At 34.4% G+C, this 56,494-nt stretch carries 68 protein-coding genes and 1 riboswitch (1 of these 69 running past the window's edge); of the genes, 5 read left to right on the forward strand and 63 right to left on the reverse strand.

The annotated features are described in order from the left end of the window. Positions 1–83: 83 nt before the first annotated feature. Complete coding sequence (locus DRF65_RS08180; protein WP_115970278.1) at positions 84–899, reverse strand: purine-nucleoside phosphorylase; 816 nt, start codon at positions 897–899, stop codon at positions 84–86. Continuing rightward, positions 880–1,908 (reverse strand): tetraacyldisaccharide 4'-kinase, encoded by a 1,029-nt coding sequence (lpxK, locus tag DRF65_RS08185; RefSeq protein ID WP_115970279.1) that lies wholly within the window; start codon positions 1,906–1,908, stop codon positions 880–882. Before lpxK ends, DRF65_RS08180 begins: the two co-directional genes overlap by 20 nt. Positions 1,909–2,015: 107 nt before the next feature. Between lpxK and truA the strand changes: the two genes are divergently transcribed. The 3 genes from truA (at position 2,016) to DRF65_RS08200 (ending at position 5,052) form a co-directional block, all read left to right on the forward strand. After that, positions 2,016–2,747 carry a tRNA pseudouridine(38-40) synthase TruA gene (gene truA / locus DRF65_RS08190; protein ID WP_115970428.1) on the forward strand — a complete coding sequence of 244 codons (732 nt, stop codon included), beginning with the start codon at positions 2,016–2,018 and terminating at the stop codon, positions 2,745–2,747. 23 nt (positions 2,748–2,770) lie between these two features. Then, positions 2,771–3,124, forward strand: a complete 354-nt coding sequence (locus DRF65_RS08195) for a hypothetical protein (RefSeq protein ID WP_115970280.1) — start codon at positions 2,771–2,773, stop codon at positions 3,122–3,124. A 173-nt stretch (positions 3,125–3,297) separates the two neighbouring features. Then, positions 3,298–5,052, forward strand: a complete 1,755-nt coding sequence (locus DRF65_RS08200; protein ID WP_115970281.1) for an ABC transporter ATP-binding protein — start codon at positions 3,298–3,300, stop codon at positions 5,050–5,052. Between the two features lie 107 nt (positions 5,053–5,159). Here DRF65_RS08200 and DRF65_RS08205 read toward each other — a convergent pair whose 3' ends face one another. From DRF65_RS08205 to DRF65_RS08230, 6 genes are all read right to left on the reverse strand, one after another. Next, entirely contained in the window at positions 5,160–5,675 is a 516-nt protein-coding gene (locus DRF65_RS08205; protein ID WP_115970282.1) for a hypothetical protein, read from the reverse strand. 231 nt (positions 5,676–5,906) lie between these two features. Continuing rightward, on the reverse strand, positions 5,907–7,691 hold the full coding sequence (locus DRF65_RS08210; protein ID WP_115970283.1) for a GEVED domain-containing protein: 1,785 nt from the start codon (positions 7,689–7,691) through the stop codon (positions 5,907–5,909). Between the two features lie 59 nt (positions 7,692–7,750). Then, positions 7,751–8,365, reverse strand: coding sequence for a class I SAM-dependent methyltransferase (locus DRF65_RS08215; RefSeq protein ID WP_115970284.1), 615 nt, complete (start codon positions 8,363–8,365; stop codon positions 7,751–7,753). Continuing rightward, positions 8,362–8,955, reverse strand: a complete 594-nt coding sequence (locus DRF65_RS08220) for a hypothetical protein (RefSeq protein ID WP_115970285.1) — start codon at positions 8,953–8,955, stop codon at positions 8,362–8,364. Before DRF65_RS08220 ends, DRF65_RS08215 begins: the two co-directional genes overlap by 4 nt. Next, positions 8,945–9,415, reverse strand: a complete 471-nt coding sequence (locus DRF65_RS08225) for an RNA polymerase sigma factor (protein ID WP_115970286.1) — start codon at positions 9,413–9,415, stop codon at positions 8,945–8,947. Before DRF65_RS08225 ends, DRF65_RS08220 begins: the two co-directional genes overlap by 11 nt. After that, positions 9,415–10,266, reverse strand: coding sequence for an alpha/beta fold hydrolase (locus DRF65_RS08230; protein ID WP_115970287.1), 852 nt, complete (start codon positions 10,264–10,266; stop codon positions 9,415–9,417). Before DRF65_RS08230 ends, DRF65_RS08225 begins: the two co-directional genes overlap by 1 nt. Positions 10,267–10,700: 434 nt before the next feature. On the opposite strand from DRF65_RS08230, the gene DRF65_RS08235 reads away from it, so the two are divergent. Next, positions 10,701–10,916, forward strand: coding sequence for a hypothetical protein (locus DRF65_RS08235; RefSeq protein WP_115970288.1), 216 nt, complete (start codon positions 10,701–10,703; stop codon positions 10,914–10,916). Positions 10,917–11,058: 142 nt separating this feature from the next. On the opposite strand, the gene DRF65_RS08240 is transcribed toward DRF65_RS08235, so the two are convergent. The 5 genes from DRF65_RS08240 to DRF65_RS08260 all read right to left on the reverse strand — a co-directional run bounded on the left by DRF65_RS08240 (position 11,059) and on the right by DRF65_RS08260 (position 16,686). Then, a complete protein-coding gene (locus DRF65_RS08240) occupies positions 11,059–12,351 on the reverse strand; it encodes an MFS transporter (RefSeq protein ID WP_115970289.1) in 1,293 nt (430 codons plus the stop codon). Between the two features lie 21 nt (positions 12,352–12,372). After that, positions 12,373–13,785 (reverse strand): porin, encoded by a 1,413-nt coding sequence (locus tag DRF65_RS08245; RefSeq protein WP_115970290.1) that lies wholly within the window; start codon positions 13,783–13,785, stop codon positions 12,373–12,375. 85 nt (positions 13,786–13,870) lie between these two features. After that, positions 13,871–15,157, reverse strand: a complete 1,287-nt coding sequence (locus tag DRF65_RS08250) for a sensor histidine kinase (protein ID WP_115970291.1) — start codon at positions 15,155–15,157, stop codon at positions 13,871–13,873. Continuing rightward, positions 15,154–15,831: a response regulator transcription factor gene (locus DRF65_RS08255; protein ID WP_115970292.1), complete on the reverse strand. Its 678-nt coding sequence runs from the start codon at positions 15,829–15,831 to the stop codon at positions 15,154–15,156. The genes DRF65_RS08250 and DRF65_RS08255 overlap by 4 nt, the downstream gene beginning before the upstream one ends. A 102-nt stretch (positions 15,832–15,933) precedes the next feature. Next, on the reverse strand, positions 15,934–16,686 hold the full coding sequence (locus DRF65_RS08260) for a DUF3575 domain-containing protein (protein ID WP_228438582.1): 753 nt from the start codon (positions 16,684–16,686) through the stop codon (positions 15,934–15,936). Positions 16,687–16,871: 185 nt separating this feature from the next. Here DRF65_RS08260 and DRF65_RS08265 point away from each other — a divergent pair, with 185 nt between their 5' ends. Continuing rightward, positions 16,872–18,956 (forward strand): outer membrane beta-barrel protein, encoded by a 2,085-nt coding sequence (locus DRF65_RS08265; protein WP_115970294.1) that lies wholly within the window; start codon positions 16,872–16,874, stop codon positions 18,954–18,956. Between the two features lie 126 nt (positions 18,957–19,082). Here DRF65_RS08265 and DRF65_RS08270 read toward each other — a convergent pair whose 3' ends face one another. The 50 genes from DRF65_RS08270 to DRF65_RS08520 form a co-directional block, all read right to left on the reverse strand. After that, positions 19,083–20,081 (reverse strand): T9SS type A sorting domain-containing protein, encoded by a 999-nt coding sequence (locus tag DRF65_RS08270; protein WP_115970295.1) that lies wholly within the window; start codon positions 20,079–20,081, stop codon positions 19,083–19,085. A 191-nt stretch (positions 20,082–20,272) separates the two neighbouring features. Continuing rightward, on the reverse strand, positions 20,273–20,920 hold the full coding sequence (gene ribB / locus DRF65_RS08275; protein WP_115970296.1) for a 3,4-dihydroxy-2-butanone-4-phosphate synthase: 648 nt from the start codon (positions 20,918–20,920) through the stop codon (positions 20,273–20,275). A 92-nt stretch (positions 20,921–21,012) separates the two neighbouring features. Then, a riboswitch (FMN riboswitch) is annotated at positions 21,013–21,138 on the reverse strand. Between the two features lie 271 nt (positions 21,139–21,409). Then, positions 21,410–21,898: a GDYXXLXY domain-containing protein gene (locus DRF65_RS08280; RefSeq protein WP_115970297.1), complete on the reverse strand. Its 489-nt coding sequence runs from the start codon at positions 21,896–21,898 to the stop codon at positions 21,410–21,412. After that, a complete protein-coding gene (locus tag DRF65_RS08285; RefSeq protein ID WP_115970298.1) occupies positions 21,891–22,955 on the reverse strand; it encodes a DUF4401 domain-containing protein in 1,065 nt (354 codons plus the stop codon). Before DRF65_RS08285 ends, DRF65_RS08280 begins: the two co-directional genes overlap by 8 nt. Beyond that, positions 22,945–23,898, reverse strand: a complete 954-nt coding sequence (locus tag DRF65_RS08290; RefSeq protein ID WP_115970299.1) for a DUF2157 domain-containing protein — start codon at positions 23,896–23,898, stop codon at positions 22,945–22,947. Before DRF65_RS08290 ends, DRF65_RS08285 begins: the two co-directional genes overlap by 11 nt. Before the next feature lie 233 nt (positions 23,899–24,131). Further along, positions 24,132–24,482 carry a DUF2200 domain-containing protein gene (locus DRF65_RS08295; protein WP_115970300.1) on the reverse strand — a complete coding sequence of 117 codons (351 nt, stop codon included), beginning with the start codon at positions 24,480–24,482 and terminating at the stop codon, positions 24,132–24,134. 17 nt (positions 24,483–24,499) lie between these two features. Continuing rightward, complete coding sequence (locus DRF65_RS08300; protein WP_115970301.1) at positions 24,500–25,279, reverse strand: alpha/beta fold hydrolase; 780 nt, start codon at positions 25,277–25,279, stop codon at positions 24,500–24,502. Between the two features lie 81 nt (positions 25,280–25,360). Then, entirely contained in the window at positions 25,361–26,128 is a 768-nt protein-coding gene (gene blaCHM / locus DRF65_RS08305; RefSeq protein ID WP_115970302.1) for a CHM family subclass B1 metallo-beta-lactamase, read from the reverse strand. Between the two features lie 106 nt (positions 26,129–26,234). Then, complete coding sequence (locus DRF65_RS08310) at positions 26,235–27,074, reverse strand: hypothetical protein (protein WP_115970303.1); 840 nt, start codon at positions 27,072–27,074, stop codon at positions 26,235–26,237. A gap of 627 nt (positions 27,075–27,701) precedes the next feature. After that, positions 27,702–28,718: a DUF2268 domain-containing putative Zn-dependent protease gene (locus DRF65_RS08315; protein WP_115970304.1), complete on the reverse strand. Its 1,017-nt coding sequence runs from the start codon at positions 28,716–28,718 to the stop codon at positions 27,702–27,704. A 25-nt stretch (positions 28,719–28,743) separates the two neighbouring features. Continuing rightward, a complete protein-coding gene (locus tag DRF65_RS08320) occupies positions 28,744–29,766 on the reverse strand; it encodes a TraB/GumN family protein (RefSeq protein ID WP_115970305.1) in 1,023 nt (340 codons plus the stop codon). 80 nt (positions 29,767–29,846) lie between these two features. Next, a complete protein-coding gene (locus DRF65_RS08325; RefSeq protein WP_115970306.1) occupies positions 29,847–30,416 on the reverse strand; it encodes a hypothetical protein in 570 nt (189 codons plus the stop codon). A gap of 184 nt (positions 30,417–30,600) precedes the next feature. Next, on the reverse strand, positions 30,601–31,104 hold the full coding sequence (locus tag DRF65_RS08330) for a DinB family protein (protein ID WP_115970307.1): 504 nt from the start codon (positions 31,102–31,104) through the stop codon (positions 30,601–30,603). A 30-nt stretch (positions 31,105–31,134) separates the two neighbouring features. Next, positions 31,135–31,518 carry a 5-carboxymethyl-2-hydroxymuconate Delta-isomerase gene (locus tag DRF65_RS08335; protein WP_115970308.1) on the reverse strand — a complete coding sequence of 128 codons (384 nt, stop codon included), beginning with the start codon at positions 31,516–31,518 and terminating at the stop codon, positions 31,135–31,137. 178 nt (positions 31,519–31,696) lie between these two features. Continuing rightward, the gene (locus DRF65_RS08340; protein ID WP_115970309.1) at positions 31,697–33,307 is read right to left on the reverse strand and encodes a serine hydrolase; all 1,611 of its coding nucleotides are present in this window, start codon (positions 33,305–33,307) and stop codon (positions 31,697–31,699) included. A gap of 135 nt (positions 33,308–33,442) precedes the next feature. After that, entirely contained in the window at positions 33,443–34,108 is a 666-nt protein-coding gene (locus DRF65_RS08345; RefSeq protein WP_123947294.1) for a hypothetical protein, read from the reverse strand. 114 nt (positions 34,109–34,222) lie between these two features. Further along, the gene (locus DRF65_RS08350; protein ID WP_115970311.1) at positions 34,223–34,993 is read right to left on the reverse strand and encodes a hypothetical protein; all 771 of its coding nucleotides are present in this window, start codon (positions 34,991–34,993) and stop codon (positions 34,223–34,225) included. Positions 34,994–35,038: 45 nt separating this feature from the next. Continuing rightward, complete coding sequence (locus tag DRF65_RS08355; RefSeq protein WP_123947295.1) at positions 35,039–35,548, reverse strand: hypothetical protein; 510 nt, start codon at positions 35,546–35,548, stop codon at positions 35,039–35,041. 42 nt (positions 35,549–35,590) lie between these two features. Further along, on the reverse strand, positions 35,591–35,881 hold the full coding sequence (locus DRF65_RS08360; RefSeq protein ID WP_115970313.1) for a hypothetical protein: 291 nt from the start codon (positions 35,879–35,881) through the stop codon (positions 35,591–35,593). A 5-nt stretch (positions 35,882–35,886) separates the two neighbouring features. Further along, positions 35,887–36,666, reverse strand: coding sequence for a hypothetical protein (locus DRF65_RS08365; RefSeq protein ID WP_115970314.1), 780 nt, complete (start codon positions 36,664–36,666; stop codon positions 35,887–35,889). Positions 36,667–36,765: 99 nt separating this feature from the next. Next, entirely contained in the window at positions 36,766–37,140 is a 375-nt protein-coding gene (locus DRF65_RS08370; RefSeq protein ID WP_115970315.1) for a VOC family protein, read from the reverse strand. A 100-nt stretch (positions 37,141–37,240) separates the two neighbouring features. Then, on the reverse strand, positions 37,241–37,780 hold the full coding sequence (locus tag DRF65_RS08375; protein ID WP_115970316.1) for a dihydrofolate reductase family protein: 540 nt from the start codon (positions 37,778–37,780) through the stop codon (positions 37,241–37,243). 96 nt (positions 37,781–37,876) lie between these two features. Next, complete coding sequence (locus DRF65_RS08380; RefSeq protein WP_115970317.1) at positions 37,877–38,596, reverse strand: phosphodiester glycosidase family protein; 720 nt, start codon at positions 38,594–38,596, stop codon at positions 37,877–37,879. Between the two features lie 192 nt (positions 38,597–38,788). Further along, a complete protein-coding gene (locus DRF65_RS08390; protein WP_115970319.1) occupies positions 38,789–39,451 on the reverse strand; it encodes a hypothetical protein in 663 nt (220 codons plus the stop codon). A gap of 14 nt (positions 39,452–39,465) precedes the next feature. Beyond that, positions 39,466–40,473, reverse strand: coding sequence for a metallophosphoesterase (locus DRF65_RS08395; protein WP_115970320.1), 1,008 nt, complete (start codon positions 40,471–40,473; stop codon positions 39,466–39,468). Between the two features lie 194 nt (positions 40,474–40,667). After that, positions 40,668–41,327: a hypothetical protein gene (locus tag DRF65_RS08400; RefSeq protein ID WP_115970321.1), complete on the reverse strand. Its 660-nt coding sequence runs from the start codon at positions 41,325–41,327 to the stop codon at positions 40,668–40,670. Between the two features lie 25 nt (positions 41,328–41,352). Beyond that, entirely contained in the window at positions 41,353–41,649 is a 297-nt protein-coding gene (locus DRF65_RS08405; protein WP_115970322.1) for a hypothetical protein, read from the reverse strand. Between the two features lie 41 nt (positions 41,650–41,690). Further along, positions 41,691–42,104, reverse strand: coding sequence for a DUF1801 domain-containing protein (locus DRF65_RS08410; RefSeq protein ID WP_115970323.1), 414 nt, complete (start codon positions 42,102–42,104; stop codon positions 41,691–41,693). Between the two features lie 102 nt (positions 42,105–42,206). After that, complete coding sequence (locus DRF65_RS08415; RefSeq protein WP_115970324.1) at positions 42,207–42,422, reverse strand: hypothetical protein; 216 nt, start codon at positions 42,420–42,422, stop codon at positions 42,207–42,209. Positions 42,423–42,518: 96 nt separating this feature from the next. Then, on the reverse strand, positions 42,519–42,947 hold the full coding sequence (locus DRF65_RS08420) for a DUF1801 domain-containing protein (protein WP_115970325.1): 429 nt from the start codon (positions 42,945–42,947) through the stop codon (positions 42,519–42,521). Positions 42,948–42,982: 35 nt separating this feature from the next. After that, on the reverse strand, positions 42,983–43,546 hold the full coding sequence (locus DRF65_RS08425; protein WP_115970326.1) for a hypothetical protein: 564 nt from the start codon (positions 43,544–43,546) through the stop codon (positions 42,983–42,985). A gap of 84 nt (positions 43,547–43,630) precedes the next feature. Continuing rightward, a complete protein-coding gene (locus tag DRF65_RS08430; protein WP_115970327.1) occupies positions 43,631–44,035 on the reverse strand; it encodes an NUDIX hydrolase in 405 nt (134 codons plus the stop codon). 28 nt (positions 44,036–44,063) lie between these two features. Then, a complete protein-coding gene (locus DRF65_RS08435) occupies positions 44,064–44,396 on the reverse strand; it encodes a hypothetical protein (RefSeq protein WP_115970328.1) in 333 nt (110 codons plus the stop codon). A gap of 239 nt (positions 44,397–44,635) precedes the next feature. Next, on the reverse strand, positions 44,636–45,658 hold the full coding sequence (locus DRF65_RS08440; protein WP_115970429.1) for a serine hydrolase domain-containing protein: 1,023 nt from the start codon (positions 45,656–45,658) through the stop codon (positions 44,636–44,638). A gap of 46 nt (positions 45,659–45,704) precedes the next feature. Next, positions 45,705–46,289 carry a hypothetical protein gene (locus DRF65_RS08445; RefSeq protein WP_115970329.1) on the reverse strand — a complete coding sequence of 195 codons (585 nt, stop codon included), beginning with the start codon at positions 46,287–46,289 and terminating at the stop codon, positions 45,705–45,707. A 3-nt stretch (positions 46,290–46,292) separates the two neighbouring features. Further along, a complete protein-coding gene (locus DRF65_RS08450; RefSeq protein WP_115970330.1) occupies positions 46,293–46,802 on the reverse strand; it encodes a hypothetical protein in 510 nt (169 codons plus the stop codon). 80 nt (positions 46,803–46,882) lie between these two features. Next, positions 46,883–47,728, reverse strand: coding sequence for a ParB N-terminal domain-containing protein (locus DRF65_RS08455; RefSeq protein ID WP_115970331.1), 846 nt, complete (start codon positions 47,726–47,728; stop codon positions 46,883–46,885). A gap of 5 nt (positions 47,729–47,733) precedes the next feature. Then, positions 47,734–48,399, reverse strand: coding sequence for a hypothetical protein (locus tag DRF65_RS08460; protein WP_115970332.1), 666 nt, complete (start codon positions 48,397–48,399; stop codon positions 47,734–47,736). Positions 48,400–48,554: 155 nt separating this feature from the next. Next, positions 48,555–49,232 (reverse strand): hypothetical protein, encoded by a 678-nt coding sequence (locus DRF65_RS08465; RefSeq protein ID WP_123947296.1) that lies wholly within the window; start codon positions 49,230–49,232, stop codon positions 48,555–48,557. Between the two features lie 6 nt (positions 49,233–49,238). After that, complete coding sequence (locus tag DRF65_RS08470; protein WP_115970334.1) at positions 49,239–49,868, reverse strand: hypothetical protein; 630 nt, start codon at positions 49,866–49,868, stop codon at positions 49,239–49,241. 22 nt (positions 49,869–49,890) lie between these two features. Further along, on the reverse strand, positions 49,891–50,421 hold the full coding sequence (locus DRF65_RS08475) for a hypothetical protein (RefSeq protein ID WP_123947297.1): 531 nt from the start codon (positions 50,419–50,421) through the stop codon (positions 49,891–49,893). 39 nt (positions 50,422–50,460) lie between these two features. After that, entirely contained in the window at positions 50,461–50,916 is a 456-nt protein-coding gene (locus DRF65_RS08480; protein ID WP_115970336.1) for a hypothetical protein, read from the reverse strand. 90 nt (positions 50,917–51,006) lie between these two features. After that, positions 51,007–51,666: a DUF2461 domain-containing protein gene (locus DRF65_RS08485; RefSeq protein ID WP_115970337.1), complete on the reverse strand. Its 660-nt coding sequence runs from the start codon at positions 51,664–51,666 to the stop codon at positions 51,007–51,009. Between the two features lie 51 nt (positions 51,667–51,717). Next, on the reverse strand, positions 51,718–52,179 hold the full coding sequence (locus DRF65_RS08490) for a hypothetical protein (protein WP_115970338.1): 462 nt from the start codon (positions 52,177–52,179) through the stop codon (positions 51,718–51,720). A gap of 17 nt (positions 52,180–52,196) precedes the next feature. Further along, entirely contained in the window at positions 52,197–52,898 is a 702-nt protein-coding gene (locus DRF65_RS08495) for a hypothetical protein (protein WP_115970339.1), read from the reverse strand. A 5-nt stretch (positions 52,899–52,903) separates the two neighbouring features. Next, entirely contained in the window at positions 52,904–53,455 is a 552-nt protein-coding gene (locus tag DRF65_RS08500) for an HD domain-containing protein (protein ID WP_115970340.1), read from the reverse strand. A gap of 10 nt (positions 53,456–53,465) precedes the next feature. Next, positions 53,466–54,161 (reverse strand): hypothetical protein, encoded by a 696-nt coding sequence (locus DRF65_RS08505; RefSeq protein ID WP_115970341.1) that lies wholly within the window; start codon positions 54,159–54,161, stop codon positions 53,466–53,468. A gap of 50 nt (positions 54,162–54,211) precedes the next feature. Then, positions 54,212–54,724, reverse strand: a complete 513-nt coding sequence (locus DRF65_RS08510) for a hypothetical protein (RefSeq protein ID WP_123947298.1) — start codon at positions 54,722–54,724, stop codon at positions 54,212–54,214. Between the two features lie 126 nt (positions 54,725–54,850). Further along, complete coding sequence (locus DRF65_RS08515) at positions 54,851–55,450, reverse strand: DKNYY domain-containing protein (protein WP_115970343.1); 600 nt, start codon at positions 55,448–55,450, stop codon at positions 54,851–54,853. Between the two features lie 420 nt (positions 55,451–55,870). Continuing rightward, on the reverse strand, positions 55,871–56,494 hold the 3' portion of the coding sequence (locus DRF65_RS08520; RefSeq protein ID WP_115970344.1) for a metallophosphoesterase family protein. It continues 225 nt past the right edge of the window; only the last 624 of its 849 coding nucleotides appear in the window; its start codon lies beyond the right edge, outside the window; its stop codon occupies positions 55,871–55,873.

Below are 56,494 nucleotides of genomic sequence, written 5' to 3' on the forward strand. Positions count from 1 at the left end.
CCACGGATGCCCGAATTTTTTCATTTTATTCGTGGCTATAAATAAAGATTTTAAAATATTTTTTGAGATTGAAACAGAGGTTCCTATTGGTAATTTTTAATCAAGCCTTTCACTACGGTAATTACATTCGGCATTGCTTTATTTGCGGCATTTAAAACTTCTTCATGAGAAACAGCAAAAGCAATGTCTGGCCCGCCAAGATCAGTAATTACAGACATACAGAATGCATCCATTCCCATGTGTCTGGCAACAATTACTTCAGGAACGGTACTCATTCCTACCATATCACCACCGATGGCTTTAATCATTCCGTATTCGGCCGGAGTTTCAAAAGTAGGGCCTTGCAGGGCAACATAAATTCCCTGATGGATTTTAATATTGTTTTCTGCAGCAGCCTGTTCGGCTACCGCAATCATTTTTTTGTTGTAAGGTTCGCTCATATCCACAAATCGTGGTCCAAGCTCGTCGATATTTTTGCCACGAAGCGGATGTTCAGGCATCATATTGATGTGATCTTTTAAAATAACGATATCTGCAATACTGTAGTCAGGATTTACGCCGCCACAGGCATTGGAAAGAATAAGATTTTTAATTCCCAATAGATGAAAAACTCTGATCGGAAAAGTTACAGTTTCCATAGAATGCCCTTCATAATAATGAAAACGGCCACTCATCATCAATACTTTTTTCCCTTCCAGTATTCCATAGATAAGCTTTCCGGTATGTCCTACCACAGTAGTCTGTGGAAAATTGGGGATATCTTTGTATTCTAAAATATGGATGGGTTCTACTTCATTCTGCAGTTTACCAAGTCCGGATCCTAAAACAACAGCAAAATCAGGAGTTTCCTGAATGATCTTTCTAATGAAATCAGCTGTCTCATGAATTTTTTCTAACATAATCTAAGATGATTTGATTGAATTCTTCCTTCTTATCAATAATGACATTGATAGGCCAGTAGTAAACAATTTCTCTAAGATAATCAAAAGTTTTCAGACGAACATAATCTTTCTCTGTGGTTAATATCAGCTTATATTCTCCTAATTTTTTATACTCCGCAAGGATTTTTTTAATATCATCATCCGTAAAATTATGATGATCTCTGAATTTCAGATGGGTAACCCTTTTTGAAAATTTTGCCAGATGTTCCAGTAATGGTTTAGGATTCGCAATTCCGGTGATCAGTAAAATATCGTAATAGTTCAGGTTATTATCCGGAAGCATTTTATCTTTTCCGTATACATTTTCATCATAACCGATAGATGAAAAGAATACTTTTTGGTTATAAGAAGGTCTGATTCTTGAAATATAATACCTTTTGGTTTCCTCCGTCAGTTCATCAGGACATTTGCTGACCATAATGATATCTGCTCTCCTTGAGCCCGCTCTGGATTCTCTAAGGTCTCCGGCAGGAAGAAGATAGTCTTTAAAAAACGGATCATTAAAATCAGTCATCAGAATATTGAACCCTGCTTTGATCGCACGGTGCTGCATTGCATCATCAAGGATCAAGGCTCCAAGATCCATGTCTTCGATTACTTTTTTGGCTCCGGGAACACGTTCTTCTGAAACGGCAATGACAAAACGGTTTTTAAAACGTTCAAAAAGCTGCATCGCTTCATCCCCTACAATCTTGTAGTTGCTTTCATAATTCGTTACTTCATAGCCTTTGGTAAGCCTTCCGTAACCTCGTGAAAGAACTCCGGTTCTGTAATGTTTGGATAAATACTGGGCAAGATACATCACCATTGGTGATTTTCCGCTTCCGCCTACGGAGAGGTTTCCGACATTGATTATCGGTGTTTTAAATTTCGTTGATTTAAAAATCCCCAGATCATACATTGTGTTTCGGATACCCGTTACCATATGATAAGCAAGGGAAAAAGGATAAAGGTACCATCTTTTCATACGAATGCAAAAATAGGAATTTTCATAAGCATTGGAGTAATATTCTCAAAGAGTTTTCAACAAATATTTGTTAAATTAAAGTATTTTTGTGGAGTTATAATAATACTTTGAGATACTTTATAGAATTTTCTTACAACGGAAAGAATTATTTCGGCTATCAGATACAGCCGGACGCTATTTCCGTGCAGGAAGAACTGGAAAAAGCCCTTTCCACCATTTTAAGAGAAGAGATTAAAACTACCGGTGCCGGAAGAACGGACACAGGTGTTCATGCCAAAAAAATATTTGCTCATTTTGATACGGAGCTGGAATTGAGTGATGAACTTCCACGAAGACTGAACAGTTTTCTTCCACCGGATATTTCCATTGAAAGAATTTTTAGGGTGAAAAATGATTTTCACGCCCGTTTTGACGCTACCTACAGAACCTACGAATATTATATTTCGTTGGAAAAAAATCCGTTCACCCAGGAATCTGCCTGGCAGCACTGGAAAAGGTCTTTAGATATCGATAAAATGAATGAAGCATGTAAGATCCTTTTTGAATATGAGGATTTTACCAGTTTTGCCAAATTAAAAACCGATAATAAAACGAACATCTGCAAAATGTATATCGCAAAATGGGAACAGAATGGAGCTGAACTGAAGTTTACTGTTTCTGCCAACCGTTTTCTTAGAAATATGGTTCGTGCTATTGTGGGAACGATGGTAGAGGTCGGTACAGGAAAATTAAAACCGGAAGACCTCCGAAGAGTCATTGAAGATAAAAACCGTAATGCTGCCGGAACTTCTGCTCCTGCCCATGGATTGTATCTTGTGGATGTAGGGTACGAATTTTAAATAAAAACTAAAAAACTATAGTCATGTTATCAATTCTTATTCTTATTGGAGCTTACCGGTATTATGCACGGTTAGCAGAAAAATTCGGAAAAATGAAATGGCATCTGGGGCTTCTGGCTATAGGAGTTTACCTGGGAACTCAGATTATTTTAGGAATGTCTTACGGTGTTTATTTAGCTTCCACTGATCCAGAGGCTGTAAATAATGTAAGTTATACAGGTTTTTCTGCGGCTAATCTGGTAGGTTGGCTACTTTCTCTTCTTGCAGTATGGGGTGTTTATCTGCTTCTTGAAAGAAAATATAAGCAAGAGAATCTGCAAAAGCCCTCTATAGAAATTCAACAGATCAGTAAGGTTTCGGAAGAATCGCAGAATTAAAAACAAACCTTTCAACATACTCAATAAAAATGAGGGTAATTGCGAAAGATATTCATTCTGTAAATGATAGGTATCTTACATTTTCTATAACGATTTGCAAAAGTTGTACGGGCTGACAATTTATAAAGTCTTATTTTTGCATAGAATTTTAATTCTTTTCTTCGATTCGTATAATGAAAAAACAAGATACCTGGGGAATTGTAAAAAGGCTGTTCTTTATCGGAATGAAGTTTCGATCTTGGTTCATCCTTACTTTAGTAATTTCCGTAATACTCTCAATAGTTTCTACTTATAGACCATACCTTACCATGAATGTGGTGGATAATGACATCACAAAGCTACAGGACAAAGCTTTGATGATGAAACATATCTATATCCTTGTGGGATTGGTATTTGCCGAGACGGTTTTAAACTTTTTCCTGGTTTATTTTTCAAACTTTATCTCACAGAATGTAATCCGGGACATTAGAGAGCGATTATACTCTAAACTGATTTACTTTAAAACATCTTTTTTTGATAAAACTCCTATCGGTCAGTTGGTAACCCGTGCTGTAGGAGACGTAGAAACCATTGCAACAGTATACACGGATGGATTTCTAATGGTTTTTGGAGATATTCTGAGAATTGTATTTGTATTGATTATGATGTTCAGTACAAACGTTCATCTGAGTTATATTACCTTGGCCATTCTGCCTTTAATGGTGGTGATTACAAGATTTTTCCAGAAAAGGCTTAAAAAAGCTTTTGGTGATGAAAGAAACTGGACATCAACACAAAATTCTTTTGTACAGGAAAGGCTGGCAGGAATGCCCATTATTCAGGTATTCAACAGACAGGAATCTGAGTTTAAAAAATTTGATGATATCAATATTACGCTGAAAGGAGCATTGCTGAGAACTGTTTTCATTTTCTCATTATTCTTCCCGGTAGTAGAACTTATTTCCTCATTATTTATAGGATTTATCCTGTTTTATGGAGGATATATTACCATCAGTGCCGGAGTAGTCATTGCTTTTATACAGTATATATCCATGCTGATCCGTCCTTTAAGACAGATTGCAGACCGTTTCAATAATATCCAGAGAGGAATTGTAGGCGCCGAAAGAGTATTGGGATTAATGGATGAAGAAAATTCTATGACCAATACAGGAACAGTGAAAAAAGATCACTTTGCCGGTAAAATTGAATTCCAGAAAGTGCATTTTGCTTATGATGAAAAGCAGGAAGTATTGAAAGGTATTGATTTTAAAGTAAATCCCGGAGAAACAGTGGCCATTGTAGGAGCTACAGGAGCCGGAAAATCTACAATTATCAGCTTGATCACAAGATTGTATGATATCAATTCAGGAAATATTCTTATTGATGATGTGGATTTAAAAGATTATGAACTTTATAATCTGAGAAGCCATATTGGGGTGGTATTGCAGGATGTTTTTCTGTTCCACGGAAGTATTTTTGAAAATCTGGCGTTTGGTGATGATAGTATTACACTGGAAAAAATAAAAGCAGGTGCTAAGGAAATTGAAGTAGATCAGTTTATTGAGAAACTTCCGGGTGGTTATGACTATGTGGTAAGTGAAAGAGGCTCTTCAATCTCTTTAGGGCAAAGACAATTGCTGTCGTTCCTGAGAGCTTATCTGTCTGATCCTAAAATTTTAATTCTGGATGAAGCTACTTCTTCTATTGACCATGAAAGTGAAAAACTGATTCAGCGAGCTACGGAAAAAATTACCAAAAACAGAACCTCTATCATTATTGCCCACAGGCTTTCCACGATTGAAAAGGCGGATAAGATCATTGTGATGGAGCACGGTAAAATTGTTGAAGAAGGAAAGCATCTGGAACTTCTGGATAGAAATGGATATTATGCCACTCTTTACAAAGCACAGCTTCGACATGAAGTGGAACTTGAAGAAGAAAAGAAGTAATAAAGAAAGAAATATAGGATTTATTAAGAAATCTCTAGTTCAATATTTGAAATACATAATGGCTTAGAAAATAGTTGAGAAACTATGCTCTAAGCCATTATAATTTATTAATTAATGTCAGATAAAATCGTATAATTTGAAATGTTATTAACATTTTGAACCGCAGCCATACTGAATTTATAAGCATTGAAAATCTCCATGCTGACAATCCATCTCAAGGTATTACCCTCTCTAAAATAAAATTTTCCGGTTGTAACATCATGAATTAAACCATTATCTACAAGTAATGGACTGTCAAATCCTTTTGCGGTAAGGACTGTAGCTTCCATACGTGAATTAAAAGTATATCTGAAAGTCTTAGGTGAAGTAAACAGACCATTCCATGTCATTTCTGAAGCAACATGCCTCCAGCTTCCTCTGAAAAGAATGCAAAAGTATACATTTCCATTTTCAGTTACTTTAATAAAATCTCCGTTTTTACTGGATATGGGTTCTCTAACTCCTTTTGCCTGACTTTGAGTCGTAGATTTTGTTGGTGATGTCAATACAGTGTTTTCATTGTCATCATTAGAACAAGAAAGGGTGAGTAGTGCCAGAAATGAAGCACAAATAATTTTTTTCATAGAAATTAGTCTATTATTTATTTTAAACCTCAAAGATATATGTTTTAAATTATTTTATCACCATTTGGTGTAATATGATATCTTTATTTCTTTTTACAGCGGCATAAAGTATCAGTGTAATATTCAATAATAATATCAAAGTTTTTCGATTTTTTTATTTTCCAAAAAAAGATTCAATATTACTATTAAAAAAGAGAGCTAATTGCTCTCTTTTTTGTTTATTTCATTTAATTAAAATTGTAATTTTTTAGTCAGTACCTTTCCATCTTTTAGCACTACATTTACTGTGATGATTGTGCTCTTTTGATTGATAGGAAGTCTAAATTCAGAAGCATTGACGTCTGTTCTGTTTACCAATAGCTTTCCTGATGCATCATAGATATGTAATGAAGCAATTTTTGATTCCCCTTTTACATATACTGAATTTTCATCCTTGGTGATGAATGAGTTATTCTTTGAAGTTACATCGTTTACAGACAATGTAGCCTGTGGTACTATGGTGACGGAATAATCTTCTACTTGCCCATATTTTGGTGTATAACATGATGTAATGATAGTGCCTGCTATATCACCGATAACTCTCATTCTTAAAGGCGTATTCAATACAGCACTTGATGGTGGAGTTACGGAGGCGGTAGCAAATGAACCATTAGCTACCCCTGTCTGATTCAAAATAAGCTCTGTAGTTTCATCAAATTGGCCATCATTGTTGTAATCAATATAAGCTTTTATAAGGTGGTTGTTGCTTGTTCCCGGAGCAACAGTGATTGTGGTCGCTGTGTTGCTAGGAATTGTGGTTTTACTGGTCCCCAGGCAATAGCTTCCGGTAAAATTTTCATAGAAATTATTGATTGGCTGTTTGTAATTGTTGGAAGAATTGTTGATACTTCCAAACTTTACAGCAGTAATTCCGATGTTATAATTTCCAGGAGTGCTTATTGTTGTTGGAGTACATGCATTGGTAAGGGATACATTATTATTGGGGGTTATACTTGAAGTAACCGGAGAGTTGATTAACGATTGTCTGAACTTAAGAAGTTGTGCTGTGGCACGATCGGTTTGTCCTTGGGTAAACAAATCTCTGAAGCAAAATGTATAAGACATTACATTTCTTTCTCCACCAGCATATACAAGGCTTGTACATGGGTTGATTTGTCCGGCCTGGCAGTTTCTTGGAACAGAAGCATGATAAAGGCTTTTCATAGGTTCAGTATCACATACTAAATCTCCATTCAGGGTACAGTCGGTATTTACCGGGCAATCTCCTGTAGTAGCGTTATAGCCTTCGTGAGTGTGTCTTAACCCTAAAGCATGACCAAATTCGTGGGCTAAAGTCTGTGCATTGACTGCCGAGGCACTCGTTGCCATGAAAGAATAATCGTTACTCCCTCCTGGATAATAAGCATAACCATTTAATCCACCAGCGTTGGAAGTCAGTTTTTTCACAACATAGATATTATAATACTTGCTGGTATCCCATTGCCCCATAGCAGTGATCTCTGTTGCCAGTACTGCATTCATCGTATTGTCATCATTTACCCCGCCGCTTACGTATTTTGGAAGTCCGGAAGCATCAATTCTATTGATTCCATTGGTTGCATTGCAATTAGGATCTATCTTCGCAAAAACGAATTTTACAGGTAAAGCTGAACTTGTAGCAGCCATTCCACTAGATGGGCTACCTGCAAAAACACCATTGGTATAGTTTACCCAGGCTATAATATCTGCATCAGACTTATTATTAACATTTCCTATTGGGCTTCCGTCACCTACAACGTGTACAACGATGGGAATTTCATATATCTGGTTTTGGCCATTCTTAGCAGCCAGTTTTCCAGTTTTTATCATTTTGGATAATTCCAGATTGAAGTTTTCATCCTGGATCTTTTCGTTCGGGAACTTGGCATAATGTTTTCTCATTAATTCGTCAGTTCCACATTCTAAAAATTCTATATTCTGTGAATAAAAATTTGAAGATAAAGTTGCTGTAATAAGCAGAAATAATAGTTTTTTCAAAGTTATTTATTTAAGTGTTGTTTTTTTGTCCGCCAAAAATAAATAAAAAACTATAAAAATCAGTGCTTTTTAAAGCTGCAGAAAATAAAGTTTTGGGTAGTATCGAAAGGAGTAGTGTGATCTTCCCCAATACATTGAATCTTATCGAAATCTCCGTTAAATTTTGTAGAAAGAGATTCCTCATCATATTGCTGAATATCAAGTCCACTGCATTTAGCAGGCCCATTTTTGGAAAAAGTTCCTAAAATCAGGAAGCCATTAATACTATTATTCGCAAGGTCAATATATTTTGCAACCTGTTCTGAAGTAGTCAGGAAATGGAAGGCAGCTCTGTCATGCCAGATATCATAGGTTTCTGTAGGTTCAAAAGTGGTAATATCTGTAGCAATCCATTTAATTTTGCTTGCACTGTCACCCAGTCTTTGTTTTGCTTTTTCCAAAGCTTTGTCAGAAATATCCAATACGGTAATGTTTTCATAACCTTCTTCAAGCAGAAAATCAACAAGATTACTGTCTCCACCGCCAATGTCTATGATTTTCGCCTCTTTTCCCAATCCGAAAGAATTAATAAAATCAAGAGAAGTCTGAGGCTTTTTCTGAGTCCAGCTTACCTGATCGGGATTTTTAGTTTCGTAAACATTTTCCCAATGGTTTTTATTGTCGGAAGAATTCATATTTCCTTTAACTGATTATTTATTTCCTCAAATTTATTAATTAATCCGTCAATTTTCCCCTGTTGTTTCTTAATTGTTTTAGGTCTGATATAAAACCAGTTGAAAACAATCCACAATAGAGTAACGGCATAAGTCAGAATTGCAGAAACAGATGACATTTTTGAAGCGTATTCATACATATACAGGCATATTCCGAGAAACAGCATCATGAAGTATATATTAAGCATGGTGGTCTGCATAAATTTCTGTTTGTTCTTTATGCGATAGAGATTCTGAAGATAGTCGCTGTTGGATTGGGTGTTATCAATTTTATAAAAGATCATAAACATCCTGTTGTAAGCCAATAGAAAGATAACCATAGCCAGAATAACAAGTACGATTCCAATCTTTGTACTGATCAGTTGAGGCTGGTAACGATACCAGATAAAAGCAATACACAAGCTGGTTGCAATCAGTAAAAGGTTAGTAAGGATAAGTTTACGAAGGTTTTCATTTTTAAATTTTTTCAGAGTATTGAGAAGCTCTTCTATATTAGGTTTCTTGGAAGTCTGCTGTTTCCAGATATTTTTAAAATCAATATTAGTATCCATTGTGTTTAAATTTTTGTGTTAATTTTTCTTTGATCCTGTGGATTTTTACCCGGATGTTAGACTCCGAGAGTCCTGTAATCTGAGCTATTTCTGCCTGTTTTAGTTCTTCCAGTTCCAGAGAGATGATAATTCTGTCTGTTTCCGGAAGCTCTGAAATAAACTGATAGAGCAGCAGTATCTGAGGTTCCATAGATTCCTGTTTTTTCTCTTCCAGATTAATGGGTAAATCTGTTTTAGAAAATCTTTTTTCTTTTTCTATCTGTCGGAGGCAGTTGTTGGAAGCAATTCTGAAGATCCATGTTCCGATTCCTGATTCATTTCTGAACTTCGGAAGTTGCTGCCAAACGATGATGAATGTTTCCTGAGCAAGATCCTGAGCGAGGTCGGGATCATTTACATATCCCATGCACAAGCGGAAAATTTTTTGCCAATAGGTTTCGTAAATATCCTCAAATACCATTATTTTGCGGATAAAAAGTTATTAAGCTGATTAAAATACCATTCTTTGTCATCATACATAATGAAGTGTAATCCTTTTGTGGAATATTGAAGATTAGCATTTTTAAGATTGGAGTACTGTGCTTCAATGGATGGTTTCATAAATACAAAATAAGACTCTAAAAGAATAAGAGAGGGGCACTGTATATTTTTGATAGTTTCCCTAAGATCTGTATTAGAGAAATCACAATACATTTTTGCAAATGTTTTTCTGTCAGATTTCATACTCCAGTTAATCACAGTTTCCTGCATAGAAGTGTCAGCCAAAAGGCGTGGGATAGTCTGAGTCTGCATTTTTCGAAAGTTTTCATCGGGCATTGCTGTAAACTTACTGATGGTGGTTGAGCAGTCATTGTTTTCCTTGGATTTAAAATTAGGGTCGGAGATTGCTGCCAGGCAAGGTAACGTATCTACAATTACAATTTTACCTGCCAGCTCAGGATAATCTGAAGCAATTGCCAGAGCGAGTCCACCACCCATACTGTGTCCAATGATAATGGGCTTTTCAATTTTATTGTTCTTTATATAAGCTGCAATTCCCTTTTCCCAATCTTTGAAGCTGGCCTCAGCATTGGGTTTTGCTCCTGCAAATCCTGCCATAGTTAAAGTATAACAGGTGAAATCTTTTTCAAACTTTGCAGTTGTTTCGTTCCATACATCTCCTGAAGATGCAAATCCGGGAATCAGAATTAAAGACTGTTTTCCCTTTCCGGTTTTCTTCACCTCAAACGGGTATGTTTTTTCCTGACCAAATATATTACATACTGCTGCAAAAAATAACATGATGATAAGAAGGAATGTGAATTTTTTCATGATTTCTAAAGTTTTAAGGTTTATTTGTCTTTTAGAGACGAGAGTTTTTAAAATGTTACACTATTTTTTAGTTTTTTTTGAAAAAATATTTTTTTTCGTTGAAAAGGCTTACTGTAAAGGAAAGTGTATGTTGAATTTTTTTTTACTATCTTCTTAAGGGGGTTGCATTTTCTTAAATAAATATGATAAATATCATGATGAGTACGATGTATACGTTTGTTTCTCCGTATTCCCTCTCTGGTGGGTGATTAATTATGGTTGTGAAATGAATTGTATTTTGGCTATTTTGATAAATAAAACGAATAAATAATGGTGTAAAGGTGTTTATATTGATAAAATTTGCTAAATTTATTAAAAATTTAAGTCGCTGCCCCGGGAAGTGATGGGGTAGATCGGCAAAAATGAAATTTTAACTAAAAAATTTAAAAATATAAATGAGCAGTAGTATCCAGGATGAATTTAAAGTCTTTAAAGACGAGCTAAAAAAACTTAATATTGAAGTACAGAAAGTCGTAAAAGTAGGAAACGGAAGTATGGATTTTCATGAAGTTTTCTACAAATCACCACGATATGAAGAGGTGAAAACTGTGTATGTTCAGCGTCATAATCTGGACAGTATGATAGAAAAATTTAAACAAGCTTACCATTAAAATAAACCCGGCGCCGCAGAGAATCTGCGGCGCCGGGTTTTTATAGGTTTAATCGCGAATAAGAAACTCCAAAATATTAATGGAAAATGCTATTGAGTAGGCTGTTCTTTAATCGGCTGAGTAATCAGGAGCATTTAGAAAATTAATCTTTGTCCAGTGTTGATGTATTTTTAGTATCCTTCATCCCGATATATACTACGAGAGAAAATAAGATACAACCAGTAATATACCAGTAGAAATATTCTTCAGAACCGATCTTTTTAAACCAAAGAGCAATATATTCTGCAGTTCCTCCAAAAATGGCTACTGTAATTGCGTAAGGAAGACCTACACCCAACGCCCTGATCTCAGACGGAAAAAGTTCAGCCTTTACCACCGCATTAATGGAGGTATAGCCACTTACAATGATGAGTGCTGCCATAATAAGGAAAAAAGCACTCCACATTGAAGTTGTGGTACTAAGTGCTGTTAGAAGCGGAACCGTACATAAAGTTCCCAGAACACCAAATCCCAGAAGGAGTGGACGTCTTCCGATCCTGTCAGAGAGTCCTCCGAATACAGGTTGGAGGCATGCGAATATAAATAGAGAAACAAAAGAAATTAAGGTTGATTGCTCCTTGCTGAGATGAACGGTATTCACCAGAAATTTCTGCATATAGGTGGTATAGGTATAAAATGCCAATGTTCCTCCCAAAGTAAGACCTACAACAGTAAGTAAAGCTTTAGGATGTTTGAGAAGCTCTTTAATAGTTCCTTTTTTCTTTTCATTGAAATCTTTTTTATTTTCGAAGGCTTCCGTTTCATGAAGATTGGCTCGTAGATATAATGCTATAATGGAAAGCAGAGCTCCTATAACGAAAGGAATTCTCCAGCCCCATTCCTCCAGCTGAGCTTCTGATAATATTAGTTTTTGCAGAATCAGCTGAATTCCTAATGCAATAAGTTGTCCGCCAATCAGGGTGACATACTGAAAGCTTGAATAGAAGCCTCTTCTGTCTTCCGTTGCCATCTCACTGAGATAAGTGGCTGAAACGCCATATTCTCCACCCACACTTAGACCCTGTAATAATCTTGCAATTAAAAGTAGGATAGGAGCCAAGATACCTATAGTTTTATAAGTTGGGGTAAGGGCAATAAGAAGAGAACCAAAGGACATCAGCAGTACGGAAAGAGTCATTGCTTTTTTTCTTCCGATTTTGTCGGCTATACTTCCAAATAACCATCCTCCAATAGGACGCATAAGGAAACCGACTGCAAAAATCCCTGCAGTATTCATTAATTGAGCATTGAGATCAGAATCCGGGAAAAAGGAATTGGAGAAATAAATAGCAAAGGCAGCATAAGCATACCAGTCATACCATTCAACAAGATTTCCTATAGATCCGCCTACAATGGCTTTGATTCTCTGAGCAGTAGAAATTGGGTTAGTATTCATAAGAGTAAGATATTAATTTTTTTAAAGTACGATTTGTAGAGAAAGCAGAAACTCACCTTTTCTGTCAAAAATAGTTTTGGAGGTGATATCATATAATGGCCGGCTGCTATATTGAGCAACGATTCTTGCATTTTGACCATATAAATAGAAATTGGCGCCTATATCATAATAACTTCCGCTTTGGTTAAGAGCCTTCATATTTTTTAAGGCATAGTTGAAAAAGGGCTGAATTTTTAAGATGTTACTGAATTTTGGAATAACGAAACCTGCCTGTGAAAACCAGATATTTCCTGTTCCCATCAAAATCCTGTTATTTCCAGCTCCTTCCAGTGCCCTTTGCCCGGTAAATGTGGGATCTGGACCTCCGGGATTAAGTAGCCCACTAATCCTTAGGTAGTTGGTTCCATAATTGTAATTATAGTACACTGAATAGAGCGTGAGCCCCATTTCTTTGCTTTTATTACCTAAAGGTATTTCTGAATAAATGTCAGCTCCAAAAATATTGGCGGGATGAGATTTAAAAGTATTTTCTGAAGGTTGACTTTGTGTAGCATCTTTACTTGTGTAGAAACCAGCTCCAATATTCAGGACTTTTTTCGCTGAGAGGTTATTTCCGGATAAAAAAGAGGTGACAGTAGTCTCTTTATTGAAGAACTGATAAAAAGCATATCCCGAATAAGATAATTTTCCACTTTGATTATTATCCACTGCAGGTCCTCCAACCACAGGTTTTAAGTTCGTAGCAAAAGGTTTGTTGATGCTGAATCTGTAGTTAAGCCTGTCAAACTCTCCATGGATGAAGACTCCCAATTGTCTTGAAAACTGATCCGCAATTTCAATGGATGGGAAATTGAAAATAGGAATGTCTCCTGCAAGCATTTTGGTTGTACTGGCATTGGTAAGGCGGCTAACTCCATTCCAGGAATGAAGACCTGCTCCCAGATAAAGATTATTCTTATTGGGTTCTCCTGTGTGAAAATTATTTCTTGGGATAATAGCCAATTCATTATAGGCATCATGAAAAAAGAACGGTGCTTTCTTTCCTGCTCCATTATTACCAGTTCCGGTTCCTCCTCCTGAAATAAAATTCTGATTATTAATCCCCATTTGCAGGAAGACAGAATAATAAGGCGTCAGCTGACTTTGAATTGTTAGTCTCATTCTCCGGATTCCTGCATCATAAGTTTGTTCCTGAGGTACTCCATTGACGCTGGTGCCTGGATTATTGTCGATACTTCGAAGCCAGATTTGGCTTGAAATACCAAATCTAATCCATTGATCACCTTTAGAATTAAGCTTGATCTTAAGTTCTCCAACATCCAAAGGTATTTTCTCGGAATGATTTTCTACGGGATTTTTTTTGATACTAATTGTATCCTGGCTATAACCGTTTTGGATAACTATTACACTAAAAATAATGAAAATTTTTTTCATAGGTATTTTTGTTTGCACCTAAGCAAGACATAAATTCTGAAGAAATTCTGAAGTTTGTATGGGATTTGGAGTTTAGTTGTTTTTTTTATTGGTAATCAGTGTTTTGTTTTGGGAAATTTACTTTTATAGTATGTAAATTGTTCTCAAAATGATAAGAGATTTCTGAATTGTAAATCTCCAAAATCTTCTTCACAAGTGCCAAGCCGATCCCAATAGAGTTTTGATTGGGGTTTCCACGTCTGAATCTTTTAAACAATTCATTCGTAGGAAAAGCAGGTGCATTTCCGGTATTTGAAATCTGTAAGTAATTCTTTGTAAGGGCTACTGATATTTTGCCCTGATGTATATTGTGCCTTTTAGAATTATTGATAAGGTTATTGATAACAATGGTTGCCAGGTTGTTATCAAAATCAAGAAATATCTCTTCCTGAATTTCTTTTGTCAGTGTAAGGTTTTGAATTTCAAACAGATCTTCAAAGTAATGCAGCCTTTCCTTCAATAATTCTGAAAAATTGATGAGGTGTACATCTTTTTTTTCAAAGTGGTCCAGTTTGGCCAAAAGGATAAGGGATTGATTTATAGATGATAACCTGTCCAGTTCATCATTCATTGAAGAAAGTGTGATAAGCTGATTTTCTGAGAGTTCACTGTCCATTAATAGTTCTATTTTCCCTTTGATAGAGGCTAAAGGAGTCTGGAGTTCGTGAGAAGTATTTTCTGATAGTTCCTCAAGCAGATGATAATCTTTTTTAGAGCTTTCAGACATTTTTATGAGAAACGTGTTCAATGATTTGAATTCTTCTGTCTCGGTTTCCATTAGATTCATGGGTCGGCTGTCTCTTAAACTGAATTTTTTGATTTCATCCATTGCATGATAAAAAGGTTCAAGAATTTTTTTGGAAACCAAAAGACTGACAATAATCGTGAGAATAATTAGAAAGACCATAATCCATGCAACAACCATAATGATACTGATCAAAAAATTATTTTCAATAATTGTAGTGTACCGTACACTTGTTATAGCATATTTTTTTTGGTGAATTACGGGATATGTAATCACTGTAATCCTGTTAATATAAGACTGAATACTTTTATTCCAGATATATTTTTCTTCAATAATTTTTTCCTTAGTATTTTGGAAAGTGGAAGGAAGGATTTTTACACGGGTTTGGCGATGGTGTGCTGTAAGATAATCGTAGTTTGGATCTTGTTCTAGTTTTTTGGTTACATAGGCATTTAAATCTTCAAGCTTAAGAATAGCAGATTGCATGGTTGCTCTTTCAAAAGCAAAATAAAGAATAGCAAAACCAGTAATAAGAACAAAAAATACTAGAATGGTAAATGCTCTGGCAAAACGGAAACTTAAATTCATTGATCAATCCATTTATAACCTAATCCGTAGACGGTATGAAGATAATCCTGTCCTCCTGCATCAATAATTTTTTTGCGTAAGTTTTTTAAATGTTGGTAAACAAAGTCTATATTATCAATACTGTAGGTGTAGTCACCCCATAAGTGGCTTGCTATAGCCTGCTTAGAAAGCATTCTGTTTTGATTGTTGATAAAATAGATTAGAAGATGTAACTCTTTTTTAGTAAAATTAATTAGCTGTCCATTAATTTTACATTCCTTGGATTCCAGATCTACTGTAATTTCATTGAAAGTGAGAAGGCGATTCGTTTCAGGTGTTTTTCTTCTCAGAACAGCCTTGATTCTCGAATGAAGTTCAGGAAGAGAAAAAGGTTTGGTTATATAATCATCGGCTCCGTCATCTAAACCGGTCAGTTTTGTATCCAACGAATTTTTTGCTGAAACTATAATGACACTTGCCTTTGGGATATCATTTTTGATATGTCTTAAAATTTCCAGCCCATTGCCATCGGGCAGCATCAGATCCAGAAGAATACAGTCATATTCAAACAGTTCAATTTTTTCTAAAGCCTCTTTTGTGGTAGATGCTACTTCACAGATATAATCTTCTTTCTTGAGATAATCTATCGTATTTGCTGCAAGTTCTTTATGGTCTTCTATGATAAGGATTTTCATACCGGTGTTAGTCCAAAATAAGCAATTGTTTGGTTTAAAGATAAAAAAAAACGCTCACAAAAGAATAATTTGTGATAATTTTGAGTTTTTATTACGTTTTTTTTAAAATCTGTATCCCAAAGAAAGTCCGCTTCTGAAGCCTGCCCACGGCCCGTCCACTTTTATTTTTGCTCCATTAGCATTGGTTTCCACAGTGTATTTTACAAACGGAATATCCAGATTTTCTATTTCTTTTTTTAATTGTGACTGCATATCTGATGTAAGAACATAATCAGAAGTCATCGTAAAGTCACCTTTTCCACTTCCGTAATGAGCTCCGGCAATCCAGAAATCAAGGACCAGATTCTGGCTTCGGGTAAGGAAAAACTGAACTCCTACCATAAGTCCGCCGCTATTGCCCTTGGTATTTCCCTGTCCTTTAAGGGGGATCTGATAGGTATTCCCATCCGGTCCGTTATAATCATAGTAGAAATCAAAAGTATTGGAAGAAACATCCGAATAGCGGTAATAAGGAGCGAAATAAAATCCTTTTCCATATCCTTTCCCGATATAGAACCTTGGCTCAATGGTGAAATTGGTAGCTTTTACTCTTAGGTTTTCAAATCTTTTTTCATCCTTATCCTTCAGAAAGGCATTGATAAAAGGGACTTTACCTTCCGGCATTGTTCCGAAACCAATATTCAGGGAAAGCCATTGATTAAAAGCCCGCTCATAAGACAGGTTGATATTCCTGAATGCATAAGCGGTAACATTCGTCTTGACGATATTCATCTTTTCAGCTGAAATATTTTGATCCTCCTGTGCCTGTAATACTGAAAAAAGGAGACAGGGGATGAAGAGCATTACTTTTTTCATAATCTTATATTTTGTGATGTAAAAAAATAGCAGCAAAAAGTGGGCTGAATTTAACATAATAATTAAAATTCACAGAAAGAACACTTAATTTGTCAATGGTATTGGTATTTTTTTTATTTTAAAATTAAAGGTAATGTAATACATTTCAGGAATAGATTGTCATAAAAGTATAATCCATTTCAGACATGAGAAAAACTATATATACCATTTGCATTCTTTGTGGAACCTTCGTTTTTTCACAAGAAGTAAAAAATGATACGGTGAGTACTTCAGAGACAAAAGAGCTTCAGGAAATTATTGTAAAGGCACAACGTAAGAAGCAGTTTGCTGATAAAGCAGTGTATACTTTTGATAAAGCCGCTCTGGAAAAAGCCCGGTATGCAAAGGATTTGCTAAGTACACTTCCTGAGCTGCAGCTGGACCCGGTTTCAAATACGATTACAAGTACAAAAGGAGGTACTGCTTTATTTCTCATAAACGGAGTGGAAGCTACAGACATGCAGATCAGAAGTGTAGCGCCCAGTGAAGTGGTGAAAGTAGAATATTATGATATTCCACCGGCAAGATGGGCAACAAGAGCAGATATTGTAGTCAATATTCTGACCAGATCTACTGAAACGGGATATGTTTTTGGGGCAGAAGGATTTTCAGCAGTGAATACAGGCTTTGTAAATGCATCTGCGTATGCTAATTATACAAAAGGCAAGAATGATATAGGATTGGAATACTCTCTTAATGTAAGGGATTACAATGACAGAAGGGTAAACAGTATTTATGATTATCAGTTGGATGGTAAACATTATCGGTCTAATGAGGACAGGAAAGATCATTTTGGCTATACTTATCAGTCTGTAGCATTGCGTTATACCCGTTTGGTTCCTGATAATTATGTGTTTCAGGCAAAAATGAATATGAATATTTTCAGCAGGTTTTCAAAAGGAACCGGACAAAGTATTTTTACAACAGATAATACTATTGAAGAGCATGCAATGTTTAAAAATAATGGTTCAGATTATGTAATTCCTAAGCTGGATCTTTATTATTCTAAAAAAATAGGTCTAAAAGATGAGTTGAGCATTAATGCTGTAGTTTCCGATTATACCACCAATTCTTCAGAAACAGCTAAAGAATGGGTTACAGGAACCGGTCTTTCCGTATATGACAACGATATGATTTTAAAGGCTAAGCAGACAAGTTTTGTGGGAGAGTTGGCACATACTCATGATTTTAAAGCGGGAAAACTTTCGTCGGGATATCGTATTTCAAACTCCTCAATTTCCAATGACCTGAACAATCTTTCCGGATACACTCAATATAAGGTTACTTATCTGGAGCAATATCTTTACAGTGAATTTGCCGGGAAAATAGATAAGTTCAGCTACCGTATCGGGGTAGGGCTTACCAATATTCATAATAAAAGTGCAGAAAATACCTTTGATGAGTGGTCTTTTACTCCAAAAGTAGTGCTGGCTTATCAGCTTAAAAATAATCAGAGCATCCGGTTTACCAGCAGTTATAAACCTATAAGCCCATTGAGTAATGCACTCAGCAGTAATGTCGTTCAGCTCGCTCCCAATATTGTACAGAAAGGAAACCCTTTCCTTACATCTCAACAGAAATGGACCAATAGCCTTACGTATTCGTTGAACAACAAGTATTTTGATTTTAATGTGAATGTGTCCTATTCTTACACAGACCGGGTGATCAATCAGTATTATATTTTGGATAATACTTTTGGAGGTTATGCACTGACTTATGAAAACGGAATGTATGCTCAGCAGGTTGGAGCCTTTATTTCAGGGTCTTTTAAGCCTTTCGGGAACAATCTTTTGGTGGTAAAGGCTAATCTAGCCCCTACTTTCGAAATGGTAAAAACCAGTACCGGGGCAGTGATTAAAAATGATTATTTGGCCAACTATTTTGTACTGTCTTCGGAATATAAAAATTTCTCTGCTCAATATCAGTTCAATATCCCAACGTACAGTCTTAGTGGTGCTTTTTTGAATACTAATGAGAATCAGAATAATGTTTTTATCAGCTATAAACATAAAAACTTTACTTTTTCTACAGGAATGTACTGGATAGGAATGCCTTCCGAATATAAAACGAAAAGCTTATCTGAAAGTTTGGTGGATTATAAAGTTCATACACAGATCATGAACAACAAGTCTATGTTTGTAATAGGCCTGAGCTATGATTTTTCTAAAGGAAAAAAAACTGAGGTTCAGAAAAAACTGAATAATGATACAGCACCGGCGGCTACTTTCTAAAAATACTGGAAGCGAGATGCTGGAAAATACTAAAGGCATAAAGAGAATTATAATTATTCTTTAGGGCTTAAACCAAACAGATCAAAAAAATCTCGTTCATTAGCTTTGAACGAGATTTTTTTATTATCATTTCTTGATGAATTTTATATTCTTTTTCGTTTCAGAATTTTTACCACTTACCTCAATGAAATAAGAGGCGGGTGGAAGATCAGAGATCTGTATGTTTCCTGAATTCAGATCTGCAGTTTTGATAAGTTTTCCATCCAGACTGTAGATATTCGCTTTTGAATAGTTTTCTGTATTTCCTTTAAATCCAATAAAATCCTGTGCAGGATTAGGATAGATACTAAAGCTTTCTTTTTTATTTACTTCATGGGCTGCCAGTGTTGCGATAGTCAATGCCAGAGAACTGGTGGTGGTTTGGTTGATGCTCAGGGCAGGTACCGATAAGTTGACTGTAGTAGAACTCAGCAGTGGATATCTGTGAGAAGCATCATAGTAAGAATAAGCGGTATTGGTAACAGAACCCAGAGGGTTTAAAAAGGTGATGTCCAAAACAGAATATAAATTAAAATTCTGTATAAATTTTACCCGGAGAACATTATTATAAGTGTGACCACCCAGGATCAATGTTCCATAGGCATCGGCCTCAGTAGAAGTAGTACCCACACATATTCCGTTAATTAAAGTTGACGAAAAAGTTCCTTTGGCAGTATCATTCTGAGCAGGTCCGTAGGTAATAGGATAGGTCATATAAGTCCCATTATCCATACTCAGATTCAGAGTAACCTGAGGGTTTACAATTCCTGTGATCTCTAATTTTGTGGGGGAGGCTTTGTAAAGTATGGAGGTTGTTCCTTCAAACATTTTAATATTGGTGCCAGGGAAAGTAGTGATTTCACTTGCTGCAGGGGTTAGATAACTTACTAGCGCCGGTGCACCCAAAGTAAGACCGTTGTTTGAAAATGTAGCATTGGCTCCGGTTGCAGAATTATCCACAGTTCCGGTGATGATTTTGTTGTCCACAACATCGTTGAGGATAGGATCATGAGAAGCTTTGGTAAGCGTAATCTGCGCTGAAAGCATAGCAGAAGCTCCCAACAGAAAAAGGATAGATTTTTTCATGGCCAAATTTTTTATTAAAGTTAGCTAAAAAGATGAATCAAATTTCATTGTAATGTATTTTTAATGAAATATTTGAATAATTATATCTTTTTATTTAAAAAAAATTATTTTAACAAGAAGTAGGCTTCATATGAAATAAAAAACCGCCCATAGTATCGGGCGGCTGTTCTGTGTATTAAATATCTATAAGTTTAGTTGCTCATAACCATTTTGCGATAAGCGTAAATATCTTCAATGGTTACTACACTCATGTCTTTTTTGATGGCAAAATCTACGATTTCCGGAAGTCTTGCCATAGAACCATCTTCATTGGTGAGTTCACAAAGTACTGCATCATCACCAAGATTAGCCATTTTTACAAGATCTACACTGCCTTCTGTGTGACCACGTCTTTCAAAGACGCCATTTTTTTTGGCGATTAGTGGAAATACATGTCCTGGGCTTGCAATATGTTCCGCCTGCGCCTCTGCAGCAACTGCTGTTCTGATGGTCGTTACGCGGTCTTTAGCTGAAACTCCGGATTCCACGCCTTCTTTGGCTTCAATAGAAATGGTAAATGCAGTCTGATTTTTTGAATTATTGTTTTCCACCATCGGACGAAGGTTCAGATGTTTACTTTTCTCTTCAGAAATGCATAAGCAGACGATACCGCTGCATTCGCGGATCAGAAGTGCCATGTCCTGTTCTGTAATAGTGGAAGCGGGAAAGATGATATCACCTTCATTTTCGCGGTTTTCATCGTCTACTAAAAGAATACCTTTTCCCTGTTGTAATGTTGAAAGTGCTTTTTCTACACGTTCTTTGGAGGTTGCTCCGAATTTTTCTAATAATTTTTCCATGTTATTTTACTTTTAAAAGTTAAAATAGTCTTCGGTACATGGAAATGAAATACGATACCGCAAGAGCCCAGAAAGGATCTTACCGTACGTTTCATTTTCTTCTCCCATCCAGACTTTAACTGTCGGTTTTGGAATTTCACCAAATCAGTCCCTTCAGATGAAAGGAGTCGCGGACTGTAACCGCCGGTAGGGAATTTCACCCTGCCCCGAAGAAAACTTATACTAAGTTTTGCTGTATGTTTTAATTTAAATTTTTATTTCATTAATTATATTTAATACACAGGCTGCTAATTTCGGAAAGATTTTTGAGATAGAAAAGGCTTTGACAATAGGATTTATCAATAACTGATGGGTTGTAAATAAAAATCCATCCCAATCCAAGGATGGATTCTGTTGATTATATTTCAGGAATTCCGGAAGAGTATTGTTTATAAAGCCTCTTTTCCGGATTTATCAATTTTGTTGATTTTATTTCTTCCATTCTCTATATTATTTAATCAGTTTTAAGTTTTCGTCGTATAATCCTATCAGCAGACTGTTTCCGTCTTTGTCTGTTTTTATTCCACCATATTCGGCGGCATCGTATTTTTCTGACTGCCCTTCCTGGAAAAAGAAAGACTCGGCGCCGATATTAATTCTCCATTGATTGGGTGAGGTATACTTGATGAGGTGTTCTCCGGTTTTTAATGGAGTAGGGTCTTTTTGAAAGCGAACCTGTTCGGCAATTCCTTTTGTATCAAGTTTTACCACACAATAGCCACGTTTGGGAATCTTTTCCGCATTAATGTTATTCGCGATATCATACCGTAAGTTCATATAGTCACCCTGCATCAGTGAGCGTGGATCCACAGGTGCCAGCTTTAGTAAGATGGGTTGTCCGTTTTTTAGCAAAGTTTCTTTTTCCACTACAGAATAATTAAAGTATACCAACAACAGGACAAGGTTGAGGATGATGATAAGCCATTTGTATTTATTCATTTGCTGTCAGTTTTTTGTGAGTGAAGAAGTAAATTGCCAGAAAGCTAATTCCTGATCCGAACAGGAGTATGGATTTGATCAATAAGGTAAAACCAAGGTCGTAATAAAAACGTCCGATAAAATAGATCAGAGCAATGATGGCTAAAACCAATCCTGTTCTGTAATTGACAAAAAAGCTTAACAGAATAATCAGGATTGCTCCCGAGATGGCAGGCGTTAATAGAGTAGGCAGTAAAAATAAAACAGTAAGAGTGTAAATAATAATTTTATAAGTTGTACTGGTTACCTTTAGTGTTCCAAATAGAAGAAATACTACATAAAGGATAGCCAGCATAATCACAACAGACGGGATCCAGTCATAATAATGCTCTGTCAGGTGGAGAAAAGATGCCAGTCCTGAAAATACAAGAGTAAATATAAATGAAAAGACCATTCCTGCCCGAACCGGATCGTACAGCTTAGACAATATCTTGTTTTTGGTAATTATTTTTGCTTCCTGAAGAAACAGGAATGTTATTATTACCGTTTGAAATATAATAATTGCTGAGATCAGACTGTAAGTATCATGAGTCTGAGAAAATGCAACTATACTTCCATTGATGATCAATACTGAAATAAAGGAAAGGATATAGCTTTGAACCAGAAACAGGGTGCATAATGCAAAGACAATGAATACCATGTAGATGCTGTCTCCTTCAGTAGAAAGAGCAAGGCCAAGGAGAGCAAAACCAGTAATGAAAAAAGAAACACTTAAGGTATCTATAATTGTTTTTCCGGATATCCTGCTGATCAGCGAAGAACCTGCAATACAGATTACACCCAATATACCTGCTCCTGTGGGAGAATCAAAAACCTGAAACAAAAAAATAAAGCCCAGGAAGGTAAGACACGCCATCATTCCACCAAATATGGATAATATTTTGATAGATAATGATTGGTGATTATTGTCTTTTTCCTCATAAGCTGCCATAATAGAATCTTCATCAAAATGAATTTCCCTGTTACTCTCAGTCTGAAGATGATCCATCAGTTTTTTTATATGTTCTCTATTTGTCATTTTTCCATTTTTTTTGACGGTTCATCAGATTTTTAATAATGAGGGTGATGCTCACAACTATGAAAAAGAAAACCAATAAGAATATGGCTTCACCATCTATTATTTTGAACAGTAAAGAGCAGATAATAATGACAATACTCAATGGAATAATGGCAAAATAAAAGCTGTTTTTCGTTTTGAAACCATACCAGATTCCTGAAGCATACACAACAGTGCTGAGTGGAGCAAGAATGTATAACGATGTTTTATGAATCTCAGTAATATCCAGACAAAGTCCAAATGTCGATATACTGATAACGGCCAATGCTAAAATGTTGGTAAACCAATGGGGAACATGAATCTTTTTATAATGAGATATAAGAATTGAGCTGATTAAAATAACGGTGTTAAGGATAAACATCAGAATAAGAATACTCATGTTTTCCCAGTCTTTTGCTACCTGCTGAGAGTATAAAACAAGGGTGGTATTTATTAAAACTATATAGAGAAGCCATAAAGGGGCAAAATCTGATATGATCACCCAAAGTGTTATAAAAAGAGTCCAGGCCAGAAAAAAGTCATAAGCATCGGCACCGGTTTGATAGATCTGTCCGAATACTGCAAACAGAACTCCTACTAAGGCTGATGCTCCTGTAAGAATGATATTTCGGATGTTGCTGTTGATCTTAGGAAGTACTGCTAAACCTGTAGTGGTAATAACCAGTATTTCTGTTAATCCGATTTTTGCAAATTTAGGAAGCTCTGCCCAATTGTAAGCAAAGAAGAAAATAATTCCGGATACGGTAAGCCCTATTCCCAGACTGATCAGGAATAATTTAAGAAATTTTTGCCAGGCTTCTGTGCTGCTGTAAATGGTATCTTTAAGAACTGTTTTGATTTCTTCTTCACTCAGATTGCTGTGCCGGCTGAGGATTTGGAGATCTTCTCGTTGTATGTTTTTCATTTAAGATATGTTAAGTGCTGACAGTTTGTACTGTCCTAATATAAGTTGTTGTTCAGTTTCTGTATATTCTTATTGCTGAAGTTTATTAGGTATCGCGGGAAATATGGTCCCATTTCTGATCTATATAATTAATCGGCCAGTTGAGGAGAGCATAATGTTTTTTTATAAACAATGCTGGTTCTATGATATTGAGTTAAAAATAATACCTGATGATCAATTAAGGTTGACTAAAATCATTCCCTTAGTATCTTTTCCATTTTTTTTCCTTTGGCCAATTCATCAATCAGCTTATCAAGATATCGAATTTTCCTCATCAGTTCATCCTCTATTTCTTCTACACGATATCCGCAGATAACTCCTTTGATTAATGCAGCGTTAGGGTTCATTCTGGGAGCTTGTTTAAAAAAGGTCTTAAAATCATTTCTCTGATCCAGTTGCTCCTGAAGTCCTTGCTCATCATAACCGGTAAGCCAGTGAATGATTTCATGAACCTCAGATTTTGCGCGTCCCTTTTTCTCCGCCTTTTGAATGTAATGCGGATAAACACTGGCAAAAGCTGTGGTGAAAATTTTTGTATTCTGCATGGCCCGGGGATTCAGTATTAAACTATTTTTTTTAAAATTCCATCAAGTATAGTATTGAATTCTTCCGGCTTTTCAAGCATAGGATAATGTCCCACTTCTGTCATGGTTACATAGTTGTAATCCTTTAAATATTTGCGATTAGCATCTATATTTGTAGGAGAAGCATCCGAATTAATAGCGATTACCGGAATTTGAACCTGCTCTGCAATAGTTGTAAAATCGGTTTTGTATAAAGGTTTGAGAAGATTGATGACCATTTCCGGCTCGTTTTGAAGGAATTCTTTTTGTAACCTTTCCTTTACAGCAGCAGGTGTTTTTTCTGCAAAAAGATACTGAGGCAGGAAGTTTTCCACTGCATATTTAAAATCTGTTCTGTAATGGGAAAACATTATTTCCTCTGCCTGTTCCTCAGTAAAAGATTCATCAAGGTTCTTCAAAGTGTCTACCAGAACAAGAGCTTTTACCTGTGGAATTTTCAACGAAGCTTCAAGAACATAAGCTCCGCTCATTGAATGACCTACCAGTATAATGTTCTGTGAGTCTATGGCGTCAGCTACCGCTTTTATATCATCAGCATACCGGGAACTCGTCCAGTCATTTCTGGAAGAATCAGATTTACCGTGGCCTGCCAGATCTATTTGTATAACACGATATTTGGGTGCAAAATATTTCTGCTGATCTGCCCACCATTCAGTATTGCCGAGCCAGCCGTGGATCATGATGATTGCTGTACCTCCGTCTCCGGATTCTCTATAATGAATTTTTTGACCATCAGAAGATATTGTATATTTTTCCATGATTTTTTTTGGTGTATAAATAATGTTTAGAAACGAAGGTACAAAAAAGGCTGTGGAATTCAAGGTAAAGCTTTCTGTAGCTTACCTTTGCTGCACTTTAAATAAAGTAATTGTATAATCAAGTAATTTCTGATCTCCATATTCACCATGCCCCGGAATGACGATTTTTACATTAGGGTATTCTTTTTTTACTTTTTCAACAGTAGCAGACCAGTCTGAAACATTGGCATCACCCAAATATCCTTTACCAGCTTCCAGTTCTTTTAGCAGGCAGCCTCCAAACAATACATTTTCACTGGGAAAATATCCAACTGTATTATCTTTTGTATGACCTTCTCCTAAAAATTTTGTAATCGTTTTTTTATCACCTACTTTTAATACCAAAGAATCGCTAAAGCTGTTTTCAGGAACAGTAAAGTTATTTTCCCGCGCCAGATCAATAGTTTTGGAATAGGCATAGGAAGAGATGTGGTGGTTATGAAATGCCTGTAATCCACCCAGACTGTCATCATGAAAATGAGTAGGAATAATGGCATTAATTTTTGAATGAAGGGTTTTATTGATCCATTGAATCAGTTCTTCTGAACCTTTGTCATTTATTGGAGTATCAAATACAATAGTTTCATCAGCAGCTTTTACAATAAGGCCATTACAGGGTACGTTTCCGAAATCATTGGTCTGCTTAAAAGAGGTATGGATAAAAGAATTCTCAGAAATCTGAGTAATGATAAGCTGATCAGACTTATAAATTTCTTTTGCTTTAAAATTACTTTGCTGCTGAGTCTTACATCCTGTAAAAAGAAAGGAGCATAATAAGATGAAGAATGTATTTTTAGTAATGTTTCTCATTGATTTGGTGTTTGATGTAAAAATATAATTTTATATTAACGTAAACACGAAAATACCCCCGGAAATATGATTTTTCAGAGGGTATTGAAGTAATTGAAGTTGTTTATTATGAGGTTGGTTCCGACTTGATGTTAATAATCATTACAGCATAAGAATTTCCTGCAATGTCTTTGATTTCGCATTTGAAGTAGATGAGGTTCTTTAAAAATTTCTGTTGAAAAACTTCAATCAGAAATTCTGTTCCAATAGGCATTGCTTTGGAGGCATAGCCTTCCAGACTGTCGATTTCATAAGAGCCTTTGTTTCCTAGAAAATTGAAAATCTCTCTAAGGACACAGTTGGCGATGAAGACAAAAGGAACAATTGGGTGGTTTTCAAAATGTCCTTTACACTGATTCAGGGTAAAAGGCATGATGGATATGGTAAACTGATGCGGGTCTGCAGTATAGTTGATTTTGCCTTCTGGAAGTTTTTCATCGTAAGTTTCAATAAGAGTATCATCGAAAAAATCCTTATAAAAAACTCCAAATGCATCCTGGGATATGATATGATAATCAAGTTCAAAAGAATACAGGATCTCTCCAGATTGCTTATCTTTTGCATTAAGACATGATTTGCCTTTCCTTTTGGATTCCAGATAGCTTCCACCGGTAATCAAAAGAGTGTCAGGAATGGCTTTGTAGGATAATTTTCTGATTCTTAATTTTTCTCCGAGGAAATAAATCTTTTCTTCAGAAGAATTGTTTAGCAGTTTGTATAGGCTGCAGCTTCCTAATGAAGCAAGAGCTTTCAAGAGATTGGTGAGATTTTCATTGCTGAAATCCCAACCGGATATTTCTGTTTCTATGCTGTGATCATTAAAAATAATATGTTCCGGAATATTAATGTACGGAGCAGTTTCTCCAATATAGGGAATGATTTTTTTTTGGATGTCTGGTGTTGTCATGGAATGAGGGTATTAAATTGTTTTCATTGTTTTGTGGGTGATCTTCTTCAGCGGTGAGGTGATAATGATACTTTGGCCGTTGTGATGGATCTGTTGGCAGCTATGCTATACTATCTGATTGGGAATAAGCAGAGGGATATAATAGCTGCAGTTTTAATGATGCTCTTATTTTTTTCTTTATGTAGAGTGAGTTTGTTTTTTCATGTATATCTTTTTATAGTGATTTATTTGTTTTTTAAAATTACAAAAAAAATAATTATAAATATTTATGATTAAAATATTTGTGTCTTCTTTTGCTATTGAAAACTCATTTTTTCTGTGTTAAATAAGGAATGAGAGTATGCGTAAAAAAGTTATCCACATAAAATTATCCACATCTTTTTTACTCGCAGGAAACTTTATGTGGATAATTTATTTTGTTTAAATATTTTAATATTAGTGTTTTAACTGTTCTATTTAAATAGTGTTAAAAAGTTATCCACATTTGTGAAATAAAGATTTTCTTTTTTTTAAAAGTTATCAACATGTTTTTCCATATTCCCTGTAGGTCAGAGTTTTTCTTATTCTTTAAATGAAAAGAATAGCGATTAAAGCTGTAATTTTTGTTTATTTTTAAATTGAATATTGCTAAAGACTTTCAATATATTTTTCGTAACCACTTTTTTCAAGAAGATCACTGGCGCTTAACTGATAGACATCTTTCCATGAATCAGGGCCGTTTTTTTCAACATATTTTTCGATGATTCTGAATCCCAGCCAATAGTTCATAGATTTGGGAGCATCAGGAAAAAGCTTGAATTTATCATTTCTCAACAATGGATTGTTTCCTGATTGATCTGCAAAAGAAGGTTTTAATTTTGTGAATATTTCCTTTTCATTTTTGATATACCATGCCCAGTTTTCTTTTGTCATATTTTCCACAGCTTCATACTTTTCCATTTTGTGGTCAAAGAATACATAAGTGAAATAACAGGCAAAACCTTCGTCTATCGTTTGGCTCAGTGCATTTCCTCCATTGCTGTCAGCCTGTCTGAAATGCTCATACACCAGATGATTCAGTTCATGGGGAAGTGCTTTTTCAAGGGAATAACGAATATCTACATTTTTATGATTAAGCTCTAAAGCAAACTGCTCGGCATTACATCCACCAAAGGAAATTCCTGTAATAGGAGTAAAGAGTAAACTTATTCTGGCTTTAGGTTGATAAGGAACTAGCTTGTTGAACCTGGTCAGGGTTTCCTTAAAATGTTTTTTGAGATCAATATTTAAAATATTATTGGCCCTATTTTCAAGTTCCTGTTTATTTTTCTGGTAGAAAGTTTTATTCCAGGCCATCATGCCTTTAGGATTGTTGAAGAGATGAGCATTTTCGTCCCCAAAAATAACTCCATAGCAGCTATCCCATAATTTTTTATGCGGTAGATAGACTTTTTGAACAATTCTTATAGAATCATATTGCTGATCTTTATGAGCAAGCAGCTGATGTTTAAAAAGGTTTTTGATGACAATGCCCTCTACTTTTACACTGTCGGGAATCTTCTCTAATCTGTTATAATTAAATTTATTCTCCGTAACTGTTGTAGTCTTTCCTGTGGAGCAGGAAAGTATGGTAGATGCCGACAAAAAAAGAATAATTTTTCTCATAGAATAAATATCAGCTGTACCCTATTTATTGTAATGGGGTTAAAGCCTTTGAATTTCTTAATAATACCATATACTGGAAATAATCAAGAGTGTTTGTGTTTTCCTTTGGCGTAAAGCTTTCTCCGAACATGGTAGATTTTACAGAGATCAGTTTGTTTGAATGTTGATAAGGAGAGCTATTAGCATTCAGCTTAAACAATGTGATGGAATTGGGTTGTGTAAATTCTTTAAAATCATTGATTCCTTTTACCAGCATCAATGGACCATCTGCATTGATCCAGCCTACTTTTTGATCGTCAGGTGTCGGGAACTGTGGATTTTTCGGAAGGTACATTTCGCTGTCCAGAGTATAGCTTACAATGCTTGAAGTTTTAAAACCTGAGTTTTTAAGTCTTTCTGCAAAAGGTTTTTCATTCTTTTTTACACCATGCTGAAGCACATGATAAAATCCGAAAAGTCCGTAAAATTTCTTATGTCCGATATTTAGTTTTTTTACCGAGTTTTTAAAATTCATGATCATTGCTGAATCTCTGGAGATTTTGCGGGAATTGTCATTAAAGTCAGTATCAATTCCAATAACGGAAATTTTTAAAGAATCCTGTAACGTCTGGTTGTAGTCATACATATGATTCCATTTTTCCAATAGTTCTTTACTGGACTGCTGTGGAATTCGTTTTTGTACAGCCAATACCACTTCTTTAAGCAGGTTTTGATCCTTTGTATTGCCATGAAGGAAAAGATTCAGCTTGTGAGAATTGGTACTGTCCATTTCAGCAATGTAATATCTGACTCCGGCTTTTTGATTTAAAAATGTAAGAAGCTCCTGATCCAGTTTTTGATTGTCTGCATAACCATGAACCTCTCCTAAAAGAATAACCTGGGAATTGTAAAAGCTATCATCAAACAACTTGCCGTCTATTTTATCATTAGCTAAGACATGGTTGTTTTTCAGGTAATCGGTAAATTCAGAATCTGTACTGCCGATAAAGATTTTATTGCTAATTAATATATAAACAACGGAAATTAAAATGATAGCAAATACTGTCATAAAGAAGTATTTGAAAAATTTGAGAATTTTTTTTCATGGATTATTTTTCGCGAAAATAGCCTAAAAAATTAAAATAAGCCTTAAGAAAACTGAAATGTAAAATATTTTTCACCACAATGTAAGCACTGAAAAGCAGCTATTTCTCTCAGGTTTTCCGGACTTCCATAAGTTTTAAAATCATGATACTTACTTTTTTCTTTGACCCCTTCTTCCCAATACCTGTAATTTTCACTGATGTTATACAGGTCATCATTATTTTGTGGATAACCTGTAAATTCAGTGATGTTTTCACAACAAAGAGGCATATCAGGTTTTTGCATAAAAAATGGAATATCCGGAGTACGATTATACTGTTCTATTAATATCATTTTGAGTTCTGCTGTCCGGGTATCAGAAAGGGTAAGTGAACGCACATATTTCTCAATAATCTCTTCATACAGAAAACTGCAGGTATGCATCATAGGTTTAGATTGCAGACACTCATGACAGGCAGCATAGATGTCGTCATCAATCTTCCCGTTTTCTAAAGTAACTTGTCCCTGGTAAGGGTATAGGTCAACATTTGTTTTTTCACAGACATGGCATTCCGTATAATATTCATCCAATTTTTTAAGAGCATCATCGGAAATAAGTTCAAAAAGTTTTCCCATTTGATTTTTTAATTCAATTTACTCAAGCGGATTGATCAGTATAAAAGCTTCCATGATCTTTACCCCTATATTTTTAAACTCAGAAGACGATATAATTTCTAAAAGGTATTGGATTTTTTTCCTGATTCAGGCTAAGTTCTTGGTTGTAGAGGCCATGGTAAAAAGATTAAAAATGACAGAAGCTTTATTCTTTGTCTTTATAGATATTCCAGAAGTTGAAATCGGTCATAGGAGCATCCGTGATACCGACATTACGGCCCATTGTCACAATCTGTCCTCTATGGTAAGTTCCGTGAAGAACAACATGTTGAATGTATTCATATTTTGAAAAATCACATTGAAACCACTGAGATTCTATTTTTACATTTTTTGACAATTCCTCTTCAGATAAGGTTTCCACATAATCTACCAGCTTTTGAGAGTTACTCTTTATGTTGCTAAAAACTTCTTCTTTGCTGGTTTCAGCGGTGGTTTTGGCAAAATCGAAATCATTGTTTCCGGAAATATGGCTCCACCAGTATTCCTGGGTCTGCCAGATATGATGCAGGGTCTTTAAAATAGTGGGAAAGCTGGAAATAACTTCCTGATTAAGCTGTTCATCAGATTTTGTGGATAACCAGTCAATGTATTTATTGACTACCCAATTGTTGTACTGAACTGTTTTGGTGATTAATGTTTTTAAGCTCATGATATTAATATTTTGGTTTTAAAATGGGAATTAAAGTCCGAAATGCCTATCCCTATCATTGTTTTCAGGATTAATAAGCGCCTTATTGCTGTAGGTTGCTGCTTCAAATTCATTGATATTCACAGAGAGAAAAGAAACGTCAGGAAGTAATGCTGTCAGCCGGGTGACAATCTGTATCGAAAGATCTGCTTTTTGTTCTGTGCTGCGCCCTTCCATAATATATCCAAAGACATGCAGAAAGTTGTTCTTATTCTTTCCCAACCGATAATACTGATAAGGCTGAAGTCTTACCTTGATATCATTAGCAGCAAATAACCCTGCAGACTCGGCTACTGTAAATACAGCATCCATAATTTCATCGGAGGTTCTTTGCCAGAGGACATCCTGTGAACATTCAATGATGAAATGAGGCATACGAAATATTTTGTAATATGATTTTTGTCATGTAAAAATAAGAAAAATATGAATCCCTGTTTCAAATAAGATCCCGTTCTGATAATAAAGTTTATGTATGGCTGTAATTGTGAAAATTAAAATAAAAAAGCCCGGATAGCAGATCATCCGGGCTTTTAAAAAATATGATAACGGTTTTTTATTGAACAGATTTTTTAATATTGTACTGAGGTTTTATGGGATCAGACATATCCAGTAGAATATCATACTGACCCTCTTCTCCAATCAGGAAATCATAAGCATTAAGTGCAATAGTCTTTCCATCGTTATTTAAACCAAGATTGTAGCCCCAATCATTATCCAGTCTGAATTTTAGCTTACCCTTTTTCAGATGATAATTTTTGAGAAAATAGAGATTCGGTTTTTGAATATCTGCCTGTAAAGGGGTATCTTTTCCGTCCCATCCGCCTGGAGTTGCATCTCCGATAATTCCCCATAGATAATTATCTGTTGTCTTTGTTCCTGTTTTCACAGTTCCATCGCGAAGCTTAACCATCACAGAATTAATTTTTCCTGTTTCATCCGGTTTGAAGGTGAACGTAACATTGTCATCCAGCTGAAATGAAGTATTGCTGACAGGGAATAGTGAACATATAGGATATCCATTTTCTCTGAATAGAACCTGCCCGTCCAGAACAGTTACATAAAATTTAGTGTTTCCAGCAGAGTAAATTCCTTCCAGTTTTTTTAGTTCCTGTTGATTAATTTTTACAGCAATAGGAATCTTATAAGGCTTATGATATATTATATTTTCAATCTTCGGTACGATCATATCTGTATGTGATAATGTAGAATTTGACAGGGCGATGAAACAAATATCATCCTCCAGAATTTTGTAATATATGCTCCGGTAGCCGGGGCCACCACCACCATGCCCAACACTTTTTTTACCATTATTAATGATGACATCACTGCCCAATCCATAATGATCGTTAAGGTAAGGTGTAAACATTTTTTCAGTAGTTTCCTTTTTAATAATTGTATTGTTTTTAAAAGACTCATTGAATTTGAAAAGATCGCCAACAGTAGAATACATTGCGCCTGCTGCAAATGGATGATCTGTTTTAAAACGAAAGGCTTCGGTAGATGCATGGTCTAATAAAAAATCATATCCAAAGGCTTTGTTCTCATCTGTAACAGTATTAAAGTGAAAACCGGTATGATTCATCTGCAGAGGTTTAAGAATATAGCTTTCAATAGCCTTGTCATAATCCATTCCGGTCACTTTTTTAATGATATATCCTAGAATATAATATCCGGAGTTGGAGTAGTCCCATTTTGTATTAGATGGGAAATTCAATGGTTTTGCCGAAATATATTTGATGAATGTTTCTTCATCTACCGTATTTTCTGAGCCTGTTTCATTAGGAATTCCTGAAGTGTGGGAAAGAAGGTTCGCAATGGTGATGCTGTCTCCTTTGGGAAAATCTGGATAATATTTGGAAAGTTTGTCGTTGATCGATAATTTTCCTTCTTCTTCCAGCTTAAGAATGACTGTGGAAGTGAACATTTTTGTGGTGGAAAAGATTCTGTAAAGACTGTTGTTGGTATTTTTTTCTTTTTTAGGACCGTTTCTGTAGCCGTAACTTTTTTCGAAAATAATTTTTCCTTTTTCAGCGACAAGAACAGTGCCGCTGAATTTGCCTGCTTTATCATAAGCTTCCAGTAATTGCTCAATTTGTTTAGTTTTTTGTGAAAAAATAGGGTTGGCTGCCAAGAGTAGGAGAAGGCAGGTTAAAATAACTTTCATGTATTTTTTTAGATAAGACAATTGTCAGAGAAGTAGTATTACATTAGGTTTTGAAAAAAATGGGTTATGTGAGATCAATTTGGTATAAGTGTTTGTAGTTCAAAAGATACCTTGTTGATTATTTTTTAAGATATACTATTCTTTAATTTTGAATGTAGTTGTTTTTCGATAAGAAATGATATCGTTGATTTCAAATGCTTTTTTAGGATAGGCAAAGTTTTTTTTAATTTTGAAATAGGGAGAAGGGTAATATATTTTTTGACACAATTTATCACAGGATCCTAACGCTATTTTTATTGAATTATCTTGGTTGATATCTTTTGTTTTAAATTTTGTCTGATCATAGGCCGGCTTTATTATTCCCATCCATTTTCCATTGATTTTATAGACAGGGTCATAGATGTATTTTTTATGGACAAGATCACCGTTTTTATTTTTAAAAATATATAGAATTACATAGTCATATTGTTCAAAACCAGGACGACCATAATGATCATAGGCATTGAACTCAATGATATCTTTCGGAAGCTGATTCATCAGATTTTTCATCACAGAATATTTGCAGTGAAATGCATTGTCCATCACATAAGATTTATGTATAACAACTAATGTATCTCCTGTTTCCGGATCTACTTCTTTTGTCCTTCCTGTTTCCTGTTGCGTGTTTGGACCAAATTCTTTAACACTAATTTTTTTGCCAATGAAAATATATAAATTTTCACATTCTGTTTCTCTCATTTCCTGAGAAAAACAGAATGTTGATAAAATAATAAAAAATGGAAAAAAAATCTTTGTAAACATAGAGCGAGTTATTTTATGCGGATTTTATCATCTTTTTCTAATAAACAAAATCTTAGATAATCCGATTACCCAGCAGTGTGGAAACTTAAAAAATATATAAAAGATTAAATCCGTTTACAATTTAAGAGGTTCAAAAGGAATTTTATTTTCAAAGACTAATTTATTTTTAAATTTTTCAGCATAGGTATGCGCAAATTTTTCTTTTTCACTTTTTGGGAGACTGAAATACCGATCCATTCTTTTTTCTTTTTCATCATCTTCTTCGTCTTCGTTTCCAGGTCGTTCTACAATTTCCAAATAGTGAACATAATGCCCAAATTCATGAGGCAATGTTCTATAGAGTTGTGTGTTTCTCACCAATTCAGGCTTGAATTCAGAGATGAAGTTTCTTTTGGTTTCGGTAAAAATATGTCCATCAGTTTTTAATCTTTCAAATTCCTGCTGATCTTCAATACTTTGTTTTTTAGGCCAGGATAACTGTCTTTCCAGATCAATGGCATCTAAAATAATAGCCGGATAATATTCATCTTCAAATTCGTAACTATAGATGAGTCTTCCCCAGACAGGTGAAAGAATTTCTTCTTTTCTTTTCGGCTGTCTGAGAATGATAAATCTTAGTTCACCATAATCTTCGGAGGGAATCTGTTCAATGATTTTCTGAATATCATCAATAGAGCAGGAATGAATAGAATGTTTGCGGGGTTCCTCAACAATAAACAAAAATTCATGGTTGTTGATGATCCGTACTTCTTTTTTATAATGGGTAAGCTGTTCGTAAAATGATTGTAGAGTTCCGTAAGGTGAAGAAATCTTTAGCTTGTTGTTCTGGCCGTAACCTTGGATTTCGGTTCCGATGTTTTTATTTCTCCTAGTAGGGTTGTACATTTTAATAGTTATTTCGTCAGTAAAAATTATCTTATTTTGAGATGCTTAATTCCAACACCATTCTTTTTTTATTTTATCAGCTATTTCATCAGCTTTTTCTTTTGTAATCCAGTCTACAATTCTTTTCTCTCCGTTTCTGTCTGCCAGTACAACAGAATAGGTAGCTCCTGTCCATGAAAAATGATAACGAACTCCGAATTTATACTTTTCTATTCTCTGATCTATTGTCTGAATATCCTTAATTTCCTGTTTCAGGAAGGTGTTGGGAGCTTTAAATAATTTATTTTTATGTATTACAGTTATAGAATCCGTTTCAATCTTGAGAATGGTTTTTCCAAAGGTATTCCACAGCCAAAGATATAGGAACAGAATAAAAAAAGCTACAAAAGGAGCTACTGTGAAGATATAACTCAATGCGGAAAGTAAATAGGTTTTTTCAGCAGATGTCAAAGGAATTATAACTAAAATAATAAAAAGGAGTATAACTAATGCAAGGCTTGTGATAAGGGTCATCAACCAATTGGTTCTGTTTTTTATTTCAATGGTATCAGGCATTTTTAAATGTTTTTTGTTATTTAACATTCAGCGTGATGGTCTTTATTCGATGAGAAAAGTATTTTTATATTCTGTCCAGTTTCTGTACCCCAACCTTCCGCTTAGCTCTATAAATTCTTTTTCAAGTTCAAAAATTTTTATTTTTTCTTTCCCTTTTTGAAAAGTTATCCATGAAGAATTACAGTCATATTCCCAATATATCTTTGCCTCATTCTGCAATAGGGTAGCCTCACAGGAAATTACATCTTTCAGTTCCGGTTTTTGTGAACAACTGCATTGCTGGCTATAAAAGGACGAAGAAAATAATAAAATGAGTATTAACAGATATTTCACGATCGTTACAGTTTCTCAAAATATTTTCCTTTAAACTGATAACGGATCTTTTTAGCAGTAACCTTAGAATCTGCCTGAATTACAGGAATACTGATGATTTTATTTTTAGGATCATATTCAATCCCGTAATCTCTGCCTTCATAATTTCTGTTGGCTGAAGCGGTAAGATCTACTTCATATCCCAGTTGGTTTTTTATTCCGCTTAGTGTTTTGATGAGCTGGGCTTTGTCATTCAGTTTCCCATTGTCAATAGAAAAAATTTTGATGTTGTGATAGCTCATTCCGGAACTTAGTATAGCTTTGTTTTGAGTAAGATAATATTTTTTGCTTTCCGAAATAACATCATTGATCTGATAACAATAAGATCCCGGATCTCCTTCACCCTGGTTTTCTCCAGCCTTCGAATATACTTTTTGATCAGACTTATACTGAAATATATTTTTAAAGAAATGCATAGTTCCGCCGGTCCAGGTATCCCAGGAATAGATCCGGAATTTACCATCTTCTGAGGTTGCAATGATCAATCCGTTTTTTTTAAGAAATTTGAAATCATTGGTTATAGTCTGAGGATGAGAAGAAGTGTATCGAACTAATAATTTTTCAAATTTTGTGTTGGCAGCAGCCAAAGAATCATAAGAATTTTTAAAATCTCTGCCTTCAGAAGACCAATAATTAATTTTTTGAAAGGCTTCATTCAGTTGTTTTTCAATGGCCGTTATATTTTGTCCAAACCCTAAATGGATCGTGCATAAACAGATGAAACCAAGTATTTTTTTTGCATTCATGATAATAAATTTTGTGGGTTATGAAAATAATAGATTTTTTTAAACTTCAATATAATTTCAGTGTTTCAAAAAAAGGGTTAAAAAAACGAACCTCAGTTGCTATTTTTTACATTTTAACTGAAATACATTTCCTTCAGGATCTGTCCCGTCACACAACCAGAAATCATAGTTCTCAAAAGTTTTGACTTCCCTCATATGTACGTTTTTTGACAACAGTTCATTTCTTGCAGTCTCAATATCTGTGTCTGCTTCAAAAACAAGTTTGGTATTGTTGTCAAACTGATGCCCTCTTTCAATTTTTTCCAGGTACTGATCTCCGATTTTATGAAGTCCGATATTAACAGTTCCGGCATTCATCAGAACCCAAATAGAGTCCTCTTTAAGAACTTTGAAATTAAAATTTTCAACATAAAAATTTCTAAGCAGACTGGTATTTTGTACATACAGGATGACAGATTCTAATTTTATATTCATGGTTAGGGAGATGTTGTATTTGAAATTAAAAATAATACCATAACTGATTGATATGCTGTTTGCTATCCTAAGATTCGTTGACGAGGGAATTATTTCAGTTTTATGGATGATAAATAAGCTGTACTACACCGGATTTAAACACATTGGTTTCCATAAGTTTTAAATTCAATCTTTCCTTCAGATCTTCAAAAAGAGGTTTTCCGTTTCCTAAAGCAACAGGATGTACAGATATTCTGTAAACATCAATCAGGTTATTTTGAATGAACGTTTTAATAAGACTTGCACCACCATACAGCCAAATGTCTTTTCCGCCCTGTTTTTTTATTTCTGAAACTTTTTCCACAAGATCAGAATGAATGAAGGTTGCTTTTTCATCTTCCCTGTTTTGTTTTGAGAAGACATATTTATTTTTTGAATGGATGGTTTTCCAGAATTCCTGTTCTTCCGGAGCTGCATTTTCATCAGGTTGATAATTTCCCCATGCATCGTAGCTTACCCGGCCATAGAAAATGGTGTCGATACCAGAGATAAAGCCATCAAAATCCATGTCATCATCCATAATGCACCAATTGATTTCTCCGTTGGGGCCTTCAATAAATCCGTCTAAAGTTGTTGCTAAATCCAGGATGACTTTTTTCATAATAAATGTGAATGGTAATAAGGTTAATGATCTTTCTAAGAGTAATGAAAGATAAGTATAATTTACTTTTCTGAAAACCTTATCGGGCCACCATTTTTATTGACGTTCCGTAACTCCTATCATCACTCCGAAATCTCCATCCGTCTGTATCCAGTTTTTTTCAGGAAGATATGTTCTGGAAACATAGCCATCAAGATACAGTGCATTTTTGCAGCCCATTTCTTCAAAAAGCTGAGCAAGACTATAGAAGTTTACTTCTTTTTTAGACATAGCAAAAACAATGTCTCCATTGGGCAGAATTCCTACGCCATTTCTGATATTCAGATTTTTAGAATCTTCTTGAAAAATAGGATTTATTTTTCCATCCATCAACAGCATGGGGCCGGATTGGGTAGCGTATTTGATGGATGTATTGTGTTTATATTTTTTTGTTTCGGAAATTACCGGCTCATTGTTTTGAGTTAAATAAAATATTCCGTTAGGCTGAAGGTAGAAGTTTCCTGAGCCCTGTAATGTATCTATAGGTTTTAAAATTTTAAAATTTTCAATATACAGTCCTTTTGGAAGATTATCTGCTTCAAACATTCCGCCATTCATGGCGAAAAGTAATTTTTCATTCCTGGATTCTACATCATTTTTCAGATTTTTGATGCTTTTCAGAATTTTATTTTGACTGTCCTTCCAATATAGTTTTACATTTTGTTTTTTAGGATCAGCCTGATAAATGACAAAGTTGTTTTTGTCCTGTATCTTTTCTTTACAGGAGATGAGGAGGAGGAATAGGAGTGCAAGAAAGTAGTTAGATTTTATAAACATATAAATTTCTGTTGCTATTCGTAATAGGAGAGATGCCCTTATGGACTGATAATCCTTCTTTATAAAATTCTGTACAGTCGGATACTCCCAATGTATCTTTTGGCTTTCTTTGCGCAAAAGAGAGAATACTGACCAATAAAAATAAGAAGATAATAAGGGGTTTCATAGGTTTGTTGGAAATTGCTGATCTAATTATTTTTCAATCGTTTTTAGTCTCCTGCGTAGGATCAAAATAATTATTAAAAATATAAGAATGACGATGATTGAAAAAAAGGCAATCATCTTTAAATTTTTATTTTCACTACGGATATCAGAAAGTTCTTTGAGATGCTTCCCTATCATATTTTCAGATACATTAATATCTTCATCAATAAGATCATCAGTTACTGTTGGTGTATTTGTCTTGAGTGTTTTTAACTGAGTCAGATAATCATTGCTCAGTATTTGCAGTTCTTTTAAATCTTCCGGTGTGACCTGGTCCAGTCTTTTTTGTACCAGGCAATGATCAGAATAGAGGTAACCGGTATCTTTACTGATATAGGCGAATATCAGATATTTTCCTTTTTCGGAAAACAAAACATCACATGAGTGAAGCTGAGAATGGAAAAGAGTGGCATTTTCATTATAGAAATCGTTATAAAAATCCGGTTTATACACCTTGCTGATTTTTACTTTACTCAGTGTGTTTTTAGAGGTTTTATATCCATTGGGAGCTTCTGAAAGATCATAAACCTCACCGATAAAAACAAGAGTAGCAGTGTTGAAAGACTCTTTTATAGTGGGCTCATTAGCACATTTACAGGCAAAAATATGCAGTGGAAGAAAAAAAGTTAACAGGAGAAATTTATATTTCATTACGTTTTGTAAGTTTACTGGGCGTTTTTAAGTTCCATTTGCATATCCAGGACCTTTTGCGGAGTATCTATATGTTTTTCCAGGTCTTTTACTTCCAAACGGTTCGTTCTGCTTTTATACATAAACCCTTTGAAAAGATATTTTTCAACTTCAAGAGGGAATGTATCCGGATTTTTTTCAATAATAGAGCGGGTAATATGGTCAATCATTTCTTTCATATCCCTCAACGAGTCTTGTAGTTGATCTTTCCATTCCTGTAAACCATTCAGAAAACCAACGATTTCCTCCTCTTTAATATAGGCAAGCTTTGCAAGCTGTTTGTCTATTTCCGTGAAGGTCATTGCGTTCCAGTTCTTATTTTTTAACACCGGAATTTGCCATTTTTTCTGCTCTTCAGTCCAGTAATTTTTCTGGGCTTTTACCTGATGAATCTGAAATGACGGAAGTTCAATCGCGGTTAAATAATTTCCATGACAGCTTCCTGTATCTATTCCGTAGGTATTGTTCAGGATTTTGGGATAATCTCCTACTACATGATGGCCGTAGATAATAGGTTTTTCACCTTTATAAAACTCGTTCCAGTAGGTATTTTCGGGATATTTTTTTTCTAAATACCGATCTCCGGAAGTGGTGCCGGATAAAACCTCGTCCTTTTGTTCTTCCAGCTTTTTATCATGTTCAAAAAAAGCATGAATGATGATGGCATCTTCCGTTTCGTAATAATAATTCAGGTTTTTTAGCCAATCAATAAATTCAGCATACCGTTCTCCGAACTGTATTTTTACAATTTCCTGAGCGTAGCTTAAAGTTCCGTTCAGATGTTTTCTTTCATGGTTGCCCATCAGAACCACTGAGTTCGGACGGTTTTTGAAATATTCGTAAACTTCTTTAGATTTATTACCTCTGTCAACGAGATCTCCCAGGGAAATCAACAGGTCTTCGTCTTTTAGATTAATGTTTTTTGTCAGGGTTATGAGTTCATCATAACAACCGTGAATGTCTCCGATTACAAAGGTTCTCATGGTTTTGTTTATTATTTTGCAAATATAATATCAATATATATTCCGGTGGTATTATAGGTTATAATTGTGAGTTGCTTTTTTCTAATATACGAATTACATCAAATTAATATGATCAAATAAAAAATCCGTTCTGTAATATTGAACGGATTTGTTGGTACAGATCTCCAGATATATACTGAAACTGTTATTGTATTTTACTTCTTTTCATATTTTTTAAAAAGAGCATTGTCATACGGTATAAACATGGATAAAGCTTTTGCTTCCCACATTCCTCCTTCGGCAGCCTGATAAAAATCATACGAGTTATCCAGGAAATTCTCTCCATCAGGTGCTTCCTGCCAATCCTGCTTGTCTCTGTTGTATAAAAGGATCATACAGCTTACACAACGGTAATTGTCTTCTTTATTAGGATTTTCATAGCATTTCCCGATTTTTATATTCAGCTTTTGATTGATGATAACATCTGTTAAACGTCTGTCTGTTAATCTAACCAGAGCGATTTGAGCATCCTCATCATCCGGGCCGTTTTTTGCAGGTATTAATTTTTCGAAATGGGCGTTTTCAATCTTTTTTAATTCTTCTGCTTTGGTCTTTCCTGTTAAGAGATCAATATTATATGGGTGAAAATCTGATGGTGTTTCAGCTACTACGGTAACCATATCTCCTGACGGGTTCTCTGTAAGAAGTTTCTGATTGGTTTCATAATTTTTCCAATCTTCGTCATTATAGGTTACATATTGAATAATTTTATAAAATAAGTTTTCTCTTTCATTCACTTTTATAAAATAGCTGGAGATGAGAAATACTACAAGAATTCCAAGGGTGATCCCTATAATCTTAAATGCCTTTTTCATGTTGATGATAAATTATTTTTAATCTTTATTGAGTTTGTAATCTTATCCAGTTCAGGATAAAAAGTAAAATAAATGTTCCTGCTATATAAAACTGTACTTTATTGACCTTTCTTGCTCCAAATTTCCAGACACAGATTCTATCTGCTATGATAATGAGAACAACGGGAATTAACCCTAATAATATATACATTCCTGCCAGTCCATCTGCCGCGGAAACGCTGGTGAAGGCTGTATAAGAAAAAAATAATCCCACAAGAAGAGATAATATCCCTAGGATGAGGAATAAAGTAAGTTTACTGACCATTTTTGATGCTGTTTCCATGATTGGTGCTGATGAATTTTGCGATAAAATTAAGGATTTTGTTAGTAGCCATATCGTATTGCTGCCTCAAGGGTTTCAATATGGATTTCTTTCAGGGCCTTAAATTTTATGCAGTAACCTGTTATACTGGCTTTTCCTATCTTGTCACCAAAGGTTCTTGATAAATAGGTTTTATCATCAATTCCCAGGATATAAACAGATATTCCTGCTGTATTGGCGCTTATTCCGATTCTGTAGAATTCCTTTGTTTTTCCATCTGCATATTGCATGGTACGATGTCCATAACCTATGTTGGGATTGGAAACAATTTTACCATCACTGTTTTTTCCGTCCAGAAACCACAGTTTACAATCAGGTATAAGTTCCAGAATGATGCGGTGAAGTTCCTGTATATCCATACGTTTAGATTCTGGCTGACTGTTGATATATTCTGAAATTTGCTCCTGGATAGTCATATAAAATGGTGATTGATAAAGAGGTAAATATAAGATTATTTAAGCCACTGCAGTTCGATATCCTATAATCTTAAATGCCTGATGATAAATTGTTTTTAATCTTTATTGAGTTTGTAATCTTACCCAGTGCAGGATAAATGTTCCTGCTATATAAAACTGTACTTTATTGACCTTTCTTGCTCCAAATTTCCAGACACAGATTCTGTCTGCAATGATAATGAGAACAACGGGAATTAACCCTAATAATATATACATTCCTGCCAGTCCATCTGCCGCGAAAACACTGGTGAAGGCTGTATAAAAAAAATAGTCCCACAAGAAGAGATAATATCTCTAGGATGAGGAATTAAGTAAGTTTACTGGCCATTTTTGGTGCTGTTTCTATGATCAGTGCTGATGAATTTTGCAATAAAATTAAGAATTTTGTTCGTAGCTATATCGTATTGCTGCCTCAAGGGTTTCAATATTAATGTCTTTCAGTTCTTTAAATTTTATGAATAAACCGGTTATACTGGCTTTTCCTATCTTTTCACCAAAAGTTCTCATTAAGTAGGTTTTATCATGAAGTTCATTGATAGCAATAGTTATTCCGTAGGAGCTGGCATCCATTTCGATCTTAGGATATTCCCGGGGGATGGTGGCCATATCTTCTGTGAAGCGAAGTCCATAGCCTATTCTGGCATGAGAGAAAGTTGGTCTTTCATCATTTTTTTCATCGTCTATAAACATCAGTTTACAATCGGGTATAAGTTCCAGAATGATACGGTGGAGTTCCTGAAGATCTGCTCTTTGGGGTTCAGGATGGCTGTTGATATATTCTGATATTTGTTCCTGTACAGTCATATAAAATGGTGATTGATAAAGAAGTAAATATAAGATTATTTAAGCCATTGCAATTCTATATATTTTGTACAATCGTTTTTCTGATCATTAAAATTATCGAGGAGAATGGCTGAACCTCCTTCTTTTACAAATTCGTTAACTGTCTGGTATATTTTTTTAGCTTCAGCCGGGCCCTGTCCAAGCAGATCAAAAACAATATGATCCGTTTTTGAAAATGCTGCATATAAAGATAATAGCCGTTTAGGATGATTGGGAAGGGTATTGATCCTGGTTTTTTCGGTGATCCCATTGATTTCATAAATTTTTGTGGCATACGGGCTATCTGGGTTGGTAGTCTTTTTTAAAAATTCTCCAACGGTTACCGGATGGAAAAGTCTTCTGAATAAAGGTTCCGTATAATGTTCCACAAATGTCAGATTTTTATGCACCATCACATTTGCATCCTTTATTTTACCGGAAAAAATATCACCAAGAAATGTTTTTGTCTGATGAAAATGGGCTCCGCCATATAAAAACAGAACCATAAATTCTCTACTGTTCAGGCTGAATGGGGGAATATGAAAAGTGTCTGTTTGTATTCCTTTATTTTCGATAAGCATTGGGGGCAGTACGTTATTGAAGACTTTCAGTTATATTTGATGAAATCTTTATTTTAAGGTTTAATTTTTGACAATAGAAAAGTATTAATCCAATAAATTATGAGCGTATAAATAATCAAAAATCAGCTTATCAACTTCAGATATTTTATCTTTATCTGAATAACGAAGCCATTTTACTTCTTCAATTTCAGAATTTGCCTGTAATTCTCCTGAATATTCTCCCGAGTAGCAGGTCATTTTTACAAGAACACCTTCATCGTGGCTGTGAGCCTGTGCTTCAAAAGTTCCTACATAATTAAGGGTTTCGGGATCCATTGTAACACTTAATTCTTCACTTATTTCGCGAATCAGTGCCTGTTCATCTGTTTCTCCGGCTTCTCTTTTTCCTCCGGGAATATAATATTTGTCTTTTCCGTAGCTTTTTGTTGACAGGATGGCTTTGTCTTTTAATTCTATCCAAGCAAGCTTATCAATGATTTTGTTGGTCATTATAGTTTTGTTTTTATTATCTACAGAATTATTTTATAAATGTAAGGGTATTTTTTATTTCCTCAACAAAATCCTGTCTGTGTAGATATTCAGGTTCTCCAAAATAGCAGATGAAATTCAATTGGCGGGCAATTTCAGAGATTGTTTTTTCAGTTCCTTTTATTTCTCCTTCGGTCCAGTTGTTCCATGCTAATAAAAGATGTTCTTCATCTTTACTGAATTGATAAAAATCAAAATCAATCCCTTTATCAATGAGTCTATGATCATACTCAATATCCATATGCCAATGATCTGTTTTTAAAAGGCTGATGATGGAGTAGAAAGTATCGGTTTCTATATTTGTTGCAATTTTTGTTTCCATTTAATAGTCTCCTGATATAAGGATATTGGTTTCTATATCTGTATTGTGTGGAATCATAATAGACACACCATATTTATTCTGAACAAATTTTAAATTGTTTCCATTTAAGAAAGGTTCAATTTTTTTTCTGCATTGTTCTTCAGCCCGGAAATCAGTTGTTGGCCTGTATTGACAAAAGCGTCCAAATAGGCGTACTGTATGTCAAATAATTTGTCTTTGATTTTAAACATCAGTCTTGATTATTTGTTTCCCTTTTTCAAAATGGCTGTAATCACATCCGAAATTTCAAATAGCTTCCCGTTATAATTATTTCCCAATAAAATAATGGTGAAATTATCATTGAGGTCAGATACTAAAAGGGCTTCATAATTTCCGGCTCTTCCATCATGAGAGTGCTCCACTAATTTTTTGTTTTTAAATTTGGCTTCTCCCAAAGAGGATTGGGTATCCGGCAAATTAAATTGTTGTCCCAATTCAAACAACGAATTTTCATTGATTAGCTTCTTCGAATGAAGGCAATTCACAAATTTTAGCAAATCAGTTGTCGTTAAGAAAGTTCCGCCAACCAAGAAATCAGGTTTATCTTCTATTGATTTATTATTAAATCCTTTTGCCACCAATTTTTTATCAACAATAGGTGTGATCTCAGACGAATTCATTTTACAGGGCTTGAAAATATTTTGACTCACATAATTTTTGTAAGTCATTCCGGTAATTTTTTCAACAATAAACTGTCTTAGAAAAACATTGTTCATGTTGTAATCATATTGAGTTCCCGGAATAAAATCAAGTTTGTCGATTAATTTTAAATCATCGAAAACATCCTGATTACTTTTAATTTTTTTCCAATTGACATTGGGAAGTCCACTTGTGTATTGTAATAGATCTTTTATAGTTACTTCATGAGCCCACTGAGGCAATTCCGGAATATATTGGGAAACATGATCCTCAATTTTCAATTTACCTTGTTCTTGTAATTGCAATAAGGCGACACCACTAAATTCTTTGGTAATAGAGCCAATATTAAATCTGTAATCTGGGGTAAGTTTTTCCGTTTTTGCAGCATCAGCAAAGCCGAAAGCAGCATTGTAGATTATTTTATTATTTTTCGATACTAAAACAGTACCGTTAAAAACTCCGGATTGATTGACCGACTTCATCAAAGAGTCTATTTGTGCTATTTTTTTAGTCTGGGCAAATACAGAATTGGTCAACAGTAAGAAAGCTGTGAAAAATAAGGAGATCTTTTTGGGATAGAGCATATTTGTTTTTTGAGGTATTTGGTTTTGTTTTGTAAAAGTTGGTGTTTTATCTGAATGCATCAAGAACGTCAATAAATTTTTTTAGTGCAGGTTTATTAATTCTTTTGTCAGAGCAATTTTCATAATAATATCTTGGTGCATAATAATGATATGAACTCTGTCTATCATTCTGAATTAACGTAAGTTTAAACTCATTTTGATCTGAGATCCTACACATCGGAGGAGAATCCTTTAATTCAGGGATTCTAATCCTGAAATCTTCCTGTTTATATTTTAAAAGTTCAGATAAAAGTTCAGAATTGATAAGGGTGATTATTTTATCTTTTAAGGCTGGAGCAGGTTCAATTTTTTTTACAGTTCTCTTTAATTGATCATTCTTTACATAAGTGTGTGGCCGTTCTTCCTGATAAATGTTCAATTCTCCATTTTTCTTTATAAAATAATAGTAAATAAAGTCATAAGCAGACCAGCCTCCATTAATTTCATAGATCAGGCAAATTTCATTCTGATTTAAACGTTGGGGAAGATCTGAGACAGACCCTTTAATTTCATTTCTAAGATCAAGATTCGGAACCTGTGCATATCCAATGAAGCTAAAGCTGATAAGTATAATAAATAATATTTTTTTCATTTTTTATTTCTGATAAATGATGATGGGGATATTGGTTTTTAATTCCCATGAGTTTGCTGAGTTGTTCTTTTTATTAAAAAGTAATCTTTCATCGATTTTAGAAATGAATTTTTCCCAGCCATGCATGGAGTCATTGATGATTATTTTTCCGAATACGGTTTCCATTAATAATTCTGTGTGAATATTTTCTAAAACAGAAGTTTTCTGAACGGTTATTCTAAGAATTTCATACCATTCAATCATGGTTATGAAATCATTGTTCCAAATATAGAATCCGGTTTCTGTATATTCAAAGATTCCATCATCTTCCGATGTCTTGAGGAGAACTTTATGATGACGTTTGTTTTTATCCGGATTTTTATCAGCATTCTTCACTATCAAGGCAAACAATGAACAGCCCAAAAAGTAGAAACATAACCATATGAATATGTTTTTCTCTATCTTAAAAATAAGTATTGTAAAAATAATGAGCAGAACAGCATTTCCCAGAATTAATTTTTGAGTCAGATTCATATTTTCGCTAAGCTTTTCAGCAGTTTTAAACTTTTAACAATGTACAATACAAAAGTAGATGAATGTTTTTTGAATTGAATTTAACCTTCCCAATGTTCTAATATATGCTTGATCTGCCAGGGAAATAAATGTTTTTTCAACTGCTCTATGTCGAATTCTGTTTCATCGATGTTGTTGGGAAGATGAGTAATCAGGGTGAGAGGAGGACATAAGCCCAGATTTTGATAAGCCAATAATTTATGATGGCCATCCAGAATATAATAGGATGATTCAAAGTCTTCTGATTCCAATAGGGCATTAAAGATAATAGCAAAAGGTCTTTCTCCATTGCGCATTTTTTCCTCAAAATACCTTACCCTATCCTGATCTATATTTTCCCTGGGCTGGGTAGCAAAAAAAGAATACCAACCATCATAGATTCCATCAGTGGAATATTCCAGGATATTTGACTGATAATACTTTTTTGAAATTTTATTTTCTTTTAGGAATGCCCGATGTTCATTTTTGATAGCTTCAGTATTCAATAGGTTTGTAGTTCTCCTAGGGAAAAGAACTTCTAATTTGTTAAAGTGGGTATTGGAGAAATTATCAATGGAAGTCTGATATTGAAAAAATTCCTTTTCTTTATTCGCATAAAAGCAGAGCGAATAATCTCCATTTCTGAAAATAGGGAATAGTGGTTTTAAGATATCATATAATGCTTCAATATCATCTGTGAAATCAGTATTCAGGCTATCATTAATCTTGTTCCTCATGGTTGTCCGATAATCTTCATTATAAGGTAATGCACAAAAATATTTTCCGACTGAACCACTGTTATCAGCCCAAACCATTGCTAGTGGCTCTTTGAATTTTATATAGCTGCCTACATTACTCAAACCTATTGAGCAAATGTTAGTTCCGTTTTCTATAGTGAATTTTTTCATGTAAATTAATAAAAGTATAAGTAAGAGGTATCCCTGATTTCTTTGTGTGATGAGATGATGTTTAAGACCTCTTGATTAGAAGGATCATATTCATAATCTGTGGAGTTGACCAACGCGATGAGTTTAGGATTCATTCCCAGTTCCTGATAGGCTTTCAAAACTTCATTTCCTGATACAATAAAAAAGACCTCCTCCAATTCAAGCCCGCTGTATGTTTTTGAATACAGAAATACAATTGGAGATTCTCCTTTGTTTATTTTTTCTTTATACTCATTTATTTTATTTCGATTCATGCTGTTTAATGGCTGAGTAGAAATGACCATGGAATTGCTTTCCATTGAAAAATGTAATCGACTTACATTATTTTCCTGTGGTTGTACAAAATTTACCTGTCGGGTAAATGGAAACACAGAATAATTTCCGGATTCAAATCTTTTTAGAAAAGCCTCAATTTTGGCTAATGAATTATGCTCCAGTTCATACCGAACATCATCCAGCTCATTGAAATGATTGTTGTTGGATGTACAGTTTATATGAAAATAATTTTGGGCGGTTTGATAAGGCCCAGCCACTACAATGGAATGTATTTCTTTATTAATGATGAAACAGACTGTTGTTCCGTCATAATGAATTTCAACTTGATGGTTTCCGGTTACTTCTAACTGATGCATTGTAAAGTGTGGTTATAGTTCTGGGTTCGACCGAATAGTTATGTTCAGATTATTGGGAGTACTTCTTTTTCAGCGGAAACTAAGTTAAATAAAAATGTGGAATTTACGATGAAACATTAGGGAATGATCTTTATTGTATGTTCGTTATTTTCAACTTAAAGATTTCCATATACTACAATATACTCTGCATATTCCAATTTATCATCGAGCCATTCAATCAGTTCATTCTTAAATTTTGCGACTTTCAATTCATCAGTTTTCGTCTGCATTATTCTACCGATTATTATTTTACAGGTGGTCTTTTCAAAATAATTATGTCCACAGATGTCAAAAGATACTTCCATCTCTTTATTCCAGGGATTTTCCAAAGGAAATACAGATTTAAATTCATCGATGACATAATCAAAGTCGGTGGTAGGAATGAAAGCATCGTTTCGTTTGGTTGTTTTATAACATTCTCCATTCTGATCTTCTGGCCATAGGATAAATCCGATTTCATTTCTTGGAAATGGAGTGTCCCTTGTCGTGATAATTACCTGTCTTGAATTGATTCTTTCAATAGCTTTTGTTATATCATATTGGCAGAGTTCATAATTTTCTCTTGCCATATCAGGATCACATTCTGCTGAAATACTGATTTCTCTTATATTATTATTGTGAAACACCTGCTCACTGGCATTGATATCACCATTGTTTTGCTTCAACAGCTGTATGGCAACATCCAACGGGATTGTAATTTTATTTCTCAGGATTTTTATTTTTTCACTGTCCATGTGGTTATAGTGTTTTGCATTGGAGGTTTGTGACAATAGAATGTTTTTACTGTAAGACATTAAAGTTTATTTACCCCATCCAAGTTGATTAAATAGTAAATCTTCATATTCTTTGTTTCCACTTATCGCTTTTATTAACTCAGTGGCATTGTTTGGAATATGATTAATGTTCTTTATTCTGTCGGTATAGCGTAGTTTATAGTGATAAAGTTCAACTAAATTTGAGGTGTGGTTTGCTCTATTTATAATTGATTGATGTAATCGATCCGCTTCATCATTTTTTTGTGGTCTTAACCAATACACTAAATTCGAAATCCCTATACGTTCTATTGTATTGGTGTGATTAAATTTATCAGCAAGATTGTCTGCAACAGTTTTCAGACCAAAGGCTACTAAGCAGGGGTTTAAAAATATTCTGTTGAAACTTGGATCTTTATGGTGTATTGCTGTTCTAAGTAAAGGATCAAGAAGTTCTATACTGAAATTACTGTATAGGTATAGCAAATCTGCCACAAAGTACTTATCTGTAAGTTCAGAATTGTTTTGAAGGAGATGAATAAGTTCAGATGTTTGTTGCTCGGAGAGATTTGGGTTATCTGCTTTGAATTCATTTAAGGCTTCGTTATCCCGTTCATAATCAGGATCAAAATAATGGCCAATGATTCTGTATTTTTCAAGTGTTGTTTTTATGTCCATATATACGATCTAATCTGGAAATTTAGTGAAATGTATTACTATAAAACCTCCCTACTTCCTCATCACCATTTCCAAACCAATATTTATCCCAGAAAATCCAGAATTCATTCTTATTCTGAGAATCCTGCTCAATTCTGATGTTTGAAGTTTCATTTCCTATCTTCATACGGACTTTCATTATCCTGCTGGTCCCGGAGTGATGTGGCTGAATATCCTTAATCTTTAACAATTCCGCTTTCAAAGCCTGATTGTAAAAAGTTCCAAATGTATAATCTGACTGGGTCATTTCTGTGTTTGACTTCTTTATTGTTTCGATGAACTCATTTTGGATATTCTTTAGAATTATTGTTTGTAAGGCAATCAGTATTATGGCTACAATAAAAACCTGAGTAAGGAGAAAAATTCCAATGAGTCTTAATTTTTGATAATTCTTCTGTAAGGATTGAACAACATTTGAAACCAATACTATTATAAAGCCCAGGAAAGCTGTTACTAATGAAAATGGTAATAGTGGAAACAATATTGAGTAGATATATTCAAGATTTTCTATCATAGGTATGTTTTGATTTTCTGTTGAATATGTTTACGGTGTTTATTTAGTATAATCTCCTTTGATAATCAATTTTTCCATAACGCTTACAATTTCAGAAACAGGAATAGCGAATACCCCGGCGTCTCCTTTGTCAAACTCTTTTTTCCAGGTAGAATATCCGTCCATTTCAAGAGAATCAGGCATTTTGCTGTTTTCTTTATACACTTTAGTCACGCTTTTATCCAGGGCTTCTTCCGACATAGGGATATGGGTTAGTTTTTCTGCAAAACCAGAAGGACTATCAGGATTTCTCATTTTTAAACCGCTGATAGAGATGTGAATAACTTTGCCTGTTTTAGGGTATTCTTCAATCTTTAAAATAGTGAGCGTTGAGTTTGCTTCTATAGGTCGGGTTTTGTAATTCCATTCCTGGCCTACACTGTATTTCATATCATTTTTGGTACAGCTTAAAAGAGTAAGAAGAGCAGCTACTGTTAAGGTAAATAATTTAATCATGATCAATTGGTTTTTTAGTTGAGAATATATTTGATCTAATAATCTTAATCAGGCAGGCTATTCATACAAATGAGTTTTTATTTTTTTAGCTTAAAATAAAGGTTCTCCATTGAGGTCTGTGGTCAGAACTTCACTCATATAATCAAAAAAGGGACGCATGGCCAGCAGGGTTGAAACGACTTCCTTTTGAAAATTATCAGAAAGAACTTCTTTGTCAGTAAATTTCCGCATGACGATGTATTGTTTTTTCCTGATTAAATCTATTGCCGGATGATTTTTATCAAAGCCCCGCGGAGCTGTTTTTACAGACTCACCTTTCAGTTCACCGAAATATTTTATGAAAGTTTTGTCTGAGGTAATCTTTTCTATTTCTGTAGTACTGATTTCAAATTCTTTGCGGATGCGAAGTAAATCCTTAGTTTCCGGTCCCCAGAATCCACCACCTACAAAACTGTTTCCGGGTTCCAGCTGAATATAATATCCACCTCTGAGCGTCGGTTTTGAACGGGAATATCCAACCCCAAAATTATTTTTATAGGGAGTCTGATCTTTAGAAAAACGAACATCTCTGTAAATTCTGAAAATATGAATTCCCTTTAAATTGTCATATTCCTGAAGTTCGGTATACACCTGATTGAAAAACGCTTTATTTTCCTTCACAACCAGGTCATATTCTGTTTTGTGCTGGGCAAACCATTCGCGATTGTTGTTTTTTTCTAATTGCTTAAAGAATTCAAATGCTTTTTTCATAATGTTGGATGCAGGTTAGATGTTTTCACTTGGAGATATTGTTTTTCAAAGTTAAATACCTTTTATCACTTTATCTATACTATTATAAGCTAAATGTAAAATATCTTCGTTTGTGGAAAAACCAGCCTCTTCCAGAAATTGTATTTTAGACTTAATATTATTGAATAATTCCAAATCCGGGTTTTTAACATTTTCGATATAAAACATGTCAAAGAGTAAACAGTCACAATCCTCGTAATCTTTCAGTAAAATAAATGATCTAAAGAACAATTGGTAATGATCAATATCCACTATTCTGTTCTCATCATAGTGTAATATGGTTCTTGCAAAAATGGAATGCTCGTAATCTTTAAAATTGACCAGGTCTTCCTCCAGTTCTTTCCAGTCGGACTGATTAAAGGTATCCAGGATTTTATATATCATTTCATTTCCTCCATTAAGCCAATAGTCACCATCTGTATTCCTGTCTTTTTCAATGATATGTTTAATCTCTGAAATTTTATGGGATGTCATCTCTGTATAATGAGTTTTTATTTTCCTAATATATTTTTTAAAAACAGGCCTATTTTAGATCCACTTTTCTGTTCGCCGAAAAATGGAGCAGGAATATTAATGTCACTATTGTCTTTGGTCAAATTTTTAATTCCACTATATAAACTCTTTACTTCATTTGTAATGGTGGATACAGAGGCTAAGGGGTAAAATTTATCAGCGGCAGTCATTCCAACCGGGAAGTTGGTTCTTTCTAACCAAAATGGTTCCAGCAAATCACTTATAGGTTCCATGTGTATTTTATCATCAAAACTTTGTCTTGCTTTTTTGATGAAATCTTCATCCCAGTTTGAGTTTATACTTTCAAAATATTTTAATCCTTTTGCAGGGATGTGCAGCAAAAAAAATTGAGTTTTATCTCCGATTTTATAAATATCAAGAACTTTGAAATAGCTGTCAAGGTTCATACAGCAATGTCCAAACCTTTCATTGTCCGGATTTACCTGATATAATTTTGCTGCTTTTGCGGAAGCAATTAAAAATCTTGTATTAAATTTTATTCCGCCACCTCTGCAGCTTACATCAAGGAAAAAACCGTTTCTGATAAGCTTTCCTTTTGTAAATTTTTCAGCTACAGAAGGTTTTAAATCACAATCTTTATAATATAATGTGGCTCCGGGATAGGTCCAGTTGATGATTTCTTCGGAATTTTCAAAAATGCCGTTTTCTATTGCTGTCATATCTTTTATTTCTGTTTATACATTTCAATTTTTTCAGATAATCTTTTGGCCAAATAATCATTACCATCTTTTAAATGCTCATAAATCATTTTGGCCTCCTCAAGATATTTTTCTTTCTTCGTCTGTTTCCAGTAATAAGGTGGTGCATATAGATTACAGATTCTATCAGCCATTTTAACCGCCCATATTTCTTTGGGTTGCGCTTTTATCCGGTCTAAACTATCCATCATCTGATCTTGCTTCTCAAGATCCATGTTTTTGGTTAATGCAAGAACACCTTCTTTAACCTGTTGGCCATATTCTTTTTCAAGGTCTTCTATACTCAAGGTGGTATCTTCAATAGTATCGTGCAAAAAGGCACATTTTACAGCAAGCTCTGCATTAAAATCAGAAGTATTTCTAGCAGCGTTCATGATTTCAAATACCACACTTCCGATATGATTGATGTATTCAATTTTTTCGTTTTTATTTTGACCTCCATAAGTTTGTCCACTATGGAGAATACTTACTTTTTGCCATATATTCTGCAAATCATCAATAGTAAAAGTATCGTTCATTTTTTTTATTTTAGTTGTAATAATCGATCTGGATTTTCAGCCAGTTTTCCAGTTCAGTGAATTTTTCGATAGGAATATATTCTTTGTAATTATTAATTTTATTTAATAAATCTTCATAATCTTCCGGTTCAAAGTAATCATTTGGATTTTTTTCGTATTCCATTTTTTCTTTATGACGTAATATCATTTGATTGGTTTCTTCAACGTGTAAATCAGCAATGAGCTGTCTGGAAGATGAATAGTTTGCCACTACATATTCTTCAATAAAATAGTTCCAGCGCCCAAAATCTTCAGTACTTCTATAATGTAATTCTCCATTGGTAATTTCATATCGAATAATGGTTTCATTTTGAGTTACATAAAATAAAGCATCCTCTAAATAAGGAGATATCGTACTAAGGAATTCATTAAAATCTCTGTCAAACCCATATTTAGTGGATCCTTGAATGGAAATGTAGATGCCTGCTTTCCCGAAATCTATTATTCTGTCATCTTCGTACCATTCGAATTTTATGACTTTTCCATCATGAGAGTTTATGATGAATGTATTTTCAAAAATGTACAATATATTTTTGATATCATGAACTTCATTGATGATGGTGAATTTTTCTGAAAAAATAATCTCTTTGTCTTTTCGAACTTGTAGAATGGCACCACCATAAATCACTCTTGGCTTAAGCTGATATACATGACGTAGATTTCCCATTTTAAATTTTATATATTGTGTTGATTAGATAACATGTAAAAAGATAAACCTCATTTAATTCTATCCAAATACTGTTTTCTGATAAGTTCAATGATGGGGACGAACAGGTTGATGTCTTCCGTTGAGGCAATCCAGGTATAATCCCTATTTTTATTGGCTAAGCTGATTCCCAATTTCCATTCGGAACCATCCAGAATGATTGTTTTTTGATCTCTTATGGTTTCAGGAAGTTTTATTAGCTCAAGTTTTGACAATTCTTTTTTCAATATTGCCGTATCTGTTTCAGAAAGAATTTTTTCATCAGTGATGATTCTCAGTCTGTCCAGATTATTAATTCCGGAAGTCCATTGTTTTAAATTGTATTCCGTATCCCACTGCCTGAATTTCGAAAGGATACTTCCATCAGATATTTCAGCTAAAATGATCTTATAGGGAAATCTTCCAATTGTTGGGAGCTCTGAGAAATAAGCAATGATTTTTTCTTCCGACCTCAGTTCAAAGTTTTCTATTTCAGCTTTAGCAGCGTTCATCAGTGCTTCTATACTGTTTGAAACTCTTTCCATTTTGTTGTCTGTGGGATTAGAAAGAAAGTGTCTGGTTTTTACCAAAATCTAAATAAAGCAGTAAGAGATATTGGTATAAATGAATAATTTTCATGGTTTTAGTTTTTAAAATTAATTGCTATTAGTTTAAGGTTCAAGATTTACTTTTTTATTTTTCATTTTTAATTCAATGACTTTTCCCTCTCCGTCTTTTATCTGTTCAGTTTTTAAAGGAATGAAATCCTTAATTTTTTCAGTTTCATAAAAAAAATGACTCTTATCAACAGCGTATCTATAGTTCCCATCAAGAATTTTGAATGTATTGACATCTACATTCTCTATTTTTGTGATCTGTCTTCCACCACTTGTAGGCCGTGAATAGTATACATTTCCATAGTCTTTTGCAAACCAGGAGTCTTCAATCTGTTGAAATGACTCTGGATCAATTTCCTGCGGAATACTACCATTAAAATATTCAGCATCTTTTAATACTCCCTTAAATTCTCTTTGTGCAATAGTTTTTTCGTAAAGGAATCCAAATTCGTTTCTATAAAATGTATTTTTAATATGAGTTAATTGAACGCTGTCCTGCAATTCGTATTGTGCGGGATATTTTTCAGACTTCCTGTTATCCTTTTGCAGAATGTTCTCTGTAGAAGGTTGTGAATATTCAGTTTTAGATTTTTTTTCGAAACAGGCCACGAAAAAAAATAATAAATACAATTTAAAAATAGTTCTGAAATTCATAGGAGTGATTTTTTTGTAAAATACATAGCAGAACACATAAATGTAATAAAGTTTTCATTCAAAACAAGGATGTTTTAATAGTTTTTAAGTGATCCATATATTGATTATTTGGACGATTTCCCAAGCAGTATTATTTTTTCTGAGTATAAATGCTGTTCCGTCACCATAAATTCCATCATGATAATTTGCTTCAATATAAGCAGTCTGTCTATCGTGAGAGAAAAAGACCTTTGAGAATTCTAAGTATTTATAATTAATATGATTTTTTCAATAATAAGATCATTGTCTGAACATTTGTTTTCCACATTTTTAATAGAAAAATTCGAGAGTATAATAACGAAAAATAATAGGAGAGGTTTCATATATTTTGTATTGATTCAGGTATTATCTGGTGAGAAGATCTTTTTTGTGATCAAAAACTTATTGATCTTTCCAGTTATATTTGGTCATTGTATTAGTTAATTTTTGATCTACAACTTCAATACTGAGTTCTCCATTTTCTTTTGTCAGTATAATCATACAGCCTTTTTCTAAAATTCCGCTTGCATTAAATTCCAGTTCCTTTATTTTTATGGATTGGGTAATGCCATTACAGTCTGTTTCCTGTTTGAATGGCTCTCCTGTGTGGCCGTAAAAATGATAATGGAAAATGACATGATCTAATATATTCCTGATTTCAGGCATACCATAATTCTCTTCGCCACTGTTGTCCTTATCATGAGTGATTAATATATCAAAATTATCTTTTGTTTTAAGCAGTTTCCTGATTTCCTTTTTTTCATAATCCTGAACAAAACGCTTTTCAGATCTTCCTTTCCGGTCACCAATTCTTCCAATACCCACAAAAGTGAGGGTTTCATTTTCCGTTTTTAATTCCTGTTTTAACCCTGATTTGCAAACAAAGACTTTTTCATAAACATCAATGGGAAACAGGCTGTTTTGAAAATTTTCCTTTTCCAGTTCATCCAGAAAATCATGATCTTCATGATTGCCACGAACACAAATCATATTGATATTGAGCTGATTTAAAAATGCCTGAATGTC

Source organism: Chryseobacterium pennae (assembly GCF_003385515.1).
Taxonomy (GTDB): domain Bacteria; phylum Bacteroidota; class Bacteroidia; order Flavobacteriales; family Weeksellaceae; genus Chryseobacterium; species Chryseobacterium pennae.

Bases quoted from the DNA above. Each gene is read 5' to 3' on its own strand.
- DRF65_RS08180 (WP_115970278.1), bottom strand. From the start codon at position 899: ATGTTAGAAAAAATTCATGAGACAGCTGATTTCATTAGAAAGATCATT.
- lpxK (WP_115970279.1), bottom strand. From the start codon at position 1,908: ATGAAAAGATGGTACCTTTATCCTTTTTCCCTTGCTTATCATATGGTA.
- DRF65_RS08195 (WP_115970280.1), top strand. From the start codon at position 2,771: ATGTTATCAATTCTTATTCTTATTGGAGCTTACCGGTATTATGCACGG.
- DRF65_RS08200 (WP_115970281.1), top strand. From the start codon at position 3,298: ATGAAAAAACAAGATACCTGGGGAATTGTAAAAAGGCTGTTCTTTATC.
- DRF65_RS08205 (WP_115970282.1), bottom strand. From the start codon at position 5,675: ATGAAAAAAATTATTTGTGCTTCATTTCTGGCACTACTCACCCTTTCT.
- DRF65_RS08215 (WP_115970284.1), bottom strand. From the start codon at position 8,365: ATGAATTCTTCCGACAATAAAAACCATTGGGAAAATGTTTACGAAACT.
- DRF65_RS08220 (WP_115970285.1), bottom strand. From the start codon at position 8,955: ATGGATACTAATATTGATTTTAAAAATATCTGGAAACAGCAGACTTCC.
- DRF65_RS08225 (WP_115970286.1), bottom strand. From the start codon at position 9,415: ATGGTATTTGAGGATATTTACGAAACCTATTGGCAAAAAATTTTCCGC.
- DRF65_RS08230 (WP_115970287.1), bottom strand. From the start codon at position 10,266: ATGAAAAAATTCACATTCCTTCTTATCATCATGTTATTTTTTGCAGCA.
- DRF65_RS08235 (WP_115970288.1), top strand. From the start codon at position 10,701: ATGAGCAGTAGTATCCAGGATGAATTTAAAGTCTTTAAAGACGAGCTA.
- DRF65_RS08240 (WP_115970289.1), bottom strand. From the start codon at position 12,351: ATGAATACTAACCCAATTTCTACTGCTCAGAGAATCAAAGCCATTGTA.
- DRF65_RS08245 (WP_115970290.1), bottom strand. From the start codon at position 13,785: ATGAAAAAAATTTTCATTATTTTTAGTGTAATAGTTATCCAAAACGGT.
- DRF65_RS08250 (WP_115970291.1), bottom strand. From the start codon at position 15,157: ATGAATTTAAGTTTCCGTTTTGCCAGAGCATTTACCATTCTAGTATTT.
- DRF65_RS08255 (WP_115970292.1), bottom strand. From the start codon at position 15,831: ATGAAAATCCTTATCATAGAAGACCATAAAGAACTTGCAGCAAATACG.
- DRF65_RS08260 (WP_228438582.1), bottom strand. From the start codon at position 16,686: ATGAAAAAAGTAATGCTCTTCATCCCCTGTCTCCTTTTTTCAGTATTA.
- DRF65_RS08265 (WP_115970294.1), top strand. From the start codon at position 16,872: ATGAGAAAAACTATATATACCATTTGCATTCTTTGTGGAACCTTCGTT.
- DRF65_RS08270 (WP_115970295.1), bottom strand. From the start codon at position 20,081: ATGAAAAAATCTATCCTTTTTCTGTTGGGAGCTTCTGCTATGCTTTCA.
- ribB (WP_115970296.1), bottom strand. From the start codon at position 20,920: ATGGAAAAATTATTAGAAAAATTCGGAGCAACCTCCAAAGAACGTGTA.
- DRF65_RS08280 (WP_115970297.1), bottom strand. From the start codon at position 21,898: ATGAATAAATACAAATGGCTTATCATCATCCTCAACCTTGTCCTGTTG.
- DRF65_RS08285 (WP_115970298.1), bottom strand. From the start codon at position 22,955: ATGACAAATAGAGAACATATAAAAAAACTGATGGATCATCTTCAGACT.
- DRF65_RS08290 (WP_115970299.1), bottom strand. From the start codon at position 23,898: ATGAAAAACATACAACGAGAAGATCTCCAAATCCTCAGCCGGCACAGC.
- DRF65_RS08295 (WP_115970300.1), bottom strand. From the start codon at position 24,482: ATGCAGAATACAAAAATTTTCACCACAGCTTTTGCCAGTGTTTATCCG.
- DRF65_RS08300 (WP_115970301.1), bottom strand. From the start codon at position 25,279: ATGGAAAAATATACAATATCTTCTGATGGTCAAAAAATTCATTATAGA.
- blaCHM (WP_115970302.1), bottom strand. From the start codon at position 26,128: ATGAGAAACATTACTAAAAATACATTCTTCATCTTATTATGCTCCTTT.
- DRF65_RS08310 (WP_115970303.1), bottom strand. From the start codon at position 27,074: ATGACAACACCAGACATCCAAAAAAAAATCATTCCCTATATTGGAGAA.
- DRF65_RS08315 (WP_115970304.1), bottom strand. From the start codon at position 28,718: ATGAGAAAAATTATTCTTTTTTTGTCGGCATCTACCATACTTTCCTGC.
- DRF65_RS08320 (WP_115970305.1), bottom strand. From the start codon at position 29,766: ATGACAGTATTTGCTATCATTTTAATTTCCGTTGTTTATATATTAATT.
- DRF65_RS08325 (WP_115970306.1), bottom strand. From the start codon at position 30,416: ATGGGAAAACTTTTTGAACTTATTTCCGATGATGCTCTTAAAAAATTG.
- DRF65_RS08330 (WP_115970307.1), bottom strand. From the start codon at position 31,104: ATGAGCTTAAAAACATTAATCACCAAAACAGTTCAGTACAACAATTGG.
- DRF65_RS08335 (WP_115970308.1), bottom strand. From the start codon at position 31,518: ATGCCTCATTTCATCATTGAATGTTCACAGGATGTCCTCTGGCAAAGA.
- DRF65_RS08340 (WP_115970309.1), bottom strand. From the start codon at position 33,307: ATGAAAGTTATTTTAACCTGCCTTCTCCTACTCTTGGCAGCCAACCCT.
- DRF65_RS08345 (WP_123947294.1), bottom strand. From the start codon at position 34,108: ATGTTTACAAAGATTTTTTTTCCATTTTTTATTATTTTATCAACATTC.
- DRF65_RS08350 (WP_115970311.1), bottom strand. From the start codon at position 34,993: ATGTACAACCCTACTAGGAGAAATAAAAACATCGGAACCGAAATCCAA.
- DRF65_RS08355 (WP_123947295.1), bottom strand. From the start codon at position 35,548: ATGCCTGATACCATTGAAATAAAAAACAGAACCAATTGGTTGATGACC.
- DRF65_RS08365 (WP_115970314.1), bottom strand. From the start codon at position 36,666: ATGAATGCAAAAAAAATACTTGGTTTCATCTGTTTATGCACGATCCAT.
- DRF65_RS08370 (WP_115970315.1), bottom strand. From the start codon at position 37,140: ATGAATATAAAATTAGAATCTGTCATCCTGTATGTACAAAATACCAGT.
- DRF65_RS08375 (WP_115970316.1), bottom strand. From the start codon at position 37,780: ATGAAAAAAGTCATCCTGGATTTAGCAACAACTTTAGACGGATTTATT.
- DRF65_RS08380 (WP_115970317.1), bottom strand. From the start codon at position 38,596: ATGTTTATAAAATCTAACTACTTTCTTGCACTCCTATTCCTCCTCCTC.
- DRF65_RS08390 (WP_115970319.1), bottom strand. From the start codon at position 39,451: ATGAAATATAAATTTCTCCTGTTAACTTTTTTTCTTCCACTGCATATT.
- DRF65_RS08395 (WP_115970320.1), bottom strand. From the start codon at position 40,473: ATGAGAACCTTTGTAATCGGAGACATTCACGGTTGTTATGATGAACTC.
- DRF65_RS08400 (WP_115970321.1), bottom strand. From the start codon at position 41,327: ATGAAAAAGGCATTTAAGATTATAGGGATCACCCTTGGAATTCTTGTA.
- DRF65_RS08405 (WP_115970322.1), bottom strand. From the start codon at position 41,649: ATGGAAACAGCATCAAAAATGGTCAGTAAACTTACTTTATTCCTCATC.
- DRF65_RS08410 (WP_115970323.1), bottom strand. From the start codon at position 42,104: ATGACTATCCAGGAGCAAATTTCAGAATATATCAACAGTCAGCCAGAA.
- DRF65_RS08420 (WP_115970325.1), bottom strand. From the start codon at position 42,947: ATGACTGTACAGGAACAAATATCAGAATATATCAACAGCCATCCTGAA.
- DRF65_RS08425 (WP_115970326.1), bottom strand. From the start codon at position 43,546: ATGCTTATCGAAAATAAAGGAATACAAACAGACACTTTTCATATTCCC.
- DRF65_RS08430 (WP_115970327.1), bottom strand. From the start codon at position 44,035: ATGACCAACAAAATCATTGATAAGCTTGCTTGGATAGAATTAAAAGAC.
- DRF65_RS08435 (WP_115970328.1), bottom strand. From the start codon at position 44,396: ATGGAAACAAAAATTGCAACAAATATAGAAACCGATACTTTCTACTCC.
- DRF65_RS08440 (WP_115970429.1), bottom strand. From the start codon at position 45,658: ATGCTCTATCCCAAAAAGATCTCCTTATTTTTCACAGCTTTCTTACTG.
- DRF65_RS08445 (WP_115970329.1), bottom strand. From the start codon at position 46,289: ATGAAAAAAATATTATTTATTATACTTATCAGCTTTAGCTTCATTGGA.
- DRF65_RS08450 (WP_115970330.1), bottom strand. From the start codon at position 46,802: ATGAATCTGACTCAAAAATTAATTCTGGGAAATGCTGTTCTGCTCATT.
- DRF65_RS08455 (WP_115970331.1), bottom strand. From the start codon at position 47,728: ATGAAAAAATTCACTATAGAAAACGGAACTAACATTTGCTCAATAGGT.
- DRF65_RS08460 (WP_115970332.1), bottom strand. From the start codon at position 48,399: ATGCATCAGTTAGAAGTAACCGGAAACCATCAAGTTGAAATTCATTAT.
- DRF65_RS08465 (WP_123947296.1), bottom strand. From the start codon at position 49,232: ATGTCTTACAGTAAAAACATTCTATTGTCACAAACCTCCAATGCAAAA.
- DRF65_RS08470 (WP_115970334.1), bottom strand. From the start codon at position 49,868: ATGGACATAAAAACAACACTTGAAAAATACAGAATCATTGGCCATTAT.
- DRF65_RS08475 (WP_123947297.1), bottom strand. From the start codon at position 50,421: ATGATAGAAAATCTTGAATATATCTACTCAATATTGTTTCCACTATTA.
- DRF65_RS08480 (WP_115970336.1), bottom strand. From the start codon at position 50,916: ATGATTAAATTATTTACCTTAACAGTAGCTGCTCTTCTTACTCTTTTA.
- DRF65_RS08485 (WP_115970337.1), bottom strand. From the start codon at position 51,666: ATGAAAAAAGCATTTGAATTCTTTAAGCAATTAGAAAAAAACAACAAT.
- DRF65_RS08490 (WP_115970338.1), bottom strand. From the start codon at position 52,179: ATGACATCCCATAAAATTTCAGAGATTAAACATATCATTGAAAAAGAC.
- DRF65_RS08495 (WP_115970339.1), bottom strand. From the start codon at position 52,898: ATGACAGCAATAGAAAACGGCATTTTTGAAAATTCCGAAGAAATCATC.
- DRF65_RS08500 (WP_115970340.1), bottom strand. From the start codon at position 53,455: ATGAACGATACTTTTACTATTGATGATTTGCAGAATATATGGCAAAAA.
- DRF65_RS08505 (WP_115970341.1), bottom strand. From the start codon at position 54,161: ATGGGAAATCTACGTCATGTATATCAGCTTAAGCCAAGAGTGATTTAT.
- DRF65_RS08510 (WP_123947298.1), bottom strand. From the start codon at position 54,724: ATGGAAAGAGTTTCAAACAGTATAGAAGCACTGATGAACGCTGCTAAA.
- DRF65_RS08515 (WP_115970343.1), bottom strand. From the start codon at position 55,450: ATGAATTTCAGAACTATTTTTAAATTGTATTTATTATTTTTTTTCGTG.